Origin of the sequence: Wolbachia endosymbiont (group A) of Cephus spinipes, assembly GCF_964026895.1 — a bacterium.
Lineage (GTDB): Bacteria > Pseudomonadota > Alphaproteobacteria > Rickettsiales > Anaplasmataceae > Wolbachia > Wolbachia pipientis.
In genome coordinates, this window is sequence record NZ_OZ034713.1 from 634,388 (window position 1) to 692,058 (window position 57,671).

A 57,671-nucleotide genomic window follows, 5' to 3' on the forward strand; every position below is an offset into this window, starting at 1 on the left:
AAACGCATACTATCAAATGCACAAAGCTTCGCATTATCCAGTAACTCCTTTTGTATATCTTCTTTAGTACGCTGAGCAATTTCTCCTCCTTCTGTTAACTGATAACTCTTTTGCCAGTCGAAATTCTTTGGCGCTTCATACCAATCATTTCCAGTTGGCTTACTTTCAAGCGTTGTTGTTTCTACTTGTTTGTTATGTTCAAATCTAATATAAATTGGCATTGGTTTTCTCCGTTTTTAATTCCAAATTTTATGAGTGGCATCTAATCCTGGGCATTGCCACGCTCTTAGTGTTCTCTCTACATCTATTTCAAGTCCTGTAGTCAGAAAATTGCTGCGAAAGTTATATATTCCCCACTGAATAAATTGACCATAGATTGTGCTATACGTGTGCTCACTTGCAAAGAACTCAGGTGTCTCACCAACTCTTTCACCTTCTGAGTGAAGATTAGATGACGTATAAAGTAACACTGTAACGGTTTTTCCTGCTGGAATGATTATGTTACCTGATGCAATAAATTCAGGACTGCTAATTTCATGCTGGTAAATACGTGTCCAAGTAATTCTCGAAATCTCTGACTTCCTTGTATTAGTTTTATCAGGTGTACCTATAAATAATCCTGCTCCTCCATAATTAACTTCATCTTTATACCACATTGCAGATCCAACAAAGTTTAGAGTTTTACTTATATCTACATTACTTGTGTTTTTTACGAATATTACTCCCAATGCAGCATAAGGGTATTTCAGCATATTGAATTGCTCCGAAAATCCATCATACATGAATCTTGGGTATGATTCTCCATAGATAAATGTACCTTTACTTCCTTCTAAAAAACTGAGTTGTCTTGGCCGATAAAAACTAACATAGCTTGTATCATATGTGTGAGTACCTGCTAGTAGTTGTAGCATATAGTCTGTTTTTGTTACATCACTACTCCACTGACCAAGCTCAGTTGTAAAAGTTCCGTGGCCAAAGTAATTATTTTTTCTACTTAGTACACCAAATAAAAAAGGTAATGCTCCAGGTTCAATCATATGACGATTTCTTACTTCTTTCATGATTGATGAGCCGCTTGGTACATCATTAACAGTACGGAAGTTATTCACTAAACCTTTTAGACCATCTTTATGATCATTGCCAACACTGTTTATTGCTGCAATATTGGCATTCTTTCTTGTATCAAGTAGTGATATATGTGAATCTGATGATGCTTTTAAAGTATCCAAGGTATTAGTTTTTAGCGTATTGATCTCATTTACAGACTTTGTCTTTGCTACAGTTATCGCCGATATTGAATTTTCCTTATTGCTATTTATGTCACTTAAGTGCGTCCTTGCAGCGCTTAAAAGTTCATTTAACTTACCATCTGTCATCTGTACAATTTCAGAAACTGAACTTTTGCCGATTATTGATTCAAGTGCTTTAGCAAGATATGCTAATTGATCTGGTGTACTATTTGCCGCTAAATCCTTAAGCCTTCTCTGTAGTGCGTCAATTATTTCTTTTATTTTAGCCATTTGCACAATATTAGAAATAGCTTTTTTATCTGCTATCAATTCCAGCGATTTTGCAAGATATGCCAATTGATTAGGTGTGCTGTTTGCTGCTAAATCCTTTATCCTTTGGTATATTGCTTCTTTCATTTCCAAAAATTTAAAAAAGTCTCAAAATTAAACCGCTCAAAATTACTCTTAAGTTGATTATGCTCATCTTCTCTTTCGGTAATATCTTCATCTATTTTCTCAATTGTGGTACGGATACGAACAACATCCTGCACAGCAATATTTTCTGGATGTGGTAGTGTATATCCTCGTTTGCTTTGGTCATTTGGCATTGATTTAAGTAATAATCACTCGCAAATTTTTGACTTTAGGACGATAGACAACTGTTCCACTTAAAACTAATTTTATCCTTGTCTCATTACCATTAAAGTTTGTTAGCACATGAGTTCTCTCTACCCAATTTTCCCCTATTGGTTTTCCCGAGGTTAAATTTACTAGCTGCCATTCTTTGACGCTTTTCTGCACATATGCTTTTACGTCTGCAGTGCCAGGTATTAGCGCATCATATGTTATGGTAATCTTAGTGTTAGCTCCTGCTGTAATGCTTCTTGTAACATAATCTCCTTTTTCCCCTATATTACCCATAACTAGCTGTAACCCAGGATAAAGAACTGGACTTTTTTCTCGCCCTCCTTTTAGGCTTGCTTTTACCGTTAATTCCCCATTTATTCTTTCACGCAGTGCGAGCGGCAAATTATCAGACAAAAAATTTTCTTTTCCTTCTTCATCTGTTAAAATAAATTCCACATTGGTATCAAATGCTACTTTTTCGACGTTCGTCAAAACAATTAAATCTGATACGTTATTTGCAGTAACCTTGCCAAGATCAATAATGTGAGAAACTTCGCTAAATTTTGCAGCCAAAAGCCGAAACGTTAAATCTAAGTTCTGATGTGGAGTCCAGGTACTTGCATTGCTTGATGAAAGTAATACTCCTACTTGATATGGTTGACTTGTTACCCAACGAATATTTACTGTATCATATTTGCCAAGTTCTGCTATTTTTACTGCAGTATCTGCATCATCAGTGAGTAGCACTATTGCATACTCTTGTCCTGCATGGCAAAACACTGGTGACCACTCTATACGTGTTGCTGTGCCATCTATCTTTATATCTTTTGGCTCAACATAACTTTCAGCAATGACAGTCTGCGAGGGCATTCCCACTGCTGTTTCTCTAATCTGCACAACAACACGTTTTTTGCCTTTATTTACAAACCATAGTTCCACGCCTCCTATGTGCCTACTTTCATTTAAAGTAAATGTTTGCGCTAAAGGATCAACTCTTCTTGCCGCGATAACTCTTCTTCTTTCTTCTATGGTAATAGTTTTTTTACCAGTATAAGTTGCTTCTCCATAACTGCCTTTATCACCGAAGAACTGCACTAATTTAGTACCGGCTGGAATATCCGCTGGTATTTTTATTTTTCCTCTTACTTTTCCCTGATTATCTGCAATGAATGTTGCGTTCATGTTTTTCTTTCAAATATTTTCTATGCTTGAGGTTGAATAAAAATTCCATCAAACTTTATCTCTTTAAGCTCCTCACTTGGCTCAAAACCTTCAATTTCAAAATTCTGTACTGCTTCTCTCATAAATTCAGCTTCGTATGAGGTACTTGACAGCAGCTCTGTTGTTTCTTTAACATTAAATACTCTTGTTACTGGACTTTTCCAATTCGTGGTAACCTCTGTCCAGTGATCTATATTTTTATTTAGAGTAATTTGTGCCGGGACTGGATCAAAAGCTTGATATGGATTGATCTTTTCTCCTTTGGTCTGTAAAAGCTGCTCCAGTACCGGTTCAAGTTCATACGGCAACAAATAAGTTTTTTCTCCTCCATCAATATCAGCAATCGTTACATCTATTGGTAAAATTAATTCCTTGTTTACTATTGCTGCAGACTGTGAGATTCCTTGATCGCGCATATCATCATCAAAGAATGGATCTACAAATACTCCTTTTTTGGTGGTAGGTTCTCTTGAATTTGCATCACTGCGTAAACGTTCCTCTGCAACCAGCGCATAAAGATCATTTATTCCCTTCTTCATTGCTTCAAGCTCATTCATGGGCACTGCATGAATAGCATTATTCACTATTTTTACCCCTTCTTTTTCGCCTTCTTTCCATGTCTGATGAATATAGCAGAGCAAAAGTTGTCCGTTAGGTGCTTTTGGCATTGATGGTCGCCAAGGGTGAGAAATTCCTTTTATTCTTCTTACCACCCCTTTGCTATCGATAGTAATTAAATCATAGCGGGGCATTTTCCAGGTGTAATCAACCAGAACCAAGCTGTTATCAACTGCACCTCTTACTTTACATCCCTCTTCACTTATATCTTCAGGGCTTACATGAGTGCGGCAGCGATAGGTTATTTGATAACTACTTCCAGGAGCTGGTTCTTTGCCTGGTAATGACCAATCAACGTTTCCTGCATTTAACTTATAGTCTATACTATTTTCATAAATAACATTGCCTTGTTTAACTTGAATAATCTCAAGTACTGCAGAATCAGGTATCGGATCAATAGCTCCAGAATATGAACCATGAGTAATGGTAATGGTTTTTTGAACAGTTATATCTACTTTTTTAATTTCACTTATTGGAAAATCATTAACCTTCAGTTCCATTACTCTTTGGCTATTTGGCTGAAAAGTATGTGGTTCTGATTCAACTGATTTTATATCCGGATCTTCATCAAAAGAAACACGAATACTGTGAGGAAGTTCAATCTCATAGCCATCAACATGAGCTTTGCCCTCATTAATCACAAATATTTTTTTTCCTCTTTCTCCCACTTCCTTTTGCAGGAACATTACTTCAAGGCCATTTACGACATAGGAACCATTTGCTTCTTTGTCATAACGAGCAAGAGCAGTAGTTACTATATTTGCTTGTGGTGGCGGTGAATGTTCTATTAATACTCCATTTTCAATATGGTAAATTGGATAAAATTCTCCATTTACAGAAAAAGGGGAAGAAACACCATCAGATTGATAACCCCAAATGGTGGAAACTTTAAGCCTTGCTGCTCCTACTTCCTGATAGTTTCTTGTACCAACAGCAGGATCACGAAGGTTTTCATCCTCAAGTTCTGTAATCGTAGATTCTACATAATAAACACCTATGCGAACTGTGGTACTCAGTGGAATAAAAAATTCTTCTTTTTCGACTTTTCTAACTGCTCCACGAAGATAGATTTTTCCTGATTCAAGCGTAACTTTACCAGTTTCTCTATCTATAATACAATTGCTTCCTGTTATAACATCACCATCACGAAATATTGCATCGCCTATACCTTTAAGCTTAGAGAGAGCATATTCCTGAGTCTCGTTTAGTTCTGCAGACTGTAGACCTCTTCCTGCAAGAAATAAGCTTTTTTCGTATTCTTTGTCAGGATTAAAGCGATTATAATAGCTATTCAAAGTCATTCTTTTCCCCTCTTCAGAATGTAACGACAAAGGCAAAAGTTTCCCGGGTTGCTGCGGTTCTGATCAGTGGTACCGTGTGTTCTAAAACTAACAAAATTCCAGGATTTTCCACGTCTTTTGGCTCAAAATATCTCTGTCCAGGAGGTGCTTTCTCCTTTACCTTTGTACCAACCATAACCCCGAGTTCCCTGATAACTTGATTTGCTGCGTCCGTGAAATCGAAAGTAAATTTGAGAAAAAGATTATTAGTTGGTACATTTGAGGGCCTAAACCTTCCAGAAGGAGTTATAAGTTCGCCGTTTTCATCACCTGTGCAGAATAGCACTTCATCTGCAGTACGTCTGCCAAGCTCATTGAGCAGTTTTTGAGATGTAATGGACTCTGGTGGTGTGTCTTGAATGTATTCTATAGTTACTGTACTATTCTCTACAATAGAGCTGTTTTTCGTACGTTTTATTATACCACTACTGCTCTCAACTATATAGTCAATACTGGATTGATACACTGTTTGTCCTGTAAAAACCCTTACATCTTTAATAGTGTGGTAATCTAGAGCTATTTCACCCTCAATAAAAACTTTTTCGACCTGATGGCTACTTTCCCAGCTCGTATCACCTGTTCCCCAAGCAAGGTGGATAGACTGCTCTTTTATACTTGCTGCTATTGCTGCTCTTCCTGATTGTGTGAGTATTGACATTTTAAAGTTTGACCCCTGTATATATATTCACCAAAATTACAAAAACTGTTCAGTTTTTTTAGGAAAATTCTTCTTTTATTTCATAATAAATTTTTGTTGACTAATCTTTAATCTATTTTAGACATAATATATTTACTTTTAGATATATGATAGCTAGTGAGGAATTTTGGGAAAATAATTTAGAAATGCCAGTATCCTTTTTGCTTAAGGACTTTCAAAATCCAAGTTTACGTGAAAGTTGGCTTAATTCTCTTTCTGGTAGACAATTAAGTGTGATTTTTAACCACTATTTTCAGAATAAGCAAAATAGGCAATTATTTAAAGACTACGAAAAATCCGATGATATTTCAACTCAGCAAAAGCGTAAGATGCTTATTAAAATTTCTGAATCTCTGTTTGATTATTACTTAGTCAATCGTTTTAGTCGTGCAAAATCAGAAACAACTATAGCTGAAGTAGCACAGTCTGTATTAAGCCAAGATCTTCTGAAATCATTTCTGTTGCAAAATAACAAATATGACAAAAAGTCCTTGTTGTTTACTCTCTTTATAATTAATCATAACTTACTGAAACAAATTTTCTGCTTTAATCAAGTGCAGAAAAAAGGTTTTTTACCTTTCGTATTAAAAAATCCTCCAAGACAAAAGTCCACTTCATTTAAGGATTTTTTATCAAAAAGTACGATACAGGAAATATTAAAACAGCATGATCTATTCGAAAATGATAGTTTTGAAAGTCAGTTTCAAGAACTCTTTTACTACCAAAATAGTATTTACTTATTTATACGACGTGCTAGTAAAGATGAAGATTTGGTAATGAGTTCAAATAAGGTAATACACGGTTATAAACCTAGTAGAATTATTATTGACTTTGCTTTAAATGCTAACCAAGTAAATCTATCTATTCAAAGTTTTGATCAAGGATTAAAAATAGCAAATAGAATAGCAAGCTGTTATTTTCAACGAGAATGTTCATTTACTAACATGCGCCACCAAAATACAACAGCACAAGTGAGTACTTTTTTGAATGACTGTGTAAAACAACATGTACCTGATATTCGCCTATTTGAATTGAAATTTGGTCCATCTAAATCTAAAACTAATCTTACGTTAAACACGGATAATATTGAAGAGTGGTTGCAGAAGATAGAGCCTTCGGTTGGTAGTGTACTGCATGATGTTTCGCTTGTTCAGCATATCAAAGTATTGTTCAAAAGTAAAAAAGTTACTTTATCCTTTCAGACAGACACGCAATACGCAAATTATATAGAAATTGATTACTCAGAATATGTTCTCAATAGAAAAGAACGAGATGATTTTAAGTCTTTAATTAGAGATAGCTATGGAATTACCGTTTTGTCGAAAACACTCTCAAGATATTGATACTATGTTAGTAAATAGGTCCTGGGTAGATCCTGATGAGAACTATATAGATGCTGCAGAGTATCTCAACCAGATTGATTTTGTTAAACTTGAGAAGCATTACTTCGTTATTTGCGCTAATGATTTAGATCTTGATTTTCCAAATATACAAAATCCTTATTGCAAAAACGAGGTTATCATTTCTCATGATTTTGATGAAGAGTGTGATGATCTAGCTTGCGAGGATTGTGGTCGTGATATTTTTCCTGATACTTATAAAAAACAGCGTTATCTTGTGCTTTCAATTAAACTTAATACGGAAAAAATTATAAGTTGGTTTGAAAAACTATTAATAGGGCTCATATGGGAAAAGGCGGCAAATGGGATATATCATATAAGCTTTAAAAGTAAAATAGTAAGCGTTATTATACCAACTTTATGTACTGATAAGTCATATTTAACTGTAGATAGGTTAAGAACTAATGTTGCTGTTCTTATAACTTTTGGAAAGGCAGACTTAAAAATATTGTTAAGCCTATACACTGTTTCCATGGCTGATTTAATTTGTAAACATCAAACTCTAAATCAAATACTAAGCGAAGCAGTTGAAAAAGGAGTACCAGAGCTATTACCTAATGTTTCTTTTCAAGCATTCCCTTATGTTCCACTGCAAGAAACAACTCTTCCAGAAAAAAAGATACTGCGATTAAAAGTTGAAGATAATACTATTTATGTTAATGACATTGAAATTATAGGCAAACAAGCAATTTCGAGCATCCGCATCTTTAGAGTATTACTTAAACAATTTTTGCGTGACTTGGAAGCAGTTAAAGAATATAAATTTCTTAGTATCATTCAAATAGCAGATAGTTTAGGTATTGAAGACCCAGAACAGCAAGTACGCAGACCTCTTAACAGAATGCAAAAAACAATAGCAGAAAAGCTAGCTAGCACCTTGGGACTAAATATAAAACGCGATGATGTGATACAAGCGTGTAACTGGTCAGGCTATCGGCTTAATCCATCTACCATTAACTTAAGTGCTAGCTAGCCCTATTGCTAAAAACAGTCTAATGGTAACATAACTTTAACGCGTCTGTTATTTCTTGGTACTTCTTTTTCACGAAATTTTATATAACCTTCAGTAACTAAGGCATTAATATATCTAAGAATAGAATGATGACTCTTAAGACCATTCAAAAAAATAGCAAAATTGGGTTTTAGTAAAAAAGCGTCTCTTACTCGCTTCCTCATTAATTAACTGTAAAACAGTATCATATTCTCTCTTCCAGCGTATGGTTCCTTTATGTTTAGTAAGTAATTCTTTAACAAGGTTTATGTCACTTATAATTGAACTCAAAAATTCAGCTATATCCCCGTTTTTATCTTTAGAAACCTGTTGTTCAGCATTCATATCACTAATACCAGGCGATAAATAAGACAGACATTCTTTAAATCAATAGTGTTTTTTGGGATTTATTCATCTATAAAAATTGTTTCAAATAAACACAGCAGCTTTAGAAAGGTATCCAATCACGCTCAGTATTTTGATGTTGCTCTTGAGTAATAACCGTAGCAATCTTGTTTTTCTCTCCATATCGATCAGCCTCAATACCAACTTTTGCAGTAAACTCTAACCCATTAAAATCAGCTATAGAGTTGACTTTTCTAGCAATAACTGCTTTTTCTGAAGTGTCATTTGAATGAATGTTCCGTGCTGACTCTAAAATACTTCTAAGCATAGAACGACCCATTTCTCCCCAAGTATCTTCTCCTTCAACGCTTGCTTTGCCACTTTTAATACCAATTACTTGATAAATCTTACGTTTTGCATATGGACCTTCAGTGACAGTAAATTCAGCGTTTAAATAGATGCTACCAGTAGTGTAGCTTTTCGTGAACCAATTCTCATAACCTCCAGGCTTTATTGCCATTTTTACCTTGACTATTGTACCTTTCGGTATTAAACTGCTTTGCAGTTTTGCGTTATTAAAATCAGTTAAAAAATCTGCTAGCATATTGTCTCCTATAAATTAAGTAAAAAAAGAATCAACTCCATTGGTCTACGAGTTGCCAATTGCCATTTATCTTATCGACAAGTTTGTTTGGTACACGTTCACCATTACGAAGCTCAAATACTATTTGACGGGTAGTGCTTTCTTCATCATGAGAAAACATCACCATGCCAGTACTGTAGAATCCTCTTAAAGATCCAGCACCGCTTAAACCCTGAAATGGATCTTCTTCTAACATTTTTTTGGATAGTTTTTTTGTATGGTGGGTGAGTATTATGCCTGAATCTGGATTGATAACATTTCTCAGTCTTTCAAGTGTTTTTTGCAAGAAGAATAACATAGCGCTATTGTCGTTTTCATTGCCATATTCACTTGAGTTAAAAATGTTACGAAGAGGGTCAATCGCAATAATATCAGGTTTAAAACGCTCTTTGACAACATTTTTGATTTCATCTATTTCTTCACTGCTAAATGATAATTGCACTCTTGGCGTGATAATTAAGTTATTGGCAGCTATGTCCAAAAGCTCTTTATTCAGTTGAAGTTGTTGCAACCGTTCTTTCATATATTCATATTCAATTTCAGTTTGCATGTAGAAAATTTTCAAAGGTTTATTTGGTGTCATACCGAGAAATGATCTACCAGCAGCCATGTGGACGAGCCATGAAATTAGAAAATCGCTTTTGCCAATTTTAGGAGGGCCACCCAGTACTAATAGACCTCTTTTTGTCAGAATCCTTGGTGAGATTATATCTTCTGGTATCGGTGATTGATCATCCAAATATTCTTTCACACTGAAAAAGGGAACTTTTTGACCGATATTGAAAAAGCTTTGTTCCATAATAATTATTCTCCAATTTTTAATTAAGCAATAGGAGCCAAAGTTTTGGCTTTAATTTTCGCAAGTAATTTACCCAGATGCGGTTCTTCAACCATATTCAGGCAGCCACTGCGGTCTTTAGCTGGATATCCCCAAGAGTTAATAGTCTGACAGACAAATGAACGTTTCTCTGTGCCATCATCTTTCTTGATTCCAACCATACTAATTACTTCATCAACAATACCTGGAATTTCACTAGCAGTTTTAGCCCCTTCACATTGAGGTAACCAAGTTGGACGATTGCAGTCATCAAGATATTGACCTAATGTGCCAACTATGATAATGTCTTTATCTCTGATGTGTTGAAATTGATTGAGCCAAGCCATCATCTCTTGAGCAAGTGTGCCATAAGCAGCTCTTTTATCTTCTCTCCCTGATCTATCTGAAAAAGCTTCAGGTTGCATTCTTGCCCATAATAGACATAAACGTGAGGCAACGGTTATACTATCCACAAAGATGCATCGGTATTTAGAAACTTTAGAAAGAAGATCTTTGTGCTTGCTACAGACATGCTCATAGTGTTTTTGACTATACGCTTGATCAGACCTTAATGCAGGATTAGGACCACCAATAAGACAAGCAATGTCTCTGGCCTCATTCCAAGTGCGCATATTGATTGAATCTCCTTTCCAGTCTTGTACAGCTAGAAGTCCTGCTTCAAAATCAAGGCAAAGTGTTGTTGATTCATCGAGAGTTTTGAGTAAGCTAGTTTTACCAATTCCATAAGGGCCAAAGATTACTATCTTCACACCTGTGACTATTTTTGCTCTTTCTTCGCTGTTTATTATTTTCATGTTTTTACCTATATGCACTTATATATAAATTCACCAAATTTCAAAAAACTGTTCAATTTTTCTTATGCTTTTTTCCGTAAACAGGTGCAAATTTAGATCGCATTTTCTTGAAAATGTTGTACAAAGTAGTCCGTGACATATTGTTCATGTCTGCAACTTCAGCAATGCTGTGATGTTTAAGTTGTTCACATAAAACTTGCCACTTCTTTGGTAATTTTGAAATAATTTGCTCAACATCAATACGTAGTATCGTTTCATCTTCAAAGCAGTAACTTTCTTGTTGCACATTATTTTCAAGCTTAGGAGTAGTACGTGAGTGTTTACGGACTAGATTATTAATACGATTTTTAACAACTTGCTTAGCAAAGGTTGAAAGACTGCCCTTAGTTTTATCATACTGATCTATGCATGAAAGAAACTCACAGAAGAGGTCTTGTTCTATGTCTTCAATATCTTGATCAGTAAGCGATTTATAATATTTTGCGTAAAATTTTATTAAATTAACAACTTTAGGATCAATACCTGAATAAGAGTTTCGAGATTTCATAAGATGTGTCCTTAAATGAAAGACTTAAGGATGAAACTTTCTTAGTAAATATTGTAGGACATGAAAAAAATACCTCAGACAATCGTGAGTTTTTTACCCTCTGAAAACCTGGAATCTTTTTTCAAACCTCAGACACTCAAAACTTTGATCAGACAATGCACCTACGAACTGAACAGTTTTTGTAAATCCGGTGAATATATAGAACAAGACTTTCAACTTACAGGTAATTTCATGAGTGATTCATACAATGTTCAAGAACTTAAAGCACAACTTCTATTAAACTTAAGATCTTGTCTTTTGTACTTGCTACCTAACGGAACTTTTCACAAAAATGAGTTTCAAGTAGGTGATATATGGGGTAATAAAGGAAAAAGTTTAAGAGTAGAACTAAGTGGCAGTAGAGCCGGGTTATGGAATGATTTTGCAACTGGAGAAGGTGGTGACATTATCGACCTTTGGGCAGCTGTACATAGAAAGAATGCAAGGACAGAGTTTCCTGAGGTAATAGCTTCAATAAGTGAATGGCTCGGAAATAATAAAAAATACAGAGAGAAACAATATGTTGATGAAGACTTTGAGAAATTCATTACCCAAAGTTGGAATTATTATGATGAAAATGGTCAGGTGATTGTAAAAGTTTATCGTTCTGATCCTCCTGGAAAGAAAAAAGTATACAAGCCTTTTGATATCAAACAATCTAAGTTTGCATCACCAGAAATAAGGCCTCTATATAATATTCCAGAAATCTTAAAGTCTGATAAAATTGTTCTGGTGGAAGGGGAAAAATGTGCAGAAGCGCTGATAGAGAAGGGAATAACTGCAACAACAGCGATGTCTGGAGCAAATGCACCTATTGAGAAAACTGATTGGACTCCGCTAAAAGGTAAACACATTATTATATGGCCAGATAATGATGAAGCAGGTAAGAAATATGCTAAAAATGCTGAAAAAAAGCTTTTAGAAATCGGAGTTGAATCACTTGTTGTTCTTAATATTCCACAAAATAAAACAAAAGGCTGGGATGCTGCTGATTGTGTAGAGGAAGGTATAGATGTCAAAGAGTTTTTAACTTCAACTCCATGTATAAATTTACCTGCTACTGATATTCCAACTACTGATACTTCAAATATGAAAAGTTTAGAAAGACCCATAAAACAGCCACTTAATATTTTAGATTGGAGTGCAGAGCGCTTTGTAGGTCCAGTACCAGAGCAAAAATTTCTTGTTGAAGGGATATTTCCTTTGGGCGTTACTTCAATAGTTGCTGCTATGGGAGACACAGGAAAAGGAATGCTGCTACTTGATTTGGCTCTCAAAGTTGTAAATGATACAGATCAAATATGTGGTTTTGGTTCGCTTGTGACTGAACATGGATCAGTGGTAGTCTTTTTAGCAGAAGATGATGCAGGTGAAGTACATCGCCGCTTAGAACGACTTGACCCTAAATGTGAAAGATTAAAATATAAAGACAAACTATTTATTGTACCACTGCCAAACGTCAGAGGATCACTTACAATACTAAGAAACGTTCGTGGTAAAGTTGTCGAAGTTTCTCCTGAATTCGAATCTATAATAAAACAGCTCGAGAAAATTAAAGATCTGAAATTGATAGTATTTGATCCACTTGCTTCATTTATCCATGCAGATATAAATGCTGACCCAGCTGTAGGGGATTATCTGATGTGTCTATTGTCTGATCTAGCAAATAGTACTGGAGCTTCAATTGTTACTGCTCACCACATGAGAAAACCAAAAGGAGAAAAACCTATACTAACTGTTGAACAAGCAAGAGATGCAATAAGAGGTACCTCTGCTCTTGTTAATGGTGTTAGATGCTCATACGCTTTTTGGCCAATAGAAAATACAGCTAGGCTAGAGATCTTTAAGGCAGTAGGAGAAACACCAAGACAGAATGCTTTATTTCATGGGGCAGTTGTGAAGGCCAATGGGTTAGCTGATCGTACTGTAAGAACTTACCTAAGAAATCAGGAAACAGGGCTACTAGAAGATATAACAATACAACTAACAGTTAAAAATGCTAGTGAAAAAGACCTTAAAATATGTCTTATCGATGCAGTTACACGATCTGCTGCTTCAGGGCATCCATTTACTCACACAGGAAGCACAGGAGTATATAAGCAACGCCATAGACTACCTGAAGTTTTTCACAGCATGGGAAGGGATAGACTAGAGCGTATGGTACAGGAACTTTTGCAGGTAAAGCAGTTAGTTAAAGTGATGTCTACAGGTTCAAGAGAGGATAAGTGGCTTGACATTCCAACTGGACCATTTGCTTGTGGTATAGGAAAATTCACTCTTGGAGCTGAAGATTTTAGCTATATGGAAAATTTAATGTTAGGATAAGTCTTTTTTTATGGGTAAAAATATTTTAGAGTTTACCCAGTTTTCTCTATTGCCATTTCAATCTATATAGCTACTATCAATTTACATCCACTCAACTAGAACTTAGCACTTAAGAAATAGCACCATCAATGATTGTATTACATTCCTAATTCCTAGGTTCCTAAATCAGTAATTAGAAATCAGGAATCTAAATTCTGCGTGAGAGCTAGCTTTTTTGCCTACGTTCCTAAAAGCGTTCCTAGAAACCACATGTCTAAAGTCAGCCAGTGAGGCGGATTCTAGCTTCCTAAAACCCTTATATATTATATATATATAATAGTAATAAATAATAACAGTAATAATAAATATAAAATATATTGGATAAATAGAAATGAAGAAGACCTAGAGAGATTACCACAAAACATTACTTAAATTTAATGAAAAAAATACAACCTTGAGGCAATTGCATTTAGTGCGAATTTAAAGTGATTATACGACTCCAGGGTACAATTATACTACCAAGAACTAAGTTACTTATGTAAGGCAGCTTAAAACTCGATTATGAGGCATTTCTAAATTATCTTTTACCTTAAACTTTTACTTGCTACAAAAAACCTCAGCTTATTCTATCATATTTCTTATTTATTGTAAAATACTTTTTCAAAAAAGTGAACAGTTTTTGTAATTTCGGTGAATATATATCACCAGAGCTGGTTATTTTGGAGGTCTTATTGAAATATAACTATTTTCATCTAAAACTCTTAAGTTGAATTTTTAGGTAATCTCTATAAATAATTTGTAGATGAATCTAAAGGAAAAAAGTTTGGAGTTGCTGCTATAAAAGAAGAAACAGAAGCTACCTTAAAATGGAGACAAAGATCAAAATTTATTTATTTACGTCTCCAGGTTTATCTAGTATAATGGAGACAAAGACTTATATTTCTACTATATTATTGGTAGATAAAAAGCAGAGATACGGGGCTTTCTAAAGGGTGGGGACAATTTTTCACCCCCCTTGAAATTAAAACAAAAGGTGATAGACAAGATATCAAACACAGATAGCTCAACTACAAGCTGGTTTTTGTTGTAGTTATTTTCTCACTTTCTTTACTTAATTCATCAAAGTCAGATTCATGTTTGTATAACTCTATACTTTTCGTATTCTCCTTCAGCTAGAGCTTTTGCAACTTCAGCACTAACTTTACCAGCATCTTTAAGTACTTCATAATCATTGAACAATAGAAATGCATCCAACTTTTCAACCCAATTCTGCATTTTTATTAGCCGATGCTTTCTTGCTTGAAGTTCCGCATAATCTAGGAAACAATATGCACTCAACTCTTTTTCAGTCAAGTAGTTTTTTGCAGTACTCACATCACTCTTATGAATTTTGTTGCCAGAACCATCTTTCCATGTAGTTAGCCCAATATTTGGTTTTTTGTGGTCAACTCGAGAGCTCTGCTGCAGTTAGGCCATCAATATAATTTATTCTGTACTTTTGCATAAAATTGTTTTGTTATTTCTGAATTTGGATCATAGTCTGCAGAGCATTCAGCATAAATGTCAGTAATCTTCTGGTAAAACCTACGTTCGGATGCTCCTGATTTTTTCAAGTAATTCATTGAAGTAGTCTTTACCAAACTTTGGGCCGTTTTTTAGCCGTTCGCTATCTAATGCAAATCCTTTGATCTTTAAAATTTTCGTAGCCCATACTCTAAAAGATGTAGCCTTTTTAGAATTAACTCGATAACCAATAGCTATCCAAATTATAAAATTGTGTAGGGTACTGTTTACCATCTTCAGCAGTATTCCGGAAAATCCGGATAACTGAATCTTTATCTAACTCTTGACTAGCAAATATGTTCTGTAAGTGCTCACTAATTGTTCTAATGTTAACACCAAATAACTCCGCCATTCTTTTTTGTGTAAGCCAAATGTTTTCATCTCGATACAAAACATCAATTCTTACGTCTCCATCTGGAGTTGTATATAATAAAATTTCGTTCCCATTTATTGTCATATCTACTCTACCTTACTTCAAGTAGCATATGGGTTATTTGTAAAAAAGACAAGCAACTGTAAAACTCTAAAAATAGAGGACTATCTGCTTTATTCTTTAGCTGATAAGCAGTTTTAAAATTATTTTAACTTTTTTTTAGAAAATCCCGGAAAAAGTAGTAAGAAATCCGGTATATATATAATAGAAGGGCTATAGTTTGTGGATGCGCTTCAAATACAAAAGCTTTAAGTGTCAATTCAAAACTCGGCAAACAAACATTGAGCATACTTGTATTTTTTTAGATGAGGTAAAAACTTCATTTTAAAGATGGATGCTAAAATATAGCACTGCGTAAAAGAACGAGTGTAGCACCCTTTAAAACTTAATTAAATGGCATTCTTAGTAACCTTACTACTATAGAACAAATCTTCATGTAAGTCTAACACGATTTTTATCCTTTGCAAAAAAAATTGAACAGTTTTCGTAATTTTGGTGAATATATATAATAAGAAAACAACTTTCTGCAGTAGCACATAATTCTCGAATTTCCGTTGTTGGCCTACAAAAACCTATGAATTGCTAGTGTATTTTGCAGAAACCAGACGATATTTTGGAGTAAGTGCTACTTGTAATTTTAATAATAGCAAATGTCAATCCTAACACTCGACCTCGGCAAACAAACGGGCTGGGCAATTCTAACAGATGGAATAATTGAAAGTGGAAGCAAAAGTTTTCATGGTAGCCGGTTTAGCGGAGGTGGAATGCACTTCTTAAAATTTCGTAGCTGGCTAAATGAAATGAAGGAAAAGTTCTCAAACATTGAAGCAGTGTATTTTGAAGAAGTAAGAAGACATCTAGGAACTGATGCAGCTCATTGCTATGGTGGTTTTCTTGCAGTGCTGTCTGCTTGGTGTGAAGAGAACAATATTCCCTACCAAGGTGTTAATGTTAAAACTATAAAACGCTTTATCACAGGCAAAGGCAATGCAAGTAAGAGTGAAGTTATTGAAGCGATACGTGAAAAAAGTTTTTCACCTCGAGATGATAATGAGGCTGATGCTTTGGCATTAATGTTCTATGTTAGTAAAGATTTTAACATATTAAAAATACCATAAAAGTGGGTCCTTTCGGCCATAATGGCGGGTTTGGTGGGTCAGACCCTAGGCCTTCTCTAGCGTCAGATATATTTTGAATATTAACTTTTTAATTATTAAGATATGAATTTAGCAATCCACTACTATCCTACTCGAAACCTAGTTGAATATGAGCGTAACCCACGTAAAAATGACGATGTGGTCAACAGAATGTGTGCTTCAATCAGGGAATTTGGCTTTCGTATTCCAATAGTTGCAAAAAGCGATGGAACTGTGGTTGATGGTCATTTAAGACTTAAAGCAGCAAGAAAGCTTGGTATGGAAAGTATTCCAGTGGTTTTAAGTGATAATTTAAATGAACCACAAACCAAAGCTTTTCGATTACTGGCCAATCAATCAGCTAATTGGGCAAAGTGGGATGATGAGCTTTTGAAAGTAGAAATTCAAGAGTTAGAAGATTTACAGTTTGATCTTAAAATGACTGGATTTGAGCTAGAAAAAGTTCAACATTTCCTTGATGATTTAGATAGTGAAAAAGAAGATCTTTCTGACTTGGTTGGTGATGAAAAAAGGGTAGAAATAACAAAACCAGGTGATTTATGGATTTTAGGTGATCATCGAATCTATTGTGGTGATAGCTCTTTAGTTGAATCATATAAAGCGGTATTAGATAATAAAATGGCAGATATTACCGTATGTGATCCTCCATATAACGTTGATTACGTTGCGACGCGAAGGCGTCAGAAGTAGCTGTTTCTCAGGATTTTCTAGGTTTTCTTAGAAAGATCAAGAAGAAACCGTCCGTGTTGCCGGATGAATCTAGGGGCATGAATTAAGTAGCTGCCCTGACAATGTAACAAAGCATTATGCGGGATACAAATTGCAAAAGGCGTATTCTCCCTCAAACCATACAGAGGGTAAGTGCTAGATAGTGAATAAGGTGAAGGTAACTGAACCTGTGATAAAGACCGTAAACGTTGACAAGCGAAAGCGGTTGATACGCTTGGGCCAAAAGGCATTGGAAGCAGGAGGAACATCTCGTAGTTGTGTTCCCGTAACCTATAAGCTTCTCGGTCGACAGCAGGCACCTAAGTTCACAAGCTACTTTTGGGGAAGCGTGGAAACCCTGTACTTGCTCCCTACCATAGTGGGGACAGCAAACTGTAAGGAATGCTTATGGCAGTGCAGGTTTGGGATGTCGGAAAAAGCAAAGGTCTCACTGTAATGGTGGGAATACCAGTTGAAACATTACTGGACATAAAAGTGTGCCCACGTCCGATAGGTCTTTCTTTGTAAGAGATTTTGGAGAACTTTTTATATATGAGGAAAAGCAAATGACAACACTGACATATTCAGCGATTGGTGCATCCTCTACACCTACAATTACATGGGAATCTATTAATTGGACTAAAGTGATAATAGGTGTCAAAAAGCTCCAGATGCGTATTGCAAAGGCTGTTCGAGAAAGAAGGTACGGCAAAGTGAAAGCTTTGCAATGGATATTGACACATTCGTTTACTGCAAAACTTTTGGCTGTTAAACGAGTCACTCAAAATCAAGGAAAAAACACCCCTGGGGTTGATGGCTTAGTTTGGCGCACACCGCAACAAAAGATCAAAGCTGTTCAATCGTTAAAGCGTCGAGGATATTGCGTCCAACCGCTCCGACGAGTATGGATTCCAAAAAGAGCAGGAAAAAAACGTCCTTTGGGAATACCAACTATGAAGGATCGGGCAATGCAGGCTCTTTATCTGCAAGCACTTGAACCAGTTTCAGAATCAATTTTAGATCGTCATGCCTATGGTTTTCGGCATAAAAGATCAGCTGCTGATGCTATTGACCAATGTTTTAAAACGTTGTGCCAAAAAGTATCGGCACCATGGATCCTAGAAGCAGATATCAAATCTTGTTATGACTCCATTAGTCATGCATGGCTTTTAGAACACTGCCCTATGGATAAGAAAATTCTGAAAAAATGGCTGACAGCAGGATACATGGATAAGAACACTTTTTATATCATTAAAGAAGGTACTCCTCAAGGAGGGATCATCTCTCCTACACTGATGAATATTACCCTTAGAGGCTTAGAAAAGACAGCCCAAAAATCTGCCTTTTGGCGCGATAAGGTTAATACTACCGCCTACGCTGATGACTTTATTATTACAGGAAGATCGAAAGAAGTCCTTGAAAACAAAGTAAAACCAGCAGTGTGTGCCTTTTTGAAGGAGCGTGGATTGGAATTCTCAGTAGAAAAAACTAAGATTACTTCCATTGATGAAGGATTTGATTTTCTAGGATTTACGATTCGAAAGTATCGAGGAAAGCTCTTGATCATGCCTTCTAAAGCAAGTATCAAAGAGTTCCTAAAAATGATCCTGGAAACCATGAGACTTCACAGCACAATAACAACGGAACAACTTATCTACACCTTGAATCCTAAGATCAGAGGATGGACAAATTATTACCGTCATGTTGTGTCAAAGAAAGTGTTCAACTATGTCGATCATAAGATCTTTGGTGCGCTTTTGAGATGGATTAAAAGAAGGCATCCAAATAAAAATTTTCAATGGAGAAAGCAGAGATACTTTTGCACCATTGGCAATAATAACTGGACCTTCTTTGCTAAGTCTTCAAAAGATAAAGGACAAGGTAGCATGGTAACTTTAATGCAAGCTGCCTCAATTCCGATTGTGAGACATGTCAAAATAAGAGCAGATGCTAATCCCTATGATCCAAAGTTTAATTCATACTTTTTCAAGCGAAATCTTGAAAGAAAGAAATACCAACATTGTATTAAGGAGAAGTAATTATGACGAAACTTGAGAACCAGTCTTCTATCGATAACAGCCGGGCAAATAAATCTGCCTTTGAAAGGCTTGAGCCGTATGACGGAAAACTGTCAAGTACGGTTCTTAGGGGGAAAAGGAGCGGCAACGCTTCTCTTTCTACCCGGCGTAGCAGTCAAGATAAAAAAATATTAAACGATAATCAAGGTGAAAAGTACGAACTTTTTCTCTACGACATCTGTTCCCATATTTTAGCATATACGAAAGGTGCAATTTACATCTGCATATCATCATCAGAGTTTTCAACTTTGCAAAAAGTATTTGAGGAAGCAGGAGGAAAATGGTCAACATTTATCATTTGGGCAAAGAATCACTTTACGCTAGGAAGATCAGATTATCAAAGACAATACGAAGCAATGCTTTATGGATGGAAAAGCGGCAATAAACGTGAGTGGCATGGAGGAAGAAATCAAAGTGATCTGTGGTTTTATGATAAGCCAACGCACAATACACTACATCCAACGATGAAGCCAGTAGAGCTAATGGAGAGAGCAATAGTTAATAGCAGTAGACCAGGAGACATAGTACTTGATCCATTTAGCGGATCTGGAAGTACACTGATTGCATGTGAGAGAACAGGAAGAATTTGTAGGACAATAGAGCTAGATTCAAAATTTGTAGATGTAACCATAAAACGTTGGCAAATATACACAGGTAGGAAGGCAATTCTATCTGGTACTGACAAAACTTTTGCACAAATTCAAGAAGAAAAACAGCAATAAAGGGGCAAAAAAAGTGGAAAAGATCACACAAACGGAATGGGCAAAAGAACTAGGAGTTTCAAAGCAATATGTCTGTTATTTAGTAAAAAAAGGAATAGTTGAGTTGGAGGATGGTTTGATCAATAGAGAGCAAGCAAATGAAGCGGTAGCAGCAATAAGAGATCCAAGTCAGCCACTGAGGAGGAAAAATCCAGAAAACGAAAATACAAGTAACCTTTCCACAATGTTGCTTAAAACTCGAATAAAAAATGAAATGGAACGAGGTAAACTACTTGAGGCGAAAGCTAAGGCTGAGATAGGAGAACTTGTAGCAGTAGAGGAAGTAAAGCGCGATGCATTTAACGTAGCAAGAGTTGTCCGTAATAATTTGCTTAATATTCCAAATAGAGTTTCAGCACTACTTGCATCACTGAGTGACACTGAAAAGATTCATATGGCTCTAACTGAAGAGATTACAAACTCATTACAAGAATTATCTAACACTAAATTTCAAATATAAAAAAGATTTTGAATATAAAATGGCTGATAACTTAAGTTTAGAGTTAATAAAGTGTCTCATTAATCAACCTGGATTAGATGTTAATGTCAGAGGATTAAATGGAAAGACACCACTACATTGTGCTATAGAATTTGATGAATTAAGCATGGTGGATTTGTTACTCACGAAGAAGAATATTAATCCTTTTGTGGAGGATAATGAAGGTAAAACATCTCTTGATTACGCCAAAGAAGGGAAAAAAGCAGAAATATTACAAGCGTTAATTAGTAATAAATACGGATCAGAGCAAGATAGCTTACTTCACTTAGCTGCAATGATAGGTGAAATTAATGCAGTTAGATATTTGATAAGAAAAGGTATTGACGTTAATGTACGAAATGCTCTGCATCATACGCCATTACATCTAGCAGCAGGCATAGGACATGAAAATGTTGTCAAAGTTTTAGTGGAAGAAGGAAGCGCTGAAATAGATGTCTTTGATGCACGAAATCAGACACCAATGCACTATGCAGTTAATAACAAGAAGTTGGAGATAGTAAAGTTACTGCTAAAGCTTGGAGCAGATGTAAATAGTGCGCGCATGGGACAAAACTCAATGAAATTGTCACCTGTTCATATAGCTGTAAGTAATACTAATTACGATGAAAGAGATTTGTGTTTGGATATCCTCAAATGCTTAATAAATGCTCCTAATTCTGGGGTCAATTTGCAAGACTACGAAAATAAAACACCACTACATTATGCTGAAAGACTTAAAACAATAGAAGTTTTACTAACGCGAGAAGATATAGATCCTCTGGTAAAAGACGATAGCGGTAAAACACCATTTGACTACGCTAAACCTGAGATAAAGAAGGCTTTGATGAGCAACAAATATGGATCTGAAAAAAATAGTTTATTACATTTAGCTGCACAAAGAGGAGATATTGAGCTTGTAGAGTCCATTTTAAAAGAAGAAGTTGATGTTAATATTTCAAACAACAAAGGTCTATCACCGATTTACCTTGCTGCAGAAAAAGGACATTTACATGTAGTAAAATTACTACTGAAAAAAGGAGCAAATTATACACCTGTTTTTCACTTAGCAATCAAATCAAACAATTTAGAGTTACTTAAAGTTTTGTTTACTGAAAAAAATGGAGCGTTACTCTGCAGAGACACCGTTATTAATTTCCCAACCCTTCATAACAAATATGTAGTACAGAGAGAAATAGCAGATAAAAGGATAAAAAGACATAATAATATTGTCTGCATCTATATTCCAATTAGTGCAATAGCAGTAGCGGCATATATAGGTTTAACAGCAACAACAATAAGCAGTGCAATCATTTTTGCAACAATAACAGGGATATTTGCGCTCATTATAGCAATAATGATAAGTGAGATGAGCAAAAGATATATAGAAAATGAATTTCAGAAAAAGATGTTTATGGAACTGGAGGAGTGTAGTTCTACTGTTAATGACGTTGAGTTAGAACCAATTACTAGTAGATGCAGACAATGATATACGCTAGAGCTTTTTCTGAAGGTTTAAGACCAGATCCAGAGCTTAAAGTATCAGAGTGGGCGAATGAGTATCGAGTTTTAGCTCCAACTGCAGCATCAGAGCCAGGTAAATGGAGAACAGAAAGAACTCCTTATTTAAAAGAAATAATGGATTCACTTTCTCCTTCTTCACCTGCAGAAAAAGTAGTATTCATGAAAGGAGCGCAGATTGGGGGAACAGAAGCTGGTAACAATTGGATAGGCTATATCATCGATCAAACACCAGGGCCAATGTTAGTAGTACAGCCAACAGTTGAAATGGGAAAGCGTTGGTCAAAAGGAAGATTTGCGCCACTGATTGAAAGTACGCCATGTTTAAAAAGTAAAGTAAAAGACCCAAGGTCAAGAGATTCAGGCAATACTGTACAAAGTAAGGAATTTCCAGGTGGAATAGTAGTAATAACTGGAGCAAATAGCAGTGTAGGCCTCCGATCTATGCCAGTAAAATATCTCTTTCTTGATGAAATAGATGCCTATCCAGGAGATTCGGGAGGTGAAGGAGATCCAGTTTTACTCAGCATAGCCCGTACTAATACATTTGCACGGCGAAAGATTTTTTTAGTATCAACGCCAACGATTCATGGAATAAGCAGAATTGAGAAGGAATTTGAAGCTACAGACAAGAGATATTTTTTTGTACCATGTCCGCATTGTAATTATTACCAAATTTTAAAGTGGTCACAAATAAAATGGGAAGATAAAAATCCAAATACAGCACACTATATGTGTATAGAATGTGGTGAAAAGATAGAAAATCATCAAAAGACAGAGATGCTAGACCGTGGAGAATGGAGAGCTACAGGGGCAAAAGAAGGGGAGAAAAAAGGATTTCATCTTTCAAGTCTTTATAGTCCAGTAGGCTGGTATAGTTGGCAACAAGCAGTAGAGGACTTTCTCCATGCAAAGGAAAGCGAACAATTACTGAAAGTTTGGATAAATACCACACTTGGAGAAACTTGGGTAGACAAAGGAGAAGTACCAGACTGGAAGCAATTATTTAACAGGAGAGAATTTTTTCCCGTAGGCACAGTGCCTAGGAGAGAAGTGGTACTTACTGCAGGAGTTGATGTCCAAAAAGATCGTTTAGAAGTAGAAGTTGTAGCCTGGGGAAAAAGCCGCGAAAGTTGGTCAATAGACTACCAAGTATTTGAAGGAGATACAGGAAGTGGGGAAGTATGGGGAAAACTTTCGGAGCTCCTCAATCATCATTTTATCGGTGAAAATGGTCTTGAATACATGATAAGTATGATGGCAGTTGATGCCGGGTATGCAACGCAGGAAGTGTATAATTGGGTAAGAGGTCATCAAGGCTCTGGAAGAGTAATGGCAGTAAAAGGTGTAAATAAAGCACTAGTACCACTTAGCAGCCCAAGTAGAGTTGATATAACAGTTGGTGGTCAAAAGCTAAAAAGAGGAATAAAGCTCTGGCCAGTAGGAGTATCAATATTAAAGTCAGAGCTTTTTCAATTACTTAATATTTTAAAAGATGGTGAAGAAACACCGCCAGGATATTGTCATTTTCCGGAGTATGCACCTGAATATTTTAAGCAGCTAACGGCAGAGCAATTAGTCAGCAAAGTGGTAAAAGGATACACCAAACAAGAGTGGCAGAAGGTAAGAGAAAGAAATGAAGTACTGGATTGCCGAATTTATGCGAGAGCAGCATCTATTGCGCTTGGAATTGATCGTTGGCCAGAGAGTAAATGGAATAGTTTGAGTGGAAAAATAGAAAGTAAAAAACCTAAAAAAGTAAGACAGAGTAAGTGGCTTGGTAATCAAAATGTACAGTGAAGAATATTTAACTCAAGTTGAGAAAGCAATTCAAAAACTGCAAAGCGGAGAAAGAGTTGTCTCAATTGCATATGGTGACCATGTTGTCCGTTATGCAGAAGTAGATATAAATGATTTACTAAGCTTAAGACAACGTATTAAAGCTGAACTGAAAACCGTAGCCAAAAGAAAGATTATTTTTTCAACGAGTAAAGGGATCATATAATAATAAAAATCGTTGAAAGGAATTTTATGACAAAAGTTATAGCAAAAGAATACACAGAATTTTTAGAGCAGCTAAAAGAGCAGATTGCTACTAGTCGTTATAAAGCAGCATTAGCAGTAAATAGCAAACTCATTGTGCTTTATCACTATATTGGTACAGAGATCTTAAGGCGCCAAAAAGAACATGGTTGGGGTGCTAAAATCATAGATCAGCTAAGTAAGGATTTAAGAAGCGCATTTCCAGAAATGAAGGGGTTTAGTGCTAGGAATCTTACGTATATGCGCCAATTTGCTGCAGAATATCAAGATACTGAATTTACGCAGCAGGTTGCTGCACAATTGCCTTGGTTTCATATTGTAGTTATTTTAGATAAAGTAAAAGATCGAAAAGAAAGACTATTCTATTTTCAAAAGGCTATAGAGCACGGTTGGTCACGTAGTATAATGGTGATGCAAATCGAACGTGAATTGCACAAACGTCAAGGAAAAGCTGTTACTAACTTCAAAGATAAATTACCTTCTCCGCAGTCAGATTTAGCACATTATACATTAAAAGATCCATATATTTTTGATTTTTTGAGTATAGGAGACGATGCTCACGAAAGAGAAGTAGAAAAAGGTCTTGTAGGCCATGTGGAAAAATTTCTGCTAGAGCTAGGGGAAGGATTTGCATTTGTTGGTAGGCAATTTCACTTAGATGTTGGAAATAAAGACTTTTATATTGATTTATTGTTTTACCATTTAAAGTTACGTTGCTTTGTAGTAATCGAGCTAAAAGACAAAGATTTCAAGCCAGAGTATGCAGGTAAAATGAATTTTTATCTTTCAGCCGTTGATGATTTACTAAAGCACGAAACAGATCAACCATCTATAGGATTAATTTTATGCAAGTCAAAGGATAACGTACTAGCTAAGTATACACTGAAAGACATAAATAAACCGATAGGGTTGGCAGAATATAAAATTACTGAAAATCTACCAAAGAATATAAAGGCAGCTTTACCAACAGTAGAAGAGCTAGAGGCTGAGTTATCCAAAGTTTCAGATAAAGAAAAGTAATGCTACTCAAATCATTCAAGCAACTATTCAATAAACCAAAACCAAAAAGTTCTGCATGGGACGCTGCAGGATCAGGAAGAAGGATAATGTATTGGCAAGGAGAAACAGGAAGCATAAACAATTTGCTGTCTCAAAGCCTTGAGCACTTACGTAGTCGATCACGTGATATGGTGAGAAAAAATCCATATGCAGCAAATATCATTGATACAATAGTAAGTAACTCTATTGGAACAGGAATAAAACCACAATCAAAAGCAAGAGATGCGGAATTTCGAAAGAAAGTGCAAGAATTATGGCTAAGATGGACAGATGAAGCAGATAGTAACGGAGTAAGTGATTTTTATGGATTACAAGCTCTAGTATGCAGAAGTATGATAGAGGGAGGAGAATGTTTTGTACGACTCCGAACAAGAAAGCTAGAGGATGGATTTTCTGTACCATTACAACTGCAAGTACTTGAGTCTGAACATTTAGACAATAAAACAAATCAAACTTTAGGAAATGGTAATGTAATAAGAAACGGGATTGAGTTTAACAGACTTGGGCAAAGAGAAGCATACTACCTATTTAAAGAACACCCTGGTGAAAGTACGTTTGGAGAGTCAGTGAGAGTACCAGCAAACGATGTTTTACATATTTATAGACCATTAAGACCTGGGCAAATCAGAGGGGAGCCTTGGCTTTCTAATATACTGCTGAAACTTTATGAGCTTGATCAATACGATGATGCAGAATTAGTGAGAAAAAAGACAGCGGCGATGTTTGCAGGATTTATTACGAGACTCGATCCAGAAGCAAATATTTTAGGAGAAGGTGAAAGTAATGAGCAAGGAGTAGCACTATCTGGCCTAGAACCTGGAACAATGCAGCTTTTAGAGCCAGGAGAAGACATAAAATTTTCAGAGCCGTCAGATGTTGGAGGAAGTTATGAAGCGTTTATAAGACAGCAACTCAGGGCAATAGCGATTGGTACAGGGATAACATATGAGCAGCTAACAGGAGATTTAACCGGCGTTAATTATTCATCAATTAGAGCAGGATTAATAGAGTTTCGTCGTCGATGCGCTATGCTGCAACATAACATTATGGTATTCCAATTTTGCAGACCAGTATGGAATAGATGGCTAGAGTTAGCAGTACTTTGTAGAGAACTCTGTATAGATGAAAAAGTAGTAAAAGCAGCGAAAGAAGAAGTAAAATGGATACCACAGGGATTTGATTGGGTGGATCCACTGAAAGACCAGCAAGCACAGCAAATGGCAGTAAGGAATGGATTTAAGAGTCGATCGGAAGTAGTATCAGAAATGGGTTACGATGTAGAAGAAATTGACCAAGAAATAGCAGAAGATCAAAAGCGTGCAAATAGTCTCAACTTAATGTTTGACTCTGATTGTAAAGGATTATGATGCTCTTAGGAAAACCATTAATGCTTGAACCAAGGAGTTTTGAGCTCTTGTCATTGAACAATCAAAAACATCCCACATTTAAAAACATAAAGCACTCCATCAAAAATAATGTAGAAAGAACTGCAATTATATCAATTCATGGAATTCTGACGAAAAAACCAGGCGTGTTTGATGGTTTTCTGGGAATGACATCATATGAAAAAATTCATGAAGAGATAGAGAGTGCTTTAGGAAATAAAAGCATAGAGACGATTCTACTTGATATAGATAGCCCAGGAGGAGAGGTAAATGGAGTATTTGACTTAGCTGATTTTGTCTATAGTGCAAGAGGAAAAAAGAGGATAATAGCGATAGCAAATGATGATGCATATTCTGCTGCATATGCTATAGCTTCTAGCGCTGAAAAGATTTTTCTCACCCGCACTTCAGGAGTTGGGAGTATAGGAGTAATAGCAAGTCATATAGATCAAAGTAAATTTGACGAAAAACAAGGTATTAAGTACACCGCAATTTTTGCTGGTAGTCGAAAGAATGATTTAAATCCGCATGAGCCAATGACGTCTGAAAGTCTGGAAAGCTTACAAAAAGAAGTAGATCGACTATATGAAATGTTTTTGCAGCTAATAGCAAGGAACAGAGGTCTTTCAATTGAAAAGATTCGATCAACAGAGGCAGGGCTATATTTTGGGGAGAAAGCAGTAGAAATAGGCCTTGCAGACGGAATGACAATTCTTTCATCTATTAATAAAAACAGGAGTATTACTATGAATGAACAAACTACAACTGACCTAGAAACTGATAATTTGACTAAGTATCGTAATGAAGTTCTTGAATTAATACGGTTATGTAATCTATCACGAATGCCAGAGAAAATAGAAGAATTTATTGAGGAAAGCGTAAGTGTTGAGCAAGCCAGGGAAGTTTTAATGGAACTGCTAGCAGAGCGAACGAAGAAGACAGAAATACTGAGTGCAATACCACAGAATTCAGGAGAAGAGTTGATGATGGAGGTAGCAAGGACTAGAGCGCAATCAAGTATTTAAGTTTTTTTATAACCGCCGCGTACAACAATTACAAACATGGCGGTAAAACTAAAGGAGAAAATAAATGAGGAAATTTTATGAGTTGTATAATCGAACAAAATAATCTAGGTGACTTATTAAAGTATGAGGCATCAAGTCTATATTCAAGAGACCAAATAACGGTAGCCAAGGGACAAAATCTTAAACTTGGTACAGTTGTTGGTAGTGATAAGGATAACATGATTAAGATAATAAATCCAACTGCAACAGATGGTACACAAACAGCAATAGGTGCGATAGTAAGTGATGTAAATGCGACAGAAAATGCCAAAGCAGTAATCATTACACGTATAGCAATGCTAGCAGATCATGCAATTGTGTGGCCAACAGGTATCACTGAAGAGCAAAAAGCTGCAGCAATAAAGCAACTTGAAGGACGAGGGATCATTGTCCGCAAGGGAGTGTAACTTAAATTAATAAGGGGAAAAAAGAATGCAAAATCCATTTACAAATACAGCATTTAGCATGACGGCACTAACAAATGCGATAAATATATTGCCGATAAATTATGGACGAGTTGAAAATTTAAATTTGTTTCCAAGTAGGTCAGTAAGATTTAGACATATTACCATAGAAGAACATAATGGAGTTTTAAGCCTATTGCCAACGCAAATTCCAGGAGCACCAGCAACAGTAGGTAAGCGTGGAAAGAGAAAGGTAAGAACGTTTACGATTCCACATATTCCTCACGATGATGTAGTGCTGCCAGAAGAAGTGCAAGGAATAAGAGCATTTGGATCAGAAAGTGAACTAAAAGCGCTGGCAGACGTAATAACTGACCATTTACAGCTAATGAGAAACAAACATGCAATAACATTAGAGCATTTGCGTATGGGAGCGCTGAAAGGGATTATTCTGGACGCAGATGGGTCAGAGCTATTAAATCTATACAACGAATTTGAAATCACACCAAAAGTAGTAAATTTTGCACTAGGAACAGCAACAACAGATGTCAAGCGTAAGTGTCTGGAAGTACTCCGGCATATAGAAGATAATCTAAGTGGTGAATATATGACTGGAATTCATGCCTTGGTAAGCCCTGAGTTTTTTGATGCACTAACTTCTCATTCTAAAGTAAAAGAAGCATATGAAAGATGGCAAGAAGGAGCGCTACTTCGGAATGATATGAGGTCAGGATTTACGTTCTGCGGAATCACATTTGAGGAATATAGAGGGCAAGCAACTGATCCTGAAGGAACCGTGAGAAGATTTATTGACAAAGATACAGGTCATTGTTTTCCAGTAGGAACAGCGAGCACATTTACAACATATTTTGCACCAGCAGATTTTAATGAAACAGTAAATACTCTTGGACAGCCACTATACGCAAAACAAGAGCCAAGAAGATTTGATAGAGGGACCGATTTACATACGCAGTCAAATCCTTTGCCAATGTGCCATAGACCAGGGACATTAATCAAAGTCGTTGCAGCATAACAATACTGGTAGAGTAACTACAAGGTGGTGAGGCACAGAATGACTCTACCGGTATGCGCTTTCTTAGCATGTAAAGGTTAGTATATCAAAAAGAAATATGCAAGAGAATATTAAGCGATTATTGGAAGATTGTTTTTCCCATTTAGGAGAAGTGGCTTTGTATAAATCAAAGGATAAGTCATACATGGTACAAGTATTAAAGCAAGAGCCAGATAAATTATACGAGATTGGTGAAGGACAATTTGTGGAAGAAACTTTAGCGTTAGAAGTAAGTGCGTTTGATGTACTGCAGCCAATTGTAGGAGATATTTTTGTTATAGGTGACCGTAAATATAAAGTATATTCTCCACCGCTGCAAGATAATTCAGGAATGGTATGGAAAATTCGAGCGTCAGGAGTATAAATGCGTATTAACACCGGTAGTATTATACAAAGTATAGATGCTGAAAGGAAAAAAGTGGAAAAAGCGACAGTGAGTGCATTAAACAAAACAGCAATATGGCTAAAATCAAAAGCAGCTAAGGAAATCAGTGAGGAAAAGAGAATAAAATTAAGTTTGATAAGAAAGAGATTAAGGATTTTTAAGGCGAAAATTAGCAGATTAGACGTGTTAATTAGAGCAAATCTCTATGACATTAGAGCATCGACAATTGGTAAAATACAAAAAACAAGAAGAGGATCGAAAGTAGGAAAGCACCAATTTATAGGAGGATTTGCAGCAGTTATGCCAAAAGGAAATAGCGGTATTTTTAAACGTGAAGGAAGAGCAGCATTACCAATAAAGGAGGTTAAATTGCCATTGGAACCAGAAGCATCAAAAGTAATAAGAGATCTTGTCAATTATGAAGTTGAGAAAGTCTTTACAAAGTTTTTTGAACGTGAATTGAGCTACAGAGTATGAGTTGGAAGAATTTGCATAACGCAATCTGCACTACACTAAAGAGAGAAATATCCATTATACAAACCTGTGAAATTTATCCATCAATAAGAAAAGAATTATTAGCGCCAGCGGTGTTTGTAGAACTTAGCAGTCTTGAAAAAGGAGATGATCCTGGAACAGAAGAATTAGCGCTGAAAGCAAGATTTGAAGCACGAATAGTAATTGATAGCACGGTAGAAAATGCACCTATTCTTGTCAGAACATTAGCTGCTGAGGTTGCGAGAGTAGTAAATAAAAATACTTGGAATATGAAAAATGTTTCACCGGGAGAATTTATATCAGGAGGAGGAGATGATTTTAGGCCAGAGTTAGATGCGTATTTAGTGTGGTTGATTGAGTGGGTGCATACAATACACGTAGGTCGATCTATTTGGGAAGAAGGAAAATTTATGCCACACAAAATAGAAATCGGTGAAATAAATGTTAGAAAATAATTTTGCAATTTCGGAATTACAGAGAAAACTGGCCAACATTGTTCGTATAGGAGTTGTAAAAGAAATAGATTATGAAAAAGCAAAAGTAAGAGTTAAAGTAGGAGAATTTTTAACAGATTGGTTGCCATGGATAACGAGCAAAGCAGGAAAAGATAGAGATTGGTGTCCTCCAGACATTGATGAACAGGTTATGATATTTTCTCCTCTTGGTGAACTATCATTAGGAGTGGCATTGTCAGGAATATATCAGGAAAAGTACCCTGCACTAGAAAATAAAAAAGAAATAAATAGTGTGAAGTTTCAAGATGGAACAAAGTTTACATATGATAAAGAGAAGCATCATTTAGAGATTGAAGTAGCAGATAAAATAACACTGAAGGCTGGAGGATCGAGTATAGAAATGACAAAGAGCGAAATAAGCCTAAAAGCAAAAAGAATAAATTTAAATTGAGGAAAAGGTGAAGATAGTACATCTAGGAAATCAGTGCGGAGAAGCTATACCACATTTTTGTATTAGTGGCAGTAACAATGTTTTTGTAAATGGTAAGCCAGTTTGCCGTAAAGGAGATAATTTTACAGAAGGAAGAGTATTAATTGAAGGATCAAAAACAGTTTTTGCCAATGGGCTTGGAATGGGAAGAGTTGGTGATATGGTTTCTTGTGGTTCCAAGGTGATCAGTGGTAGCAATAGTACATTTGCAGGCTAAGAGTGAAAGGAATGGATGCTAAAACAGGAAAAGCGTTAGAAGAAATAGACCATCTTAAACAATCAATTATTGATATATTAACCACTCCAGTAAACAGTAGAATAATGAGGAGAAGTTATGGTTCAAGGCTATTTGAATTAGTAGATAAGCCAGTTAATCGTGATTTAACACTAGAAATTTATGCAGCAACAGCAGAAGCACTGGGGAAATTTGAGAGGAGATTTAAGTTAGAAAAAGTAAAAATGACAGAGGTGAAAGAAGGAAAAGTAACGCTTGACCTAGAAGGATTATATGTACCAAGTGGGAAAAACATTCGCTTTGATGGAATGGTTATATAAGTATGCAGCAGCCAAATATTATCGAACCACTGAACTTTGAAGAGATTTTTTCTCGGATGAAGGAAGAGTTAGTGAAGAGAGATGAAAGTTTTACAGCATTAGTAGAAAGTGACCCAGCGATAAAGGTATTAGAAGTAGCAGCATGGAGGGAATTGTTACTAAGACAAAGAATAAATGAATCAGTAAAGAGCAATTTACTAAAATTTGCAACGGGAGAAGATCTTGATAACTTAGCTGAGTTTTATGGAGTGGAGAGGCAAAAAGAAGAAGATGATGAACGATTTAGAAAAAGAATTAAAGCAAAGATAGTAGGCTCAAGCACGTGTGGAAGCAAGGAGTATTATAGGTATCATGCACTGTCGGCAGATAGTAGAGTAAAAGATGCATTAGTAGAATCACCTATACCAGGAAAAGTACAAATTTCAATCTTATCAACACAAACTGGCATAGTGTCAGAAGAGCTACTAGAGATTGTAAAAAAGCAGGTTACTAGAGATGATATAAGGGTATTAACAGATGAAGTAACAGTGATTGGTTGTAATATTATGGAAATAGATATTCACAGCAGAATGAGCATAAGTCCTGTAATATCGAAGGAGGAAATTAAGAAGCAGTTTATTCAGAAGTTTGAATTAGCAAAAAGATTAGGGTGGAGTGTGACAAGATCGTGGATAATAGCAAACCTATTTGTAGATGGTGTAGAAAATGTGGAATTAATCGAGCCAAAAGAGGACGTTGTAGTACTAGGAAATGAGTGCGCTGCATTAAGAAAGTTAAAGGTTGAGTAATGTTATTGCCACCAAATGCAACAAAACAGGAAAAAGCGCTAGTAGATGCAACGGATTATAAAGTTGATCCAAGCTGTATAAAAGGATTTAAGTTTAGTCTTAAAGAAGAAACATTGCCGTGGATAGTAGAAGAATATGGCTTAGAAGGAATACTGCGTTGGGTAAAAGATAGAAGAAAAGCCGTAGTAGAAGGAGTGAAATTTCAAAGACTGAGAGGAACTCCAGCATCACTAAAAATAGCACTAAAGTGGGCGAATATAGAAAATATTACAATTATCGAAGAACCACCTGGTAAACATTTTTTCGAGTTGCAAATAGGAATAAAAGATGTTCCAAATAACTTTTTTGTAGATGCGGTTGTAGAGCTTGCAAAACTATCATTACCAGCAAGATCGCAGCTAATGAGGATTTTCAATGACCACTATAATATTAGCAGATTTATTTTAGATGAGAGTGTATTTGGCAGCTTACTATCAGACTATTCAGGTAGAAAGGTTGAAAAAGACGGACCAGTATTATCATTTGGTAGAATGAACTTTTTCAGATCTGGAGATCCATTAGTAGAAATTATAGACAACTATTTAAGGGAGCATTATGAGCAAGTATTTAGTAATGACATATATCGATTAGATGTAGCAGTACTTGGAGAAACAGAGCCTCACATAAAGGATTACAAAGGCATCTATGAAAGAAGTCATCAGTGGTATAACTTAAAAGCACTATATCCTTTACCACAGAGTTTATTACCAGAAATAAAGTTTGCAAAAGCGCAAGTTATATTATCGGATAGTTGGAATTTAGGAGAAATAAACACATGTTTTCCAGTTAGTAGTGTAGAGGAAAGAGGGAATAAATTTGTATTGGGAAGCGATAAACTGTCTGAGCAACGTTGGAATTTAAGATATAAACCAATTTTAGAAAGATTCAGCGTTACCCATGATTATAAAGCAGAAAACTATACTGATCAGAAGATTACAAAATATGTTTTAGCAGAACACAATATTTACTATAAAAACGATTTGGATACAGAGCAAAAAGGCTCAATACACGAACTAGAAAAGCACATTTTAGTGTTTTATCCAGGAGTACTGAAGTGGCACGGACATCGACATTTGCACAGAAGTTGGAAAAATAGTCAAGCAATATCTATAATAAGTTAAGTACTTATATTTAGATCCTCATATATTATATTAACAATAGGTAAAAGTGTATGAAATAAAAAGAAAAGGACTTGCTTTCTCATGCTAAAAAGGACATGACTTGAATAGCAGCAGGTAAATATAAGAAATTTGTCTGGCGCTAGAAAAGCTAATTTTGTGAGGTATGAAATGAGTTTTAGCAAGAGTAAGTTTTTTAAAGAAGTATCAAGTAAAGATATTAATAAAAGAAATGAGGAAGGAGAGACGATCTTGCACCAAGCAGTAGAAATCTCCGATTACAAAACAGTGAGATTATTAATAAAAAAAGGGGCAGAGGTAAATGCAAGAGATAAAAAGGGTTATACACCACTGCACTGCGCAGTATTCGCAAAAAGTTTAGAAAATGTAAAAGTGCTGATAAGGAAAGGAGCAGAAGTAAATGCCAGTCAATATGTCAGTGGATGTACGCCACTGCACTCTGCGTGCAAAATGGGAGGAGCAGGAGTTGAAATAATAAAAGAGCTGGTAAAGGCAGGGGCTGAGGTTAATCAACTGAATAAATATGGCGCAACACCAATGTATTACATCTGGGAAAGTGAAAAGTATTCTTTGTGTGATAGAGAAGAGAGTGAAAAGGCAAGTAAATTTTTAAGAGAAAAAGGTGGAATAACAAAAAGTAGAGAACTGACGTGTTATGGAATAGAGGGGCTAGTAGGAGAAATAGCAGACATGTTGAATGGAAGCTACATGCCGGAGCTAAAAATAATAGAGATAGGGGAAATAAGGAAGAGAGACAAATCGCTAATAAAGAAAGAATGTCAAAATTTAGCAAGCAAGATAATGAGCCAAGTAAACGAAATGATAGATGAGGTGGTGAGAAGGAAAGCTTAAAAAAAAGGTCAAAGAAAAGGTGAGGTAGATTATGTTAAAGTTTGGTAAGAAAGAGGAGTCACTATTAGAGAACTCATATAAAAATATTTATGAAAGAGACGAAAAGGGGAGAACAGCTCTACATTATGCAGTAGACGGAAAAATAGTGAGTTTATTAGTTGAAAAAGGAGCGAATGTAAATGCAGCAGATATAGGAGGATATACAGCACTGCACCTAGCGGTAACGGAGAAACATCTAGAAACCGTGAGAGAACTGATAAAATCAGGAGCAAATGCAAATGCTGAAGAGTATGGCAATAAATGTACTCCATTGCACCTTGCATGTATGGTGGGGAAAGTGGAAGTAGTAAAAGAGTTAGTGGAAGCAGGAGCAGAAATAGAGCAAGAAGATAAGTTCGGAATGACAGCAATGGATTATGCGAAAAATAGTAAAGAGATAATCGAGGTATTAAAGAAAGAAACAGACAGAATTGAGAAGTTATTTATAAGAGGCTGAAAACATGGAGGAAGAAACAGAAAAGAAAGTAATGAATTTAGAGAGAAAACCTTTGGGTGAGCTGAGAAAAACGTGGAAGAAGGTATTTGGGGAAGAGGCGCCTAGATACTCAAAGAAATATCTGATACCAAGATTAGCTTATAGAATGCAGGAAAAAGCGTATGGAGAAATGTCAAGAAAAGGAGCAAAAAGACTAGAGTATCTGGCAGATCGGCTAGAGAAGGGAAAAAGAATAAGTAGTGACAAACTTCCAGTAGCAGGAACAGAGCTAATATTAGAGAGAGGGGAAGAAACGCATGCGGTAATGGTAACAGACAAGGGTTTAATCTACAAAGAAGAGTTTTATACATCATTGTCAGCAGTGGCAGGAAAAATAATGGGAATGAGCTACAACGGACCTTTATTATTTGGGATGCGTGATAAAAATGGAAGTTGAAAATGCTAAAAGAAGTAAGATGTGCGATATATACGAGAAAATCAAATGAAGACGGACTAGAACAAAAGTTTAACAGTCTTGATGCCCAGCGAGTAGCATGTGAAAAGTACATAAAGAGCAGAGAAGGCTGGGTAGCATTGGCCAAAAGGTACGATGATGGAGGTTTCTCAGGAAAGAATTTAGAAAGACCAGCAATAAAGGAATTATTTGAAGATGTAAAAAAAGGAGAAGTGGACTGTGTGGTAGTATATACGTTAGACAGGTTATCAAGGGAAACAAAAGATAGCATAGAAGTGACGTCGTTTTTTAGAAGACATAGAGTAAATTTTGTAGCAGTAACACAAATATTTGACAATAATACGCCAATGGGGAAGTTTGTACAAACGGTATTATCAGGAGCAGCACAACTAGAAAGAGAGATGATAGTAGAGAGAGTAAAAAATAAAATAGCAACATCAAAAGAGCAGGGATTATGGATGGGTGGAACTTTACCGCTAGGGTATGATGTAAAAGATAAAGAATTAATAATAAATGAGAAAGAAGCGAAAATAGTAGGGCACATATTTGAAAGATATTTGGAGCTGAAGTCAATGGCAGAATTGGCAAGGGAGTTAAATAGTCAAGGATACCGGACAAAATCAGATATCTTTAAAAAAGCGACGGTAAGGAGAATAATAACAAATCCAATATACATGGGAAAAATCAGACATTATGAGAAAGAGTATGAAGGAAAACATGAGGCAATAATAGAGGAAGAAAAATGGCAAAAAGCACAAGAATTGATAAAGAATCAACCATATAGAAAGGCGAAATACGAGGAAGCACTGTTAAAGGGAATAATTAAGTGCAAGGGCTGTGATGTAAACATGACTCTGACATACTCAAAAAAAGAGAATAAAAGGTATCGATATTATGTATGCAACAATCATTTAAGGGGAAAAGGTTGTGAATCAGAAAACCGAAATGTAATAGCAGGAGAAGTAGAAAAAGAAGTAATGAGAAAGACAGAGCAGCTATATGAAAATGGGAAAGAAAAGACCGAAGAAAAATGGAAAAATTTAAGTTTTGGAAAGCAGAAAGAAGTAGTGAAAAAGTTAATAAAGGGAGTAATGGTAAAAGAAGATGGAATAGAGGTGAGTTCAGAGGATAAGATAGAATTTATACCGATATGGTTAAAAAAGAAAGGAAATAAATGCACAGTAGTAGAACCAGAAGGAAAAACAAATAATGCGTTACTGAAAGCAGTGGTAAGAGCCTACCTGTGGAAACGGCAACTAGAGGAAGGAAAATACGCAAATATAAAAGAGCTGAGTGCCAAAATTAATATAGGTACAAGACGTATACAACAAATTTTAAGGTTGAATTATTTAGCACCAAAAATTAAAGAAGATATAGTAAATGGGAGGCAGCCAAGGAGTTTGAAGTTAGCTGACTTGAGGGAGATACCGATGCTATGGAATGAGCAGATGGAGAAATTCTATGGTCTTAATTTGTAAAAGCAACAGGAGATCGATGTGCCAGAAAATACTTCAAAATTAAAAGCTTAATTATATGATGAAAATAGTGACAATCTTAAACTTATATGTGAAACGACCTCAGAGCTTCAAAATTATTGCATAAGAACCTAATAGCCCTTCTTTCGCTGAATCATGTGTTGGGTCTGATAAAGGAAATTCTGTAGATATCATAAAAATCAATTCAATCAAACACAAAATTCGAGAAAGTAGAAAGTGTGGAGCAGTCAGTCTTTTTTGAATCAAACACAAAGGGCTATACCTATAAAAGAATAAATACCAAGAAAGGAAAATAATTTCTTTAGAAGAATCTCTAAATTATTAACTCAACACTTATTCCCCTACTATTTCTCCTCACCTTGAGCGTATGGTTTATACCTCAAAAAATCTTGCTTTGAAGATACATCAATTTTTTTACCCTTCAAGATCTTTCTTTTGTTTAATAATTTTAGTTGACTTTATTAACACACTGCTATTTCTTTCGAAGCCCCCATCTTTTGCAGTTGATCTAAACTATCGATTGGCCTCATAAGAGTAGATGGAATACCTGATTCTTTCACTACAAAATCTGATTGTTTAATAGTTTCAGCTAACTCTATAAGTATTTGACCGTTTCTTTCAAAACCTTTATCTTTTATAGCTTGTAGAACACTTTTCCCTCCTAAAAGGCAGCTTTCCCCTAAACTTGATTGATCTTTTAATTTGTCAAACTTCTCCTGGTTCTCTTCATCAAGATTTACTTTTATTATATTACTACCTTCATCACTAGGACATAGATGAATACTAATCTTGCCTACTTCAGTGATAAAGGACATTTCAATGCCACCTCCTAAGACATCTGTATAATTTCTTTTTTTTCCTATGCTTTCAACTCTTATTATACTTTTCCCGATCTGTAAGATGCTACTTTCTATACTGAAATTTTCATTCACCTTACTATTCATAACCTTTGTAACTTCAACGATACTATTTTGTGGCCATCTGAAAAAAACAAGATTGTTATCTACTTCTACTTTCAGATCATCATCTTTAATCTGTTCATTCTTGTTTACTAAACCTTTATATGCGATACTTTTTAGTTCGTCCTTAATTTTTTTACACTTTGTAAAAATAGGCTCATCATTTCCCCACATAGTCTCACCTATTATTCTATCATTGTAAAAGTCAGACTCTATTTTTGCACCCGCTGATAGTAGTTTATTGACAATATTGAATAAAGGTTCTAAAGCCTCTTCCCACTCATCCACTGCCTCTTCTCCATTGTCTTTATATCGTGATCTAGTAGTAGGCGTTATACGCATAACACTACTAGCATTAGCAATATCAATTATTTTTTTGAATACAAAATTCGACACAGTGCATTCATAGTGATCACAGCGTAAATTTAGCTTTATTTTTCTTTTCAAATATTCATCTATTAAATGTTCCATCTTTTCTAGAGTGACCTTTGCAGAATTTTCATATCTATTTTCATGAAACTCTTTCATTATACTTTCCATCTTGTCATGAAATTCATCAATCGAAGCTTTTTCGCTCTCAGTTAACAGATTTGCTAAATTCATTAAAATTGAGTTTTCTGGAATAAAAGAACTTTCAACAACAGTATTGTTGTCTTCAATAACGGACTCATTCCAGTCATCATCACTTTGTTCTTGACTTAACGATGATGCGCTGCCTTCAAGAGTGTGCTGACCAAAAGGTTCCGTACGCTGTTCTTCAGTGGCTAACCCACTATTTGCACAGATCTGCTCATCCTTTGAAATATATCCTAACACCATACCCCCTCAATCTATAAACATATTATGCACAATAATTAGCATGAATAAAAGCCAATGCAAGTATAATTTTTCTAACTTTTATATTTTTTAGAGAGTTGTGTTCTTCTACTATCACTTCATATATCTTTGCTATCCAACAAAAAACCGTTTCTGGACAACCTCTGTAGCATGACGTTCTTGGCCCATATGTGGTATTATGTAAAAGTTAGAATTAAACAGCGACCTAACAACTGCCAAGGATAAAAAAACTTCAAGAAAAACATTTTCTATATTAATGGATACAAAAATTTTATTGGAATTTACAGGAAATACAATACTCCTCAGCGTCATAAAAATTTTAAATGTTTACTTTATTCAAAAAGATAAAAATAGATCGTATATTTGTGAGAACAAGCCGCGTAAAAATAAGGTTATAAAAATAGAATTTTGAAATCTTTGCAACAAAGTTAGGCAAAACAGTTCGTATGTAGATATGGATGAAATGGTCTAATATGGCTAGTTTCATCGTATAGCAGAACCACTATATTAAAAAGTTCGTATGGATCACGTGGTAGTCCAATCCATCCCAAAACAAACTCTTCTCACGACCCTTGGTTTTGAATGCTGGAAATGGTTGTGTTATTTGAGTTAGTGGTAATTAATGTTAAAGAGTGAAAATTAGTTTATTTGGAAATAAAAGGAAAATTCATTGCAATTCTATATTTAAAATAGAATAAAGCTCTTTTTGCATCATGTATTAATAAAAAAATATATTTTTTTGCGTATCCTTTCGTTTTAATTAATATGAAGTGATATGACACCTAATGTAGAGTTTAAAGATAATCACGGCACATCGATATCAAATTTGGAAAATGTTAAAATTATAACCTTGAGCGATGAGAAAGGTAATAAGTATACTTTAGATGCAAGCAATGGTAGTCTGGAATTAAAATATAAACAAGATGGTCAAGGTGAAATAAGCTATAAAGTAGGAGGTTTAGCGGCAGCTTTTAAAAGTCTACTTGATATGAAAAGTACTAACAATGATGAACATACAGTACTTGAAGAGAAGTTAGCAGAAAAGTCCATAGTGGAGGCGATATTTTATGCAAAAGATTTTGATAAGGGTGATAGAATCTCTAACTTGATACTAGATAGTACATTTTCTAGGCGAGATGTTCTGCTTGCTTACCTAAATAAAAAGGTTGATGTTGAAAATGTATATACTAAGGAAGAAGTAGATGAAGGATTAAATAAAAAGGTTGATGTTGAAAATGTATATACTAAGGAAGAAGTAGATGAAGGATTAAATAAAAAGGTTGATGTTGAAAATGTATATACTAAGGAAGATACAGATAGAGGATTTATTTCTCGTGACAGTGACGGAATCAATAGATTAGCAAGGGAATTATTTTATAAACATGATCCCAATGCAACTTCAATTTTAGTTAATACATTAGGGAAGCTTCTTGATGAAAAATATGAAATATATGGTGATAATAAAACAGCAAAAGATTTTTTGGCAGAAAAGGGTAATTTTGCTAAAGCTGATGGCTCTAATATAAAAATTTTAGAATTCACGAAAAAAATACTTGATGCAACAGAGGATATAGGAGATGGGAAAAAGAAATCAATTTTAGTGGAGAAATTAGGCAGATTTCTTGATCAAACTGCTGATAACGAAAATGCTTATGATGGTAAGATAGCAAAAGCTTTTTTAGGAGACAAGGGGGTGCAGGGATCAAAAGGTGCAGATGGTCCTCAAGGTCCGGCAGGTAGAGATGGAAAAAGCCCATCAATTGAGGAAGTCGCTGTACAGCTACTTACTGATGAAAATAAAGATATATTGGGAAAAACAGTACTTGATATAACTGATAGCACTGGTCAAAATCTTGCTACTCATGTTGCTAATAAAATAAATCTTAATTCGCAGGATTTTATAAATAAAGCTGATCCAATAAAACTCGCTGAGTTGCTTTTTAATAAAAGTAACTTAGATCAACTTGCAGCCAAAAAGATTGCCGAAGATAAAGTTAGCTCGTATAAGATTTCTGAACTAGTATTTAACGATGCTAAGAATGCACTAGCAGAGAATTATCAGTGGGATCAAAAGAGCTTTATTGAAGATATAATAAAAAATGTCGGCACTTCTAGGTTAGCTGAGTTGTTATTTAATGCTGGCAGTATAGAGAAAGGTGAAGCAAAAAGAATTACTGAAGGGAAGGTTAGCCCTGAAAAATTAGCTGAATATTTGTTTAATGCAAGTGGCTTAGGCGATAATATAGATGAGTCGAAGACGTTAGTCAATAACGTAACTCAGCACCTTTTGAATACCAAGGTAGATGAAATAGGGAAAGCGGTTGTGAAGGATAATGAAAATAGAGAGATCTTAGCAGGTAGTCGTATTTTGCAGGAAGGAGTGGCAGAAAAATTAATTAGTAGCAACACAAATAAATTGGGACAAGCTATTCTGAATGTGAAAAACAAATTTGGTAATGACGCAAAACCTGTGCTGGAAACTCATCTTGCCAATAACAGCAGCTTTCAGGAAGCTGTGGCAGGAAATCAAGATTTAAGGACTGCAGTAACAGCTAATTTTGGGAGCAATAGAGATTTTTGCAATATTGTAACAAGAGATCTTAGTAGAGATGAAGAAAGTCTGTTAATTGATAGGCTGCCTTTTTATGAAATTCCAGATGATCCAAATGCTCCGCTTTCTTGGAATTAGTAATGTAATTTTTGCTAGACCAACCGATTCCAAGAAAAATTGTTCTCACGCTTGCTGGTTTTGGGTGCTGGAAATGGTTATATTGTTTAGGTTTTTAACAGTATGTATTGCTAAATTAGTAGCAATATATTAAAGACTTTCATCAAAAATTATTCCATAAAAAATTTCTAAATAGGGGTTGATAAGTTTTAAAAATGGAGTATTGTACTGAGTAGGAAAATAGTTTTTTTTATATAGTTTATGAAAGATCAAACGAGCCTTACAACGGATTTTACGCATGCTATAGAAAATGACGACTTTAAACGGTTGGAGGAATATATTGATCAACATATTGATAAATATAATGTTAATCGTGAACTTTTAGATAAGTTGCCTTTGCTGTCCTGGGCTGCCTGTAAAAATAGTGTAAATGTAGCTCAACTTCTTCTTAGTATTGGTGCTGATATTGACATTAGATGTGACCAAAATTGGACACCTCTACACTATGCTGTTAGTGCAGGTCAATACGATATGGTTAGATTTCTTGTTGATCAAGGTGCCAGCATTTTAGCTAAGGATAATAATGTTAAGACACCTTTACGCATAGTAAATGAGCTTGGTAACACAGAAGTAGCAAACTTTTTGAGAGCAAAGCTAGATAAATATTTATTTTCTGCTATAGAAAGAAAGGATATTAGAAAGGTTAGTGATTTTCTTGATGGAGGTGCTAATATTGAGGCTAAAGGTATAAACAATCAAACGCCTTTGTGTGTAGCTTCTTGTAAGGGTAATTTGTATGTCCTTAAACTTCTTCTCAGTAGAAATGCTAAGGTTAACGTTCAAGATGATAGTAGAAAAACACCTTTACATTATGCTGCTAGGGAAGGTCATTCAGATGTAGCTGAACTTCTTCTTGGCCGTGGTACTATGATTGATGCTGAAGACTGTTTTGGTATGGCTCCTCTACACTATGCTGCTTACCACAATAGAAAAAATATGGTTAGCTTTCTTATAAAACAAGATGCCAAAATTGAGGCCGTGGATAAAGAAGCTAAAACACCTTTACATTATGCTGCTGGGAAAGGTCATTTAGATGTAGCTGAACTTCTTCTTGACCGTGGTGCTATAATTGATGCTGAAGACCGTTTTGGTATGACTCCTCTACACTATGCTGCTTGCTACAATAGAGAGGATGTGGTTAGCTTTCTTATAAGCCGAGATGCTAAAGTTGAGGCCATGGATGAAGAAGATAAAACACCTTTACATTATGCTGCTGGGGAAGGTCATTTAGATGCAGCTAAACTTCTTCTTGACCATGATTCTATAATTAATGCTAAAGACCGTTTGGGTATAGCTCCTCTACACTATGCTGCTTACTACAATAGAGAGGGTATGGTTAGCTTTCTTATAAGCCAAGGTGCTAAAGTTGAGGCCATGGATGAAAAAGCTAGAACACCTTTACATTATGCTGCTAGGGAAGGTCATTTAGATGTAGCTAAACTTCTTCTTGAATGTGATGCTATAATTGATGCTAAGGACTGTTATGATCGGGATCCTTTATATTATGCTGATTCGTATAATAAATTAGATGTAGTTAGACTGCTTGAAGGTAGGAATGGTGTGAACACTTGTAACCCTCTTACTAATTTTTTAAGTGCATGTATCCATTCCCCTATTGCTCGTTACTTCGGAAGTGTTTGCGTAGAAGGAGCGCCAATTTTATACAGAAGGCAACGTGCCTCTGCAATTGATCACAATGCTTTGGAAGGTAGTTTACGACTCTTCAGTATCTGTAAAGGAGGAAGAGAAGGTATAGATAAAACACGTTTCAATAAAGAGATTAGTTATCTACATGAAAATGCTTATTTGTATGATGTTTTACTGTTACAAGATGAGGAAAATCAAAACACACTTTTGCATGTGGTTATTAAAGAAAATCAGGTTGATCTTGTAAAAGAACTTTTGTGTATTCTTAAGGAGCCATATCGTTCGAATAAGGTGTATAAGTGCAAGTATTTTGAAGATAAGCAAGAAAATGAAAAGCCGCTTTCTAAAGTTATTAATTCTAAGGATAAAGACGGAAAAGATGCAATTACTCTGGCTATTGAAGGTAATGACCCAGAATGTATTTCGGCTCTTTTCAAGTATTTAACTTATGAAAATATTAACAGAAGGAAAGATGTTAAAAGCGATTACACACCTCTACATGAAGCTGTGCGTTCTAGAAGTAGTAACGCAATTAGTGCGCTTCTAAAATCAGAGCATGTAAACGTTGAGCTCATAGATGGAAGATCTTACAGAGCATGGAAATATGTTAATAATGAAGAAACAAAACAATTGTTTATTAGGTATTATAGTGATAAAATTAATGATTTGCGTAAAGAATTAGCACATTGCAATGAAAAATTAGCGCAAGTCGAGTATTTCCTGTGCAGAACAAAACTTGCTTTTGTATGCTCTGCAGCTTTTGGCTCTTGTCTTAATATGTATAAAAATTTTCATGATGCAAGAAGTGGAGATATGCCAGGTGTTACCATTCATCCTCTCTTGTTGTTATTTTCTAGTGCTACAGGTCTAATAGTGTTGTGTAATCATTTTATCGATTTAACACTTTCAAAGTATAAAGAAGAAAGTGTTAGCTTGCAAAAAAAATTGGACAGTTTTAGAGAAGCAAGAGATAAGTTGGAAAATAAATTACTTCATTTTCAAGAAGGTACATCTCAGGGTATTAGGACGAATTCAATTTCTACGCAACTATCTGATTATGATGACGTACCTGGAACATTAGAATCACCTACCTCTATAAAGAGCTTTGAAAGCTCAGCAAAGGTATCCGTTTATAACCTGCCTAAGGAATTTAAGTAGCCTAATTTAGTAAGTACATAGAAGTAATCATATTAAAGAAGATATTGGTTTTTGAAGTAAGAGGAGAAAGCTCACAATCTTTGCTCATGTGTCTAAATTGGAGAACCAAGAGAAAGTTTGTTCCACAATAGAGATGTTCAAAAAAGTGTGTCAAATCAAAAAGAAAGTAATAAATTGATATAAAAAGGTGAAATAGAAAACCACTTATTGGCTGAAAGTGAAGAAAATAATAGAAAAAATGGGAGAAATGCAAAGGCTTTACGTACAAGTGCAGATTCATTTGAACTTTTAACACCAAGAGATAGAGAAGGAACCCCAAATAGTCAAAAAAAGGCAAACAAACTTACATCCAGGGCTTGAAACGAAGATTTTAAGCACATTTGCAATACCAATCGATTTCCAAAAAAATCTTCTCATGCTAGCTGGTTTTTATTGCTGAAAGTGGTTGTATTATTTAGGTTCTTAGTAATATTTAATATTAAATTAATAGTAATTCATTAAAAATTTTCATCAAAAATTATTTCAAAAAAATTTTAAATTAGGGGTTGACAAGTTTTAAAAGTGGAGTACTATTCCTGAAATACATTAGATTACTAATTTTTTATGGTATGTAAGTGTGTGATGGCTAAGGTAATTTTACTTTTGTGAGCGGGCTATGTTATGTGAGGGCATTCCAGAATTCTTGTTTGAGGGAAGATGGTCCTTTCTGTGTTGCTTGAGGAAAGAAAAAAGCTCAGGGTAAGAGTGGCTTGTTATAGTGTGATTGCTTAGTTAAGTTAGGTAAGTTTTTATAAATGTGGAGGGACAAATGACTTTAAACAATGATGATTTATTAGTTAGTGCTGCAGGAGCAGGACGCCTTAGTGACGTTAGAGAACTTCTTGAGAAAGGGGCTAATATTGAAGCTAGAGATAGTGATGGTTACACATCTTTGCATAGGGCTGCTGAAGGAGGTCATTTAGAGATAATTAGATTTCTTATAGATAAGGGGGCTAACATTGGAGCTAAAAATAAGAATGGTGGAAAACCTTTAGATGTAGCAAATACCTCTCGTCAGTCAGAAGTAGTAAACTTTTTAGGACCAAAGCAAAGTGAGTATGATAGACTTTTATTTGCTGCTGTAGAAAGTGGGAATGTTAGTGAAGTTACAAATCTTCTCAATATTGGAGCTAGTATTGAAGTTAAAGGTGTAGAAAATGCGGAGTTTAGGTTAGCCCGTTATGTAAAAAGAATTATGGAGATGAGTAATTACCATAATGTTCATTCGGAAAAAAATCTGAGCTTGAAAGGATAAAAGGAGAATTACCAGAGTCAGTAAAGAATGCAGTATTTTCATCGGAGGTATGTATTAAAAGTGTTTACTATAGTAATGAGTATTTATATCCTGCTAGTGATTATCTTAGCCATGATAGGGATAGAAGGAGAGTATTTACTTGGAGGCCAGGGGGCAAAGATAGTTCATGTCAATGGAAATTTGAACCTGAAGGTAACAACATATATATAAAAAGCACTTATTTTAATGAGTATTTATATCCTGCTAGTGATTATCTTAGCCATGATAGGGATAGAAGGAGAGTATTTACTTGGAGGCCAGGGGCAAAGATAGTCCATGTCAATGGAAAATTGAGGATTGTGGATCTACTCGCAAGAAGCGTGATGTACAATATAGTATTACAAAAGAAGCTAAGTGTGATCTATCTTATGATAATGCATCAGACAATTCATCGCAAAGTGACGAAATAGGCTATAACAAAATAGGAGCTACAAGCGGAGCAAGTAAGCCGTCTTCATGGATAGATGCTGTTAAAGGTGTTTTTCAGTTTATCTCTTCCCCTTTAAGGGCTGCGTTGCCTTCATTTTCAGAAAATAGCTCTAGCCGTTCTGGTACAGCAGGAAGTAGCTCCAATCATTCTGATACAGTAAGAAACCCAAATATCCAATATACTAGCCAATTTAGTCGTGAAGTTTGTGCGAGTAATAATGCTAGCTTGATGTTTTTCTTGTTACAAGCTTTTCTAGATAAAAAGTGTCCTCTTCCTAAGTTTTCTGATGTTAATCCTGTAAAGGCTCTTTTTTACACATCGGATATTATAAAGTCGTTCAAGGAAGTATTAGAGAAGCAAGCTGAATCGAAAGGTGGTATAAAAATGCACCGCTTAGATATTAATTTTGAGAAATTATTTGAGAAGATTAATGAAAAAATTAGGAGTGGTGAATTTAATGAAATTTCAGGGATTTTAAAATCATACGCAGAGGAAGCATTGCCTGGTAGAGAACCCGGAGATCCCGGTAGATTAAGTCCGAAAAAGTTTGATAAGTTTATGGCTGAATTTAATAGAAGAATAGACCCAGTAATAAATCAATTAATGCAACAAATGTTAAGCAGATTAGAAGTGAGTGACGTAAAAGAACAACAAATAAGCTTGGAGCCTAAAAGTTATCTAAATAATACTTCTGTTCAATGTCATTTAACTCAAGCTAGAGGTCAAGGTAAAGTATTAATTCCTTAATTTTTGAATTTCATCTATCGAAAGGCCGGTAATTTGAGCGATAACATCAATAGAGACACCGGCCTTAAGTGAGTTCTTTGCCACTTCGATTTTCTCTGCTTTTCTGCCTTTTTCATGTCCGATTTGGATGCCTTCTTCTTTACCTTCTTCTCTACCTTTTTCAGTAGCATCATCAAGTTTTTGAGCGAGGACAGCCTGTTCATCAAGAATACGTTTTATTTCCTGTTCATAGGCAATAAATTCTTTTTCTGACCAGTTGAATCTATTTAGCTCTTCATAGGCCTTTTTAATTATTACATCACTACCTATTATTTTTTCCAGCTCTTCTTCACTAGTCTCATCTGCATATCGAAAAAAATAAACCCATTTTTCAACTATATTTTCCAACTGATCTTCCTTATTCTTTGGAAATTTTGGCAACTCAATAAATATAAAATAGAAATCTTTTAGATCATGCTCATTAGTGTCTTCATCTCGAATAGTATGCTTTGATTTGTACTCAGATTTATTAGGAAACAGTACACAATCTGCTATAGCAATGAAGATAATTTCCTTAAGGTTATGATACTGGTCACCTTTATCAGCTTGCCTTGAGTAAGCTTTAGCAGCATAGTATTGGGCACGTTTTTCAAAGCCTTTAGTTTTAGCGACCTGCATTTCGCAAATGTATTGAGCACCTGTAGAATCTCTACAGAGAACATCAACAATACTTTGCTTTTTAGCGGCGATATCGGGGTCTTGAATAGTACTTAAAAACTCTATATCCTTTATTTCATTTTTACCAGTAAAGCCAAGAATATCATTGAGGAAGTGAATAAGGATATCTCTATTTTTTTCAGTACCGAAGATACGCTTAAACGATACATCATTTTTGGGATCAAGAAACTTAGAAAAAGTCATAAGAAAGAACCTTAAAAAGCATTAATAATTATACACAATTCTGAAGAAATGTTCAAGTTTTTTATTTTTTTAAGTTTTGAATGCGTTGATGAAAAAAATGTCTCCCATAGATGGCTTTAGAATGCTACTACGCACCTTAGACGTCCTTTTTACATCTTTTATTAACCCTTCTATAAAGCGCCTTAAAAGGCTGGCAAATGGATGCTATGAGTTTGGAGCTGTAGGAGATATCAAAGATACCCTTTTTGGTGTATAAAAATACGAATCTACGACAACATCGTTTAAAGAAATTAGCAGCTATTAATATCTTCTACCTTTTCATAAAAAAATAAACAAAAAAAAATTGAAAATTTGATTTGACTTCACCCAAAAGCTATGGCTTTATGCCAATACTGCTAAGAAAATAACAGTAAACATTTAAAAATAATTTATTATTAGTGAAGGGTATATTATATGAACAATAAGAATAAAAGTAAAGATCGTAAAAAAGAAATAGAGTTCCGAATTGACCTTACCCAGAAAAAGTGGAGAGAAAGAAAGGAGTTTTTTTGGGTAAAATAAAATTTTGGAGGATTAGAAATGGCAAGAGAATATACGGCAGAATTCAAATTGGAAGCTGTTAAGCTGACAAATGAACAAAGAAAGGTAGGTCAACCAGTTGCAAAAGTAGCAAGAGATCTAGGAATAAGGGATAGTGTATTAGGAAAATGGATGAAGAAATATAACGAAAAAAAGTCAGCGGCAAATGCATTTCCAGATGTAGCACCTTATGACAAAGAGAGATTTGATTTACAGAAAGAGTTAGCAAAAGTAACAAGAGAAAGAGACATTTTAAAAAAAGCCCTGGCCAGTCAAAAAGAGTAAAATATTTTTTTATATAGTAACTGCTATAAAGTACAGGAATTATGTAGGATTTTCTGCTAGTGGCTACTATAAGTGGACCACAAGAAAAATAAGCAGTAGAGAATCAGCAAATAAAGAGTTATTAGCAGATATTCAAAAAATATATCAAGCTTCTAAATGTAGATATGGAGCTCCTAAAATTCATGCTGAATTAAAGGCTTTGGGTAAAAGTTGCAACTTAAAAACAGTGCAAAGTATTATGCAGAAAAATGGTATTCAGGCTATATTGAGAAGAAAATTTAAAATTAAGAAACAACAAACGGACAGTAGCTCCCAATATATTAGACCAAAACTTTATTGTCGATCAACCAAATAAAGTATGGGATTACTTATATAAAAACCAAAGAAGGATGGCTATATTTGGCAACAATAATCGATCTATATTCACGCATGGTAGTTAATGAGCAGTTCAATAAATAAACAATTGGTTATGGACTCTTTATTAATGGACGTTAACAAGCGTAAACCTGCCAAAAATCTACTATTACATAGTGATCAAGGTTCACAATATACTTCGCAAGGTTATCAATATCTCTTATCCATAAAAAACATAGATGAGTCATAAAGGTTGTTGTTACGACAATTCTGTTGTGGAAAGCTTCTTCAGTTCTCTAAAAAGGGAGTTACCAATAGACACCTCTCGGCACTCTAAACAGCATATCAAAACTGCTATATTTGAATATATAGAAATTTTTTATAACAAACAACGTCACTATTAACTATTGCATTCCAGAACAATTTGATGCATCATTCTTTTTGTAAAAAACATTCCAAACTTTCTCTCCACTTTTTCTGGGTAAGGTCATCATAGCATTAGTTAGATGCATTAGAATTGATCATGATGATGTACATATAATGTTTAGGTTTCAAGAACTTGCTCTGGAAATGCAAAAAAAAATGTTCAACATTATGTCGCGAGTCAAACTTAGGGTATTTGGCGTCTCATGTTTAATTTTTCGCACTACGTGCATCGCATGTCTTTAAAAATTTCTGGGTTTTTACCTATATAAGCCGAAACGCGCTTATAAAGCGTTACAAGACATCAAAAAATGCCAATACTCGACAGAGATAGTAAAAGACTAGCTAACTCGGGGATTCTTTGTCTTTTTTTCTGCTTAGTAAATTTCTTAAACATTTGCAGCGTAGGTTAGTTGCAATTAAAAGCAGCTGAATTTCGCTTGTCAAGCGTTTAAAACATAAAAAACGCCAATATTTTAAAGCGGATAATAACCCCAGGGCTTCTTTTGCCTTTTTTTTATTTGGTAAATTTCTTAATGTTTATGGCTAAACGACAATCGTCATCCCGCTACTTGTTAGCGGGATCTAGAGATACCGCGAATGAATCGCGGTATGACGGTTTGTGGCGGCATGACGATAAGGTTTATACCTTGTCATCCCAGTGCTTGACACTGGGATGACAGCTAGCCTGACAATCGTCATCCCGCTACGTGTTAGCGGGATCTATGCTTTGAGATACTGCGAATGAATCGCGGTATGATGGTTAAGTAAGGGATCTATGCTAAGAGATGCCAAAGACCTTCATGAAACTTTGCCCATTTGGCTTCTCTAAAGATTTCGTTTACAGAATCTAGTAACTCAGCTATGCAGAATAAAAAAAGTTTGTATGGTATACAAATAGTGTGTTTTTTTTATAATTATTTTCTATAATACATAAACCTTTGGTCCAAGCTGTAAATGCCACCATAGGCATTAAAAGTTAATTAACAAACTGCAATGTATAATTAAATAAAGAAACTTGTAAGACTTTGATCTTACAGATTATAAACTTGTCATAAAGTTTAATAGTGTCTGTTACTGCTTTTAGGTGTGAGGCTAGAGGGTTATTAGCAGTAACAGACACTATTAAACTTATTATAAAATTTACTTAAAGTAAATACTTAATTTAAAATATTATAATATTTTTACTTACAATAGATTTATGTAAATGCTTTTTTCCTCAATTAGTATTGTACTATTATACTTGTTGAATGCTAAAAAATTATTAACCATCACTAATCTCTATTTGCATAGTAAGTTTATATATACTATTATACAGTATATCACTTAGTTTTATAGCAAACAAACAAAAGATATGGTGAAGTTATTTGCACTATTGATAATATTTTACTCAAATATATCTGTTGCCTCTGCTCCTACTTCCTGGCAATTTGGATTTCCTGCTCCTGCAACTGAAGTAATGGAGGCTGTAGTTAGGTCACATTCGTTTGTGATGCTTGTGATGGTTACAATAATGCTTTTTGTGTGGGCGCTGCTTGCTTATATAGCGTTTCGCTTTCGTAAAAGCAAAGTAACAAACATAAGTAAAACTACCCATAGTGTTCCTTTAGAAATTATTTGGTTTGTTATACCAACTATCATTGTTGGTATATTAGCCTTTGAAAACGCTAAATTACTGAAGCTACAGGAAGAAATACCGAAAGCTGATATAACACTGAAAGTTATTGGCCATCAATGGTATTGGAGTTACCAATATCCAGAATATCAAGGTGTGTCATTTGATAGTTATATTAAGGGAAAAGAAGACTTTATCGAAGGAGATTTAAAGCTGTTCTCTGTTGATAACAACATCGTTTTACCCGTTAATGCTAACGTTCGTTTACAAGTTACAGCAGGAGATGTTATACATAGCTGGGGAGTACCAGCTTTTGGTGTAAAAATTGATGCGATACCAGGTAGGCTGAATGAGGCGTGGTTTAATATCAAAAAGCCTGGTGTTTATTATGGGCAGTGCTACGAATTGTGTGGTCAAGGCCATGGATTTATGCCAATTGTTGTTGAAGCAGTAAGCAAAGAAGATTTTAATAAGTGGATTGAAAATAGAAAATTAGTGAGTTAAATTTGGAGTATAGATATGAGTGACGTACCAAAGGGCATAAAGCGTTGGTTGTTTTCCACCAATCATAAAGATATAGGGACACTGTACATTATTTTTTCCATATTAGCTGGAATTATTGGTGGATTATTATCGGTGATTATTCGCACTCAGCTAATGCACATTAATATACTTAACAATAACTATCAATTATATAACGTAATGGTTACAGGGCATGCGTTGATAATGGTGTTTTTTATGATAATGCCAGCCCTCATGGGAGGATTTGGTAACTGGTTTGTACCTCTCATGATTGGCGCACCAGATATGGCGTTTCCTCGTATGAATAATTTGAGTTTCTGGTTATTAGTGTCATCTTTTATTTTGCTCATTCTCTCAGTGTTTATTGGTGAAGGTCCAGGTACAGGTTGGACTTTATATCCACCTTTATCACAGGTAATGTCCCATCCAAGTGCAGGAGTTGACATTGCTATACTTGCACTCCACGTTGCTGGTATGTCGTCAATTGTTGGGGCGATCAACTTTATAGTTACTATATTTAACATGCGCGCAAAAGGCATGTCATTAACTAAGATGCCACTGTTTGTTTGGTCTGTCTTGTTAACAGCATTTATGTTGATTGTTGCCTTACCAGTGCTTGCCGGTGCTATAACTATGCTTCTTACTGATCGCAATATTGGTACTTCCTTTTTTGATCCTGCCGGTGGCGGCGATCCTGTGTTATTTCAACATCTATTTTGGTTTTTTGGTCATCCAGAAGTTTACGTAATTATTTTTCCTGCATTTGGCATCATAAGTCAGGTTGTATCAACTTTTTCTCACAGACCTGTATTTGGTTACATAGGGATGGTTTATGCAATGATAGGTATAGCAGTATTTGGCTTTATGGTTTGGGCTCACCATATGTTCACTGTTGGGCTTAGTGCTGACGCTGCTGCATTTTTTAGCACTACCACAATTTTTATCGGTGTTATAACTGGTGTAAAAGTCTTTAGCTGGATTGCAACTATGTGGGGTGGAGCAATTGAGTTTAAGACCCCTATGCTATTTGCACTAGGTTTTATTTTCATGTTTGTTGGCGGTGGCATAACGGGAATAATTCTTTCTCATGGTGGAATAGATAAGCTCTTGCACGACACCTATTATGTTGTTGCTCACTTCCATTATGTCATGTCACTTGCTGCATTATTTGGAGCTTTTGCTGGCTTTTATTATTGGATTGGTAAAATGTCGGGTAAACAATATAATGAGCGCTTAGGTCAAATCCACTTTTGGCTTACTTTTATTAGCACCAATATCACTTTTTTACCTCAACATTTCTTGGGATTAGCTGGTATGCCAAGACGTATACCTGATTATCCTGATGCGTTTATCCCTTGGAATTATATATCCTCAATTGGCTCATATATGTCCTTTGTTTCAGTTATGTTTTTTGTGTTTATAGTTATACATCTCTTCAAATGGGGCAAGAAAGCTGGAGATAATCCTTGGAAAGGTGACACCTTGGAATGGACGGTATCTTCACCACCGCCTTTTCATACTTTCGAAAAGCCACCAGTGGTAAAATAGAATGTACACAAGTGTTTTGCTAAATGTTGAATCAACAATACTGGATTTTTGGCGTTTGCTGAAGCCAAGGATAATGTATCTTGTGGTATTTACTGCAGTTGCCGGTATGGTTGCTGCACCAGGTGGTATGCATCCTTTTCTAGCATTAATATCTCTTATATGTGTTGCTCTTGGCTCAGGATCTGCAGGTGCTATAAATATGTGGTATGACAGAGATATAGATCTGCTCATGGAAAGGACAAAAAACCGCCCTATACCCTCAGGTAGAGTTTCTGCAGAAAGCGCGCTTGAATTTGGTATCACTCTTGGAATATTATCAGTATTTATCATGGCAATAGCAGTAAACTATATTTCTGCTGCTTTACTTGCAATCAGCATATTGTTTTACGTTTTTGTATATACGATCTGGCTCAAAAGACGCACTCCGCAGAATATCGTTATCGGTGGTGCAGCAGGTGCTTTCCCTCCAATGATTGGCTGGGCAGCTGTGACTAATTCTGTAAGTTGGGAAAGTTTCATTTTATTTTTAGTAATTTTTATGTGGACTCCACCACACTTTTGGGCCCTATCTTTAAATAAGTCTGAAGACTATGTAAAGGCATCGATTCCAATGTTCAATATTGTTTATGGTCCGAAGAAAACAAGAAAATATATATTAATTTATAGTGTTTTGCTGGTGCTAACTAGCTTGCTTCCAGCTCTATTCTTGAAAAAGGCTTTACTTTATCTAAGCATGGCAACCTTTGAAGGGTGCGTTTTTATTTGGTACGCTATATCAATTCTCAGATTCAAGAACCACAGCTCACAGAAAAAAATGTTTTCTTATTCAATTTCTTATCTATTTTCCCTATTCGCCAGTATTATTTTTTGTTCTATTGATTTATTTTAATTATGAAAGAACGGCAGAAGCATAAAAACTATTTTTTACTTTTCCTTTTGGTAATGCTCGTTGTCACACTTTTTTTTGTTTCTATAATAAAATTTAAAGGTGCAGCTTAAACTACCTTTAGAAATTGTGCTTTCATAGAAGCAACTATATACTTTATTAATTCATTACAGTTAAAGATGAGCAAAAAGGAAGTGACAATATATACGGATGGGGCGTGTTCTGGTAATCCTGGAGCGGGAGGATGGGCAGCTATCATATTATTTCAAGATTATAGAAAAGACATTTATGGTAGAGAAGAAAATACCACAAACAATAAAATGGAGTTAACAGCGGTGATCAATGGGCTGAAAGTATTGAAATTTTCTTGTAATATTAATTTATATACGGATAGTCTCTATGTTAAACATGGCATAACAGAGTGGATAAATAAGTGGAAAATGAATGGTTGGAAAACAAGTAATAAAAAATCAGTAAAAAATATGGAATTGTGGAAAGAGTTAGACAACGTTGCTTTACAACACGAAATTGATTGGAAGTGGGTTAAAGCACACAGTGGCGATAAGTATAATGAGGAGGCTGATAGTTTAGCAAGAAAAGCAATAATCAATGCTTAAAAAAATTACTGTATTATTTTCCGTAGCTTTATTGTTCATATTGTGCTTCTTTATTTTTTTAAAGCCTTTAGAAATCAATATTAATTATGTTAATTTTTATGTTAAACATAAAATATCAAAAATATTTGTTGGCTCAAGCGTTAATGTGGAGAATACCTCAGTTGTTTGGCAGAAAGGTAGCAAAGATCCGTATTTAGTCATTACAGATTTGGCAATAGCAAACCCTAATTTTACTATAAAAGTTCCTGAGCTTTTTGTACATTTTAAGTTAAGTTCCTTATTTAAAGGTAACATAAAATTTTCTCAAGTTTTAGCTGATAATGTGCGTGTATATATCAAGAGAGAAGAAATTAATGTTAATCCGCAAAACTCATTAGACCTTTTGGATAATCATTATTTAAGTAATAACCGCCTTCCTTCGGTGTCATTCCAGCGCGTGACGCTGGAATCTAGAAAAAAAGAAACAAGTAGTCAAGCTACTTGGATGACAGGAAAAAAAGATATTGGGATGACAGGAAAAAAAGATACTGGGATGACAGGGAAGAATTTCAAGATGACAGAAAGCAGTGCAAAAAATCTATTAAAAACAATAAGGGAATTTTTTTTTGACTTAAATGCGGATTCAAAAATTGAATTTACTAACATCGCTATTAATAAAGGCACGGAAGATGAATTTTTTATTGATAAATTGTATATAGGGAAGGGGGAAGATTTTAATGTTTTAGATATTCATGTGAATACAAAAGATGAAAAGGGATTTTTGGATGATTTATCAATTACGATAAAAAATCGCAACAATTTGCTAAATGTGTACGGGACATTTTATGATCTAAAATTGGGACTATTAAGCGAGTTTTCTACATTAGTTAAAAGCTACAATTTGGACAAAAATATAGGATTCAAAGGAAGCTTCTCAGTGAAAATTAATAAAAAGGATGAAATTGTAGATGGAAATATATACGTATTGAATACAGAAAATTATTTGAACAAAAATTTGGCCTTAACTAATGTAAATATAAATTTAACATATAGTAATGGAATTATTAGTGTAAAAAACTTCCATTTTAAGTTAAATGACACGTATCTCTCTTTAATAGGCAAAATGAACTTTGGTACAAGTCATGCTTTGCTTAGAATTAATATTAGTAAGTTTGCTGCAAAGGATTTATGTACTTATATACCAGATAGTGTAGTAAATAGTAAATTTAAAAGCTGGTATTGTGATAATATTGATGGGGATGTTTTAAATACCATTGTAAGTTTCAATGGCAAAATTAACAATTTGGTTGATGACGATCTGTCAGACATTGTAATTGTTGCTGATATAGAAAACGGTAGCGTAAAATTTGATGAAGATTTTGAGCAAGTAAAGGAATTAAAGGGTGATTTGATCATCAAGAATAACGATCTTGAAATTACTGTAAATAGCGCTAAGTTTCAGAATTTCACTGTTAATGGTGGTGATATTGAAATGAAATCTCTAAATAAGGAAGATTCAGTTCTAACCATTAATGGCAAAGCTGTAAGTGATGCGTATGGTTTATATGAGCCTATAAGATTTAAGCTGGATGATGTGGTGAAGGTTGAAAGGGATAAAGTAAGTGGAATGGCAAAATCCGTATTTAATTTTCGCATTTTTAATCTAAATGCTGATGACAAAAAAGTAGACTTCTCAGCAAATTTTCATTCTGAAATTGACAATTTGGCCGTCTATAATGCAAGTCTTGGTAAATATGATATTAAGCTTAGTTTTGGCAGTGACTTTATAGATTTAAATGGTAGTGGTATGGTGAATAACACACAGCTATTATTTGACCTGAAAAGTAGCAATAGGAATGAAAGTTTCGCCTGGAATTTGACCGGAGATTTACCCGCTCAAATATTTAATTTTGATAGTGGCTATGTCAGTGCAAATTTAGAGTCAGTGATAAATCAAGATAAGACGGGGTATGTTAATGGTGATATAGATTTATCAGAATTTGAATCACATTCAAGCTACTTAGGGTGGAAAAATCGCTTTGAAGATCACAATAAAATTTTGTTTTCTACAAGGTTAAAAGGAGCAGGTGAATTGTTAGTAGATAAATTAGACATTGTAGGAAATGACCTAGATATAAAATTCAGCGGAAGAGTAGAAAATGGAAATTTATATTTAAATTCTAGTAGCTTTAAATTGCCTGATAATGATTTTAGTATAGAAATTGAATCAGGTAAGGAGAAAAATGCCATAACTATTTATGGTGAGGAAATTAACTTAAGTGATATTTTAGGCTTGCTTGGCAAAAACAGTAATGGATTAAATAAAGATATAGAGATTAGTATGAATGTTGACAATGTAATTATGAAAGAAGGCATCGTTATCAAAAATGCTAAGCTGAATGTAACCTGTACTAAAGGTAATTGCAATGGAAGTCAATTTACAGGGCAGTTTCTGGAAGATAGCAGCAACATACTAGCAGAATACAGTGGAATAGGGCTCGAAATATATGCGGATAATTCAGGTATGCTTTTGCGTTCCTTAGGCATTAGTAAATCAATTAAAAACGGCAAATTGTCTTTTTATCTCTCTCCTCAGAGAGAAAGTGGAGAACATTATGGTACGTTATCCATTAGCAATTTCTACATCAAAGATGCTCCACTACTTACTACTTTATTGTCGATGTCTTCATTGCCTGGCATTGTAAATGCCATAAAAAATGAAGGTGTATACTTTTACAAATGTAATGCACCTTTTTCATACAAAGATGGCACTATTGAAATTGAAGAATCTTGGCTTGAAGGGGCGGAGTTAGGTATTAGCACTGGTGGTAAGCTCGATATTAGAAATTATAAATTCCAGGTTGCAGGACAAGTAATACCAGCATATTCAATTAATAAATCTTTGTTAAAAATTCCTATAATTGGAAAACTTCTTACTGGTGGGAAAAGTAGGGGAATCGTTTCAATAGACTATAAAGCAAGTGGTGATGACAAAAACAATAACGTATCTGTTGATCTTATCTCTTCGCTAACTCCAAACCTATTAAAGAGGTTATTGGGAGTGTTTGATCGCATTATGACAAAAACTAACGAAAGTGGCTTAAAAGGTGGTGTGAAAAAGAAA

53 protein-coding genes and 4 pseudogenes (2 of these 57 running past the window's edge) are annotated in these 57,671 nt (G+C 35.1%); 41 read left to right on the top strand and 16 right to left on the bottom strand.

From position 1 onward, the window contains the following. The 6 genes in view from AAGD59_RS02990 to AAGD59_RS03015 are tightly spaced (at most 20 nt apart) and all read right to left on the bottom strand, a layout consistent with a single transcriptional unit that may run on beyond the window. Positions 1 to 221, bottom strand: the 5' portion of a protein-coding gene (locus AAGD59_RS02990) for a hypothetical protein (RefSeq protein ID WP_063631162.1). Its footprint begins 340 nt before the window's first position; the window shows 221 of its 561 coding nt (coding positions 1-221); the start codon lies at positions 219 to 221; its stop codon lies off the left edge, out of view. Between the two features lie 15 nt (positions 222 to 236). Continuing rightward, positions 237 to 1,646 carry a hypothetical protein gene (locus tag AAGD59_RS02995; protein WP_265028023.1) on the bottom strand — a complete coding sequence of 470 codons (1,410 nt, stop codon included), beginning with the start codon at positions 1,644 to 1,646 and terminating at the stop codon, positions 237 to 239. Then, positions 1,643 to 1,837, bottom strand: a complete 195-nt coding sequence (locus tag AAGD59_RS03000) for a hypothetical protein (RefSeq protein WP_065094988.1) — start codon at positions 1,835 to 1,837, stop codon at positions 1,643 to 1,645. The genes AAGD59_RS02995 and AAGD59_RS03000 overlap by 4 nt, the downstream gene beginning before the upstream one ends. 4 nt (positions 1,838 to 1,841) lie before the next feature. After that, positions 1,842 to 3,038 (bottom strand): hypothetical protein, encoded by a 1,197-nt coding sequence (locus AAGD59_RS03005; protein ID WP_341812889.1) that lies wholly within the window; start codon positions 3,036 to 3,038, stop codon positions 1,842 to 1,844. Positions 3,039 to 3,058: 20 nt separating this feature from the next. Next, entirely contained in the window at positions 3,059 to 4,996 is a 1,938-nt protein-coding gene (locus tag AAGD59_RS03010) for a DUF4815 domain-containing protein (protein WP_265028024.1), read from the bottom strand. 13 nt (positions 4,997 to 5,009) lie between these two features. Further along, entirely contained in the window at positions 5,010 to 5,693 is a 684-nt protein-coding gene (locus AAGD59_RS03015) for a hypothetical protein (protein WP_265028025.1), read from the bottom strand. Positions 5,694 to 5,839: 146 nt separating this feature from the next. On the opposite strand from AAGD59_RS03015, the gene AAGD59_RS03020 reads away from it, so the two are divergent. Both AAGD59_RS03020 and AAGD59_RS03025 read left to right on the top strand, forming a co-directional pair. Then, on the top strand, positions 5,840 to 7,075 hold the full coding sequence (locus tag AAGD59_RS03020) for a hypothetical protein (protein ID WP_264375672.1): 1,236 nt from the start codon (positions 5,840 to 5,842) through the stop codon (positions 7,073 to 7,075). After that, on the top strand, positions 7,035 to 8,105 hold the full coding sequence (locus tag AAGD59_RS03025) for a hypothetical protein (RefSeq protein WP_265024763.1): 1,071 nt from the start codon (positions 7,035 to 7,037) through the stop codon (positions 8,103 to 8,105). Before AAGD59_RS03020 ends, AAGD59_RS03025 begins: the two co-directional genes overlap by 41 nt. Positions 8,106 to 8,240: 135 nt before the next feature. Here AAGD59_RS03025 and AAGD59_RS03030 read toward each other — a convergent pair whose 3' ends face one another. From AAGD59_RS03030 to AAGD59_RS03050, 5 genes are all read right to left on the bottom strand, one after another. Next, entirely contained in the window at positions 8,241 to 8,468 is a 228-nt protein-coding gene (locus AAGD59_RS03030) for a hypothetical protein (RefSeq protein WP_265028026.1), read from the bottom strand. Positions 8,469 to 8,571: 103 nt separating this feature from the next. Next, on the bottom strand, positions 8,572 to 9,072 hold the full coding sequence (locus AAGD59_RS03035; protein ID WP_265024762.1) for a hypothetical protein: 501 nt from the start codon (positions 9,070 to 9,072) through the stop codon (positions 8,572 to 8,574). 31 nt (positions 9,073 to 9,103) lie between these two features. Beyond that, entirely contained in the window at positions 9,104 to 9,910 is an 807-nt protein-coding gene (locus tag AAGD59_RS03040; protein WP_265024761.1) for a helicase RepA family protein, read from the bottom strand. Positions 9,911 to 9,933: 23 nt separating this feature from the next. Next, positions 9,934 to 10,743 carry an ATP-binding protein gene (locus tag AAGD59_RS03045; RefSeq protein ID WP_265024760.1) on the bottom strand — a complete coding sequence of 270 codons (810 nt, stop codon included), beginning with the start codon at positions 10,741 to 10,743 and terminating at the stop codon, positions 9,934 to 9,936. A 52-nt stretch (positions 10,744 to 10,795) separates the two neighbouring features. After that, positions 10,796 to 11,290, bottom strand: a complete 495-nt coding sequence (locus tag AAGD59_RS03050; protein WP_213864031.1) for an RNA polymerase sigma factor — start codon at positions 11,288 to 11,290, stop codon at positions 10,796 to 10,798. Between the two features lie 231 nt (positions 11,291 to 11,521). On the opposite strand from AAGD59_RS03050, the gene AAGD59_RS03055 reads away from it, so the two are divergent. After that, positions 11,522 to 13,654, top strand: a complete 2,133-nt coding sequence (locus AAGD59_RS03055; RefSeq protein WP_265028027.1) for an AAA family ATPase — start codon at positions 11,522 to 11,524, stop codon at positions 13,652 to 13,654. 1,110 nt (positions 13,655 to 14,764) lie between these two features. Here AAGD59_RS03055 and rhuM (AAGD59_RS03060) read toward each other — a convergent pair. From rhuM (AAGD59_RS03060) to AAGD59_RS03075, 3 genes and pseudogenes are all read right to left on the bottom strand, one after another. Continuing rightward, positions 14,765 to 15,100 (bottom strand): RhuM family protein, encoded by a 336-nt coding sequence (gene rhuM / locus AAGD59_RS03060; RefSeq protein WP_319803734.1) that lies wholly within the window; start codon positions 15,098 to 15,100, stop codon positions 14,765 to 14,767. Positions 15,101 to 15,108: 8 nt separating this feature from the next. Then, positions 15,109 to 15,430: pseudogene (rhuM, locus tag AAGD59_RS03070) on the bottom strand (RhuM family protein). Then, complete coding sequence (locus AAGD59_RS03075; protein ID WP_264376457.1) at positions 15,372 to 15,653, bottom strand: hypothetical protein; 282 nt, start codon at positions 15,651 to 15,653, stop codon at positions 15,372 to 15,374. The pseudogene rhuM (AAGD59_RS03070) and the gene AAGD59_RS03075 overlap by 59 nt, the downstream one beginning before the upstream one ends. A gap of 626 nt (positions 15,654 to 16,279) precedes the next feature. Between AAGD59_RS03075 and AAGD59_RS03080 the strand changes: the two genes are divergently transcribed. From AAGD59_RS03080 to AAGD59_RS03200, 25 genes and pseudogenes are all read left to right on the top strand, one after another. After that, positions 16,280 to 16,747, top strand: a complete 468-nt coding sequence (locus tag AAGD59_RS03080; protein ID WP_341812888.1) for a Holliday junction resolvase — start codon at positions 16,280 to 16,282, stop codon at positions 16,745 to 16,747. A 102-nt stretch (positions 16,748 to 16,849) separates the two neighbouring features. Beyond that, positions 16,850 to 17,470 (top strand): annotated as a pseudogene (locus AAGD59_RS03085) (ParB N-terminal domain-containing protein); the annotation flags it as partial. Positions 17,471 to 18,060: 590 nt separating this feature from the next. Further along, positions 18,061 to 19,533 (top strand): group II intron reverse transcriptase/maturase, encoded by a 1,473-nt coding sequence (gene ltrA / locus AAGD59_RS03090; protein WP_264378235.1) that lies wholly within the window; start codon positions 18,061 to 18,063, stop codon positions 19,531 to 19,533. A 155-nt stretch (positions 19,534 to 19,688) separates the two neighbouring features. After that, positions 19,689 to 20,294 (top strand): annotated as a pseudogene (locus AAGD59_RS03095) (DNA-methyltransferase); the annotation flags it as partial. A 13-nt stretch (positions 20,295 to 20,307) separates the two neighbouring features. After that, a complete protein-coding gene (locus tag AAGD59_RS03100; protein WP_341812949.1) occupies positions 20,308 to 20,793 on the top strand; it encodes a hypothetical protein in 486 nt (161 codons plus the stop codon). A 19-nt stretch (positions 20,794 to 20,812) separates the two neighbouring features. After that, entirely contained in the window at positions 20,813 to 22,297 is a 1,485-nt protein-coding gene (locus tag AAGD59_RS03105) for an ankyrin repeat domain-containing protein (protein WP_281508714.1), read from the top strand. Then, positions 22,294 to 24,129, top strand: a complete 1,836-nt coding sequence (locus tag AAGD59_RS03110; RefSeq protein WP_341812950.1) for a phage terminase large subunit family protein — start codon at positions 22,294 to 22,296, stop codon at positions 24,127 to 24,129. Before AAGD59_RS03105 ends, AAGD59_RS03110 begins: the two co-directional genes overlap by 4 nt. Beyond that, positions 24,119 to 24,334, top strand: a complete 216-nt coding sequence (locus tag AAGD59_RS03115; protein ID WP_253309294.1) for a gpW family protein — start codon at positions 24,119 to 24,121, stop codon at positions 24,332 to 24,334. Before AAGD59_RS03110 ends, AAGD59_RS03115 begins: the two co-directional genes overlap by 11 nt. 26 nt (positions 24,335 to 24,360) lie before the next feature. After that, positions 24,361 to 25,392: a YhcG family protein gene (locus AAGD59_RS03120; protein ID WP_253309293.1), complete on the top strand. Its 1,032-nt coding sequence runs from the start codon at positions 24,361 to 24,363 to the stop codon at positions 25,390 to 25,392. Beyond that, positions 25,392 to 26,798 carry a phage portal protein gene (locus AAGD59_RS03125; protein WP_341812951.1) on the top strand — a complete coding sequence of 469 codons (1,407 nt, stop codon included), beginning with the start codon at positions 25,392 to 25,394 and terminating at the stop codon, positions 26,796 to 26,798. The genes AAGD59_RS03120 and AAGD59_RS03125 overlap by 1 nt, the downstream gene beginning before the upstream one ends. Beyond that, entirely contained in the window at positions 26,798 to 27,841 is a 1,044-nt protein-coding gene (locus AAGD59_RS03130) for a S49 family peptidase (RefSeq protein WP_341812962.1), read from the top strand. Before AAGD59_RS03125 ends, AAGD59_RS03130 begins: the two co-directional genes overlap by 1 nt. Positions 27,842 to 27,918: 77 nt before the next feature. Beyond that, positions 27,919 to 28,287: a head decoration protein gene (locus tag AAGD59_RS03135; RefSeq protein WP_077188124.1), complete on the top strand. Its 369-nt coding sequence runs from the start codon at positions 27,919 to 27,921 to the stop codon at positions 28,285 to 28,287. A 25-nt stretch (positions 28,288 to 28,312) separates the two neighbouring features. Beyond that, the gene (locus AAGD59_RS03140) at positions 28,313 to 29,317 is read left to right on the top strand and encodes a major capsid protein (RefSeq protein WP_341812959.1); all 1,005 of its coding nucleotides are present in this window, start codon (positions 28,313 to 28,315) and stop codon (positions 29,315 to 29,317) included. A gap of 97 nt (positions 29,318 to 29,414) precedes the next feature. After that, positions 29,415 to 29,720 (top strand): hypothetical protein, encoded by a 306-nt coding sequence (locus tag AAGD59_RS03145; protein ID WP_265027814.1) that lies wholly within the window; start codon positions 29,415 to 29,417, stop codon positions 29,718 to 29,720. Further along, positions 29,721 to 30,218, top strand: a complete 498-nt coding sequence (locus tag AAGD59_RS03150) for a phage tail protein (RefSeq protein WP_265027813.1) — start codon at positions 29,721 to 29,723, stop codon at positions 30,216 to 30,218. Continuing rightward, on the top strand, positions 30,215 to 30,691 hold the full coding sequence (locus AAGD59_RS03155; RefSeq protein WP_265027812.1) for a hypothetical protein: 477 nt from the start codon (positions 30,215 to 30,217) through the stop codon (positions 30,689 to 30,691). Before AAGD59_RS03150 ends, AAGD59_RS03155 begins: the two co-directional genes overlap by 4 nt. Continuing rightward, the gene (locus AAGD59_RS03160; RefSeq protein ID WP_265027811.1) at positions 30,678 to 31,142 is read left to right on the top strand and encodes a phage baseplate assembly protein V; all 465 of its coding nucleotides are present in this window, start codon (positions 30,678 to 30,680) and stop codon (positions 31,140 to 31,142) included. The genes AAGD59_RS03155 and AAGD59_RS03160 overlap by 14 nt, the downstream gene beginning before the upstream one ends. 7 nt (positions 31,143 to 31,149) lie before the next feature. Then, positions 31,150 to 31,398: a PAAR domain-containing protein gene (locus AAGD59_RS03165; protein WP_265027810.1), complete on the top strand. Its 249-nt coding sequence runs from the start codon at positions 31,150 to 31,152 to the stop codon at positions 31,396 to 31,398. A gap of 2 nt (positions 31,399 to 31,400) precedes the next feature. After that, a complete protein-coding gene (locus tag AAGD59_RS03170; RefSeq protein WP_265027809.1) occupies positions 31,401 to 31,736 on the top strand; it encodes a GPW/gp25 family protein in 336 nt (111 codons plus the stop codon). 2 nt (positions 31,737 to 31,738) lie between these two features. After that, positions 31,739 to 32,524 (top strand): baseplate J/gp47 family protein, encoded by a 786-nt coding sequence (locus AAGD59_RS03175; RefSeq protein ID WP_265027808.1) that lies wholly within the window; start codon positions 31,739 to 31,741, stop codon positions 32,522 to 32,524. Continuing rightward, positions 32,524 to 33,684 (top strand): phage tail protein, encoded by a 1,161-nt coding sequence (locus AAGD59_RS03180; protein ID WP_265027807.1) that lies wholly within the window; start codon positions 32,524 to 32,526, stop codon positions 33,682 to 33,684. The genes AAGD59_RS03175 and AAGD59_RS03180 overlap by 1 nt, the downstream gene beginning before the upstream one ends. A gap of 168 nt (positions 33,685 to 33,852) precedes the next feature. After that, on the top strand, positions 33,853 to 34,554 hold the full coding sequence (locus tag AAGD59_RS03185; RefSeq protein WP_265027806.1) for an ankyrin repeat domain-containing protein: 702 nt from the start codon (positions 33,853 to 33,855) through the stop codon (positions 34,552 to 34,554). Between the two features lie 31 nt (positions 34,555 to 34,585). After that, positions 34,586 to 35,050 (top strand): ankyrin repeat domain-containing protein, encoded by a 465-nt coding sequence (locus AAGD59_RS03190; protein ID WP_265027805.1) that lies wholly within the window; start codon positions 34,586 to 34,588, stop codon positions 35,048 to 35,050. A gap of 4 nt (positions 35,051 to 35,054) precedes the next feature. Further along, the gene (locus AAGD59_RS03195; RefSeq protein ID WP_265027804.1) at positions 35,055 to 35,486 is read left to right on the top strand and encodes a DUF2924 domain-containing protein; all 432 of its coding nucleotides are present in this window, start codon (positions 35,055 to 35,057) and stop codon (positions 35,484 to 35,486) included. Between the two features lie 2 nt (positions 35,487 to 35,488). After that, positions 35,489 to 36,982, top strand: a complete 1,494-nt coding sequence (locus AAGD59_RS03200; protein ID WP_341812960.1) for a recombinase family protein — start codon at positions 35,489 to 35,491, stop codon at positions 36,980 to 36,982. 479 nt (positions 36,983 to 37,461) lie between these two features. Here the strand turns inward: AAGD59_RS03200 and AAGD59_RS03205 are convergent, their stop codons facing one another. After that, positions 37,462 to 38,778: a hypothetical protein gene (locus AAGD59_RS03205; RefSeq protein WP_265027802.1), complete on the bottom strand. Its 1,317-nt coding sequence runs from the start codon at positions 38,776 to 38,778 to the stop codon at positions 37,462 to 37,464. A 793-nt stretch (positions 38,779 to 39,571) separates the two neighbouring features. Here AAGD59_RS03205 and AAGD59_RS03210 point away from each other — a divergent pair. The 5 genes and pseudogenes from AAGD59_RS03210 (at position 39,572) to AAGD59_RS03230 (ending at position 46,839) form a co-directional block, all read left to right on the top strand. Further along, a complete protein-coding gene (locus tag AAGD59_RS03210) occupies positions 39,572 to 41,485 on the top strand; it encodes a hypothetical protein (protein WP_141456939.1) in 1,914 nt (637 codons plus the stop codon). A 240-nt stretch (positions 41,486 to 41,725) separates the two neighbouring features. Next, the gene (locus AAGD59_RS03215) at positions 41,726 to 44,329 is read left to right on the top strand and encodes an ankyrin repeat domain-containing protein (RefSeq protein ID WP_208571662.1); all 2,604 of its coding nucleotides are present in this window, start codon (positions 41,726 to 41,728) and stop codon (positions 44,327 to 44,329) included. Between the two features lie 183 nt (positions 44,330 to 44,512). Beyond that, a pseudogene (locus AAGD59_RS03220) lies at positions 44,513 to 44,714 on the top strand (transposase); the annotation flags it as partial. A 423-nt stretch (positions 44,715 to 45,137) separates the two neighbouring features. Beyond that, positions 45,138 to 45,623, top strand: coding sequence for an ankyrin repeat domain-containing protein (locus AAGD59_RS03225; RefSeq protein WP_341812961.1), 486 nt, complete (start codon positions 45,138 to 45,140; stop codon positions 45,621 to 45,623). A gap of 289 nt (positions 45,624 to 45,912) precedes the next feature. Continuing rightward, positions 45,913 to 46,839 (top strand): hypothetical protein, encoded by a 927-nt coding sequence (locus AAGD59_RS03230; protein WP_015589129.1) that lies wholly within the window; start codon positions 45,913 to 45,915, stop codon positions 46,837 to 46,839. On the opposite strand, the gene AAGD59_RS03235 is transcribed toward AAGD59_RS03230, so the two are convergent. Next, positions 46,828 to 47,739 (bottom strand): Rpn family recombination-promoting nuclease/putative transposase, encoded by a 912-nt coding sequence (locus tag AAGD59_RS03235; RefSeq protein WP_015589128.1) that lies wholly within the window; start codon positions 47,737 to 47,739, stop codon positions 46,828 to 46,830. The two genes, AAGD59_RS03230 and AAGD59_RS03235, sit on opposite strands and share 12 nt — an antisense overlap. Before the next feature lie 579 nt (positions 47,740 to 48,318). Here AAGD59_RS03235 and AAGD59_RS03240 point away from each other — a divergent pair. From AAGD59_RS03240 to AAGD59_RS03270, 8 genes are all read left to right on the top strand, one after another. Further along, positions 48,319 to 48,603 (top strand): transposase, encoded by a 285-nt coding sequence (locus AAGD59_RS03240; protein WP_039964423.1) that lies wholly within the window; start codon positions 48,319 to 48,321, stop codon positions 48,601 to 48,603. 139 nt (positions 48,604 to 48,742) lie between these two features. Further along, the gene (locus AAGD59_RS06940; protein WP_245836010.1) at positions 48,743 to 48,958 is read left to right on the top strand and encodes an IS3 family transposase; all 216 of its coding nucleotides are present in this window, start codon (positions 48,743 to 48,745) and stop codon (positions 48,956 to 48,958) included. A 238-nt stretch (positions 48,959 to 49,196) separates the two neighbouring features. Next, positions 49,197 to 49,361, top strand: coding sequence for an IS3 family transposase (locus AAGD59_RS03245; RefSeq protein ID WP_081600772.1), 165 nt, complete (start codon positions 49,197 to 49,199; stop codon positions 49,359 to 49,361). A gap of 1,373 nt (positions 49,362 to 50,734) precedes the next feature. Next, positions 50,735 to 51,499 (top strand): cytochrome c oxidase subunit II, encoded by a 765-nt coding sequence (gene coxB, locus AAGD59_RS03250; RefSeq protein WP_015589127.1) that lies wholly within the window; start codon positions 50,735 to 50,737, stop codon positions 51,497 to 51,499. Positions 51,500 to 51,514: 15 nt separating this feature from the next. After that, positions 51,515 to 53,065, top strand: coding sequence for a cytochrome c oxidase subunit I (ctaD, locus tag AAGD59_RS03255; protein ID WP_015589126.1), 1,551 nt, complete (start codon positions 51,515 to 51,517; stop codon positions 53,063 to 53,065). Position 53,066: 1 nt separating this feature from the next. Next, positions 53,067 to 53,954, top strand: coding sequence for a heme o synthase (locus tag AAGD59_RS03260; protein WP_015589125.1), 888 nt, complete (start codon positions 53,067 to 53,069; stop codon positions 53,952 to 53,954). Positions 53,955 to 54,130: 176 nt separating this feature from the next. Further along, positions 54,131 to 54,568 (top strand): ribonuclease HI, encoded by a 438-nt coding sequence (gene rnhA, locus AAGD59_RS03265; RefSeq protein WP_015589124.1) that lies wholly within the window; start codon positions 54,131 to 54,133, stop codon positions 54,566 to 54,568. Further along, a protein-coding gene (locus tag AAGD59_RS03270; protein ID WP_015589123.1) for an AsmA-like C-terminal domain-containing protein crosses the window boundary here: on the top strand, positions 54,561 to 57,671 show its 5' portion. Its footprint extends 15 nt past the window's final position; the window shows 3,111 of its 3,126 coding nt (coding positions 1-3,111); the start codon lies at positions 54,561 to 54,563; the stop codon falls past the right edge of the window. The genes rnhA and AAGD59_RS03270 overlap by 8 nt, the downstream gene beginning before the upstream one ends.

Bases quoted from the DNA above. Each gene is read 5' to 3' on its own strand.
- AAGD59_RS02995 (WP_265028023.1), bottom strand. From the start codon at position 1,646: ATGAAAGAAGCAATATACCAAAGGATAAAGGATTTAGCAGCAAACAGC.
- AAGD59_RS03000 (WP_065094988.1), bottom strand. From the start codon at position 1,837: ATGCCAAATGACCAAAGCAAACGAGGATATACACTACCACATCCAGAA.
- AAGD59_RS03005 (WP_341812889.1), bottom strand. From the start codon at position 3,038: ATGAACGCAACATTCATTGCAGATAATCAGGGAAAAGTAAGAGGAAAA.
- AAGD59_RS03010 (WP_265028024.1), bottom strand. From the start codon at position 4,996: ATGACTTTGAATAGCTATTATAATCGCTTTAATCCTGACAAAGAATAC.
- AAGD59_RS03015 (WP_265028025.1), bottom strand. From the start codon at position 5,693: ATGTCAATACTCACACAATCAGGAAGAGCAGCAATAGCAGCAAGTATA.
- AAGD59_RS03020 (WP_264375672.1), top strand. From the start codon at position 5,840: ATGATAGCTAGTGAGGAATTTTGGGAAAATAATTTAGAAATGCCAGTA.
- AAGD59_RS03025 (WP_265024763.1), top strand. From the start codon at position 7,035: ATGGAATTACCGTTTTGTCGAAAACACTCTCAAGATATTGATACTATG.
- AAGD59_RS03030 (WP_265028026.1), bottom strand. From the start codon at position 8,468: ATGAATGCTGAACAACAGGTTTCTAAAGATAAAAACGGGGATATAGCT.
- AAGD59_RS03035 (WP_265024762.1), bottom strand. From the start codon at position 9,072: ATGCTAGCAGATTTTTTAACTGATTTTAATAACGCAAAACTGCAAAGC.
- AAGD59_RS03040 (WP_265024761.1), bottom strand. From the start codon at position 9,910: ATGGAACAAAGCTTTTTCAATATCGGTCAAAAAGTTCCCTTTTTCAGT.
- AAGD59_RS03045 (WP_265024760.1), bottom strand. From the start codon at position 10,743: ATGAAAATAATAAACAGCGAAGAAAGAGCAAAAATAGTCACAGGTGTG.
- AAGD59_RS03050 (WP_213864031.1), bottom strand. From the start codon at position 11,290: ATGAAATCTCGAAACTCTTATTCAGGTATTGATCCTAAAGTTGTTAAT.
- AAGD59_RS03055 (WP_265028027.1), top strand. From the start codon at position 11,522: ATGAGTGATTCATACAATGTTCAAGAACTTAAAGCACAACTTCTATTA.
- AAGD59_RS03075 (WP_264376457.1), bottom strand. From the start codon at position 15,653: ATGACAATAAATGGGAACGAAATTTTATTATATACAACTCCAGATGGA.
- AAGD59_RS03080 (WP_341812888.1), top strand. From the start codon at position 16,280: ATGTCAATCCTAACACTCGACCTCGGCAAACAAACGGGCTGGGCAATT.
- ltrA (WP_264378235.1), top strand. From the start codon at position 18,061: ATGACAACACTGACATATTCAGCGATTGGTGCATCCTCTACACCTACA.
- AAGD59_RS03105 (WP_281508714.1), top strand. From the start codon at position 20,813: ATGGCTGATAACTTAAGTTTAGAGTTAATAAAGTGTCTCATTAATCAA.
- AAGD59_RS03110 (WP_341812950.1), top strand. From the start codon at position 22,294: ATGATATACGCTAGAGCTTTTTCTGAAGGTTTAAGACCAGATCCAGAG.
- AAGD59_RS03115 (WP_253309294.1), top strand. From the start codon at position 24,119: ATGTACAGTGAAGAATATTTAACTCAAGTTGAGAAAGCAATTCAAAAA.
- AAGD59_RS03120 (WP_253309293.1), top strand. From the start codon at position 24,361: ATGACAAAAGTTATAGCAAAAGAATACACAGAATTTTTAGAGCAGCTA.
- AAGD59_RS03125 (WP_341812951.1), top strand. From the start codon at position 25,392: ATGCTACTCAAATCATTCAAGCAACTATTCAATAAACCAAAACCAAAA.
- AAGD59_RS03130 (WP_341812962.1), top strand. From the start codon at position 26,798: ATGCTCTTAGGAAAACCATTAATGCTTGAACCAAGGAGTTTTGAGCTC.
- AAGD59_RS03135 (WP_077188124.1), top strand. From the start codon at position 27,919: ATGAGTTGTATAATCGAACAAAATAATCTAGGTGACTTATTAAAGTAT.
- AAGD59_RS03140 (WP_341812959.1), top strand. From the start codon at position 28,313: ATGCAAAATCCATTTACAAATACAGCATTTAGCATGACGGCACTAACA.
- AAGD59_RS03145 (WP_265027814.1), top strand. From the start codon at position 29,415: ATGCAAGAGAATATTAAGCGATTATTGGAAGATTGTTTTTCCCATTTA.
- AAGD59_RS03150 (WP_265027813.1), top strand. From the start codon at position 29,721: ATGCGTATTAACACCGGTAGTATTATACAAAGTATAGATGCTGAAAGG.
- AAGD59_RS03155 (WP_265027812.1), top strand. From the start codon at position 30,215: ATGAGTTGGAAGAATTTGCATAACGCAATCTGCACTACACTAAAGAGA.
- AAGD59_RS03160 (WP_265027811.1), top strand. From the start codon at position 30,678: ATGTTAGAAAATAATTTTGCAATTTCGGAATTACAGAGAAAACTGGCC.
- AAGD59_RS03175 (WP_265027808.1), top strand. From the start codon at position 31,739: ATGCAGCAGCCAAATATTATCGAACCACTGAACTTTGAAGAGATTTTT.
- AAGD59_RS03180 (WP_265027807.1), top strand. From the start codon at position 32,524: ATGTTATTGCCACCAAATGCAACAAAACAGGAAAAAGCGCTAGTAGAT.
- AAGD59_RS03185 (WP_265027806.1), top strand. From the start codon at position 33,853: ATGAGTTTTAGCAAGAGTAAGTTTTTTAAAGAAGTATCAAGTAAAGAT.
- AAGD59_RS03190 (WP_265027805.1), top strand. From the start codon at position 34,586: ATGTTAAAGTTTGGTAAGAAAGAGGAGTCACTATTAGAGAACTCATAT.
- AAGD59_RS03195 (WP_265027804.1), top strand. From the start codon at position 35,055: ATGGAGGAAGAAACAGAAAAGAAAGTAATGAATTTAGAGAGAAAACCT.
- AAGD59_RS03200 (WP_341812960.1), top strand. From the start codon at position 35,489: ATGCTAAAAGAAGTAAGATGTGCGATATATACGAGAAAATCAAATGAA.
- AAGD59_RS03205 (WP_265027802.1), bottom strand. From the start codon at position 38,778: ATGGTGTTAGGATATATTTCAAAGGATGAGCAGATCTGTGCAAATAGT.
- AAGD59_RS03210 (WP_141456939.1), top strand. From the start codon at position 39,572: ATGACACCTAATGTAGAGTTTAAAGATAATCACGGCACATCGATATCA.
- AAGD59_RS03215 (WP_208571662.1), top strand. From the start codon at position 41,726: ATGAAAGATCAAACGAGCCTTACAACGGATTTTACGCATGCTATAGAA.
- AAGD59_RS03225 (WP_341812961.1), top strand. From the start codon at position 45,138: ATGACTTTAAACAATGATGATTTATTAGTTAGTGCTGCAGGAGCAGGA.
- AAGD59_RS03235 (WP_015589128.1), bottom strand. From the start codon at position 47,739: ATGACTTTTTCTAAGTTTCTTGATCCCAAAAATGATGTATCGTTTAAG.
- AAGD59_RS03240 (WP_039964423.1), top strand. From the start codon at position 48,319: ATGGCAAGAGAATATACGGCAGAATTCAAATTGGAAGCTGTTAAGCTG.
- AAGD59_RS03245 (WP_081600772.1), top strand. From the start codon at position 49,197: ATGAGTCATAAAGGTTGTTGTTACGACAATTCTGTTGTGGAAAGCTTC.
- coxB (WP_015589127.1), top strand. From the start codon at position 50,735: ATGGTGAAGTTATTTGCACTATTGATAATATTTTACTCAAATATATCT.
- ctaD (WP_015589126.1), top strand. From the start codon at position 51,515: ATGAGTGACGTACCAAAGGGCATAAAGCGTTGGTTGTTTTCCACCAAT.
- AAGD59_RS03260 (WP_015589125.1), top strand. From the start codon at position 53,067: ATGTACACAAGTGTTTTGCTAAATGTTGAATCAACAATACTGGATTTT.
- rnhA (WP_015589124.1), top strand. From the start codon at position 54,131: ATGAGCAAAAAGGAAGTGACAATATATACGGATGGGGCGTGTTCTGGT.